At 54.4% G+C, this 55215-nt stretch carries 58 protein-coding genes, 2 tRNA genes and 1 pseudogene (1 of these 61 only partly in view); 20 read left to right on the top strand and 41 right to left on the bottom strand.

Annotated features, from left to right (window positions below; genetic code table 11):
• Positions 1-403: the 5' portion of an SDR family oxidoreductase gene (locus IAE27_RS20770; RefSeq protein WP_004113469.1), read on the bottom strand. It extends 482 nt beyond the left edge of the window; only the first 403 of its 885 coding nucleotides appear in the window; it begins with the start codon at positions 401-403; its stop codon lies off the left edge, out of view.
• Between the two features lie 371 nt (positions 404-774).
• On the opposite strand from IAE27_RS20770, the gene IAE27_RS20765 reads away from it, so the two are divergent.
• Positions 775-1167: a YdeI family stress tolerance OB fold protein gene (locus IAE27_RS20765; protein ID WP_004102737.1), complete on the top strand. Its 393-nt coding sequence runs from the start codon at positions 775-777 to the stop codon at positions 1165-1167.
• A 21-nt stretch (positions 1168-1188) separates the two neighbouring features.
• On the top strand, positions 1189-1338 hold the full coding sequence (locus IAE27_RS20760; protein WP_168217098.1) for a hypothetical protein: 150 nt from the start codon (positions 1189-1191) through the stop codon (positions 1336-1338).
• A gap of 36 nt (positions 1339-1374) precedes the next feature.
• Here the strand turns inward: IAE27_RS20760 and IAE27_RS20755 are convergent, their stop codons facing one another.
• From IAE27_RS20755 to IAE27_RS20735, 5 genes are all read right to left on the bottom strand, one after another.
• Positions 1375-2985, bottom strand: coding sequence for an FAD-NAD(P)-binding protein (locus IAE27_RS20755; RefSeq protein WP_200092832.1), 1611 nt, complete (start codon positions 2983-2985; stop codon positions 1375-1377).
• Between the two features lie 183 nt (positions 2986-3168).
• Positions 3169-4743, bottom strand: a complete 1575-nt coding sequence (locus IAE27_RS20750; protein WP_024274281.1) for a carbohydrate porin — start codon at positions 4741-4743, stop codon at positions 3169-3171.
• Positions 4744-4859: 116 nt separating this feature from the next.
• Entirely contained in the window at positions 4860-6257 is a 1398-nt protein-coding gene (locus IAE27_RS20745; protein WP_154022421.1) for a PTS transporter subunit EIIC, read from the bottom strand.
• Positions 6258-6264: 7 nt separating this feature from the next.
• Positions 6265-7929 carry an alpha-glucosidase gene (locus tag IAE27_RS20740; protein ID WP_004113465.1) on the bottom strand — a complete coding sequence of 555 codons (1665 nt, stop codon included), beginning with the start codon at positions 7927-7929 and terminating at the stop codon, positions 6265-6267.
• 46 nt (positions 7930-7975) lie between these two features.
• Complete coding sequence (locus IAE27_RS20735) at positions 7976-8974, bottom strand: LacI family DNA-binding transcriptional regulator (protein ID WP_070555962.1); 999 nt, start codon at positions 8972-8974, stop codon at positions 7976-7978.
• Between the two features lie 344 nt (positions 8975-9318).
• Between IAE27_RS20735 and IAE27_RS20730 the strand changes: the two genes are divergently transcribed.
• The 4 genes from IAE27_RS20730 to IAE27_RS20715 are packed head-to-tail and all read left to right on the top strand — an operon-like array spanning position 9319 to position 11820.
• Positions 9319-9822: a hypothetical protein gene (locus IAE27_RS20730; protein WP_108704976.1), complete on the top strand. Its 504-nt coding sequence runs from the start codon at positions 9319-9321 to the stop codon at positions 9820-9822.
• A 9-nt stretch (positions 9823-9831) separates the two neighbouring features.
• The gene (locus IAE27_RS20725) at positions 9832-10278 is read left to right on the top strand and encodes a DUF421 domain-containing protein (RefSeq protein ID WP_004102722.1); all 447 of its coding nucleotides are present in this window, start codon (positions 9832-9834) and stop codon (positions 10276-10278) included.
• Positions 10279-10290: 12 nt separating this feature from the next.
• A complete protein-coding gene (locus IAE27_RS20720; RefSeq protein WP_016810082.1) occupies positions 10291-10809 on the top strand; it encodes a 2-oxo-tetronate isomerase in 519 nt (172 codons plus the stop codon).
• Between the two features lie 21 nt (positions 10810-10830).
• Complete coding sequence (locus IAE27_RS20715) at positions 10831-11820, top strand: SDR family oxidoreductase (RefSeq protein ID WP_142475148.1); 990 nt, start codon at positions 10831-10833, stop codon at positions 11818-11820.
• On the opposite strand, the pseudogene IAE27_RS20710 reads toward IAE27_RS20715, so the two are convergent.
• From IAE27_RS20710 to mdtK, 10 genes and pseudogenes are all read right to left on the bottom strand, one after another.
• Positions 11817-12419 (bottom strand): annotated as a pseudogene (locus IAE27_RS20710) (glycosidase); the annotation flags it as partial. The gene IAE27_RS20715 and the pseudogene IAE27_RS20710 sit on opposite strands and share 4 nt — an antisense overlap.
• Before the next feature lie 58 nt (positions 12420-12477).
• Positions 12478-13488 carry a cytochrome d ubiquinol oxidase subunit II gene (gene cydB / locus IAE27_RS20705; protein ID WP_154022424.1) on the bottom strand — a complete coding sequence of 337 codons (1011 nt, stop codon included), beginning with the start codon at positions 13486-13488 and terminating at the stop codon, positions 12478-12480.
• The gene (locus IAE27_RS20700) at positions 13488-14891 is read right to left on the bottom strand and encodes a cytochrome ubiquinol oxidase subunit I (RefSeq protein ID WP_135799971.1); all 1404 of its coding nucleotides are present in this window, start codon (positions 14889-14891) and stop codon (positions 13488-13490) included. The genes cydB and IAE27_RS20700 overlap by 1 nt, the downstream gene beginning before the upstream one ends.
• A 72-nt stretch (positions 14892-14963) precedes the next feature.
• Positions 14964-15836: a manganese catalase family protein gene (locus IAE27_RS20695; protein ID WP_017145741.1), complete on the bottom strand. Its 873-nt coding sequence runs from the start codon at positions 15834-15836 to the stop codon at positions 14964-14966.
• Between the two features lie 19 nt (positions 15837-15855).
• Positions 15856-16362, bottom strand: coding sequence for a ferritin-like domain-containing protein (locus IAE27_RS20690; RefSeq protein ID WP_004102713.1), 507 nt, complete (start codon positions 16360-16362; stop codon positions 15856-15858).
• Positions 16363-16394: 32 nt separating this feature from the next.
• Positions 16395-16892: a ferritin-like domain-containing protein gene (locus IAE27_RS20685; protein ID WP_004102712.1), complete on the bottom strand. Its 498-nt coding sequence runs from the start codon at positions 16890-16892 to the stop codon at positions 16395-16397.
• 90 nt (positions 16893-16982) lie between these two features.
• Positions 16983-17168: a general stress protein gene (locus IAE27_RS20680; protein ID WP_004136767.1), complete on the bottom strand. Its 186-nt coding sequence runs from the start codon at positions 17166-17168 to the stop codon at positions 16983-16985.
• A gap of 441 nt (positions 17169-17609) precedes the next feature.
• Positions 17610-17686 (bottom strand) — tRNA-Val (locus IAE27_RS20675).
• Between the two features lie 4 nt (positions 17687-17690).
• Positions 17691-17767, bottom strand: a tRNA-Val gene (locus tag IAE27_RS20670).
• A 209-nt stretch (positions 17768-17976) separates the two neighbouring features.
• Positions 17977-19350 (bottom strand): MdtK family multidrug efflux MATE transporter, encoded by a 1374-nt coding sequence (mdtK, locus tag IAE27_RS20665; protein ID WP_024274274.1) that lies wholly within the window; start codon positions 19348-19350, stop codon positions 17977-17979.
• Positions 19351-19582: 232 nt separating this feature from the next.
• Here mdtK and IAE27_RS20660 point away from each other — a divergent pair, with 232 nt between their 5' ends.
• Positions 19583-20224 carry a riboflavin synthase subunit alpha gene (locus tag IAE27_RS20660; RefSeq protein WP_200092830.1) on the top strand — a complete coding sequence of 214 codons (642 nt, stop codon included), beginning with the start codon at positions 19583-19585 and terminating at the stop codon, positions 20222-20224.
• Between the two features lie 29 nt (positions 20225-20253).
• Here IAE27_RS20660 and cfa read toward each other — a convergent pair whose 3' ends face one another.
• Positions 20254-21402: a cyclopropane fatty acyl phospholipid synthase gene (gene cfa / locus IAE27_RS20655; RefSeq protein WP_004102706.1), complete on the bottom strand. Its 1149-nt coding sequence runs from the start codon at positions 21400-21402 to the stop codon at positions 20254-20256.
• 300 nt (positions 21403-21702) lie between these two features.
• On the bottom strand, positions 21703-22887 hold the full coding sequence (gene punC / locus IAE27_RS20650) for a purine nucleoside transporter PunC (RefSeq protein WP_070555947.1): 1185 nt from the start codon (positions 22885-22887) through the stop codon (positions 21703-21705).
• A 112-nt stretch (positions 22888-22999) separates the two neighbouring features.
• On the opposite strand from punC, the gene punR reads away from it, so the two are divergent.
• Positions 23000-23911: a DNA-binding transcriptional activator PunR gene (gene punR, locus IAE27_RS20645; RefSeq protein ID WP_004102702.1), complete on the top strand. Its 912-nt coding sequence runs from the start codon at positions 23000-23002 to the stop codon at positions 23909-23911.
• 18 nt (positions 23912-23929) lie between these two features.
• On the opposite strand, the gene purR is transcribed toward punR, so the two are convergent.
• Positions 23930-24955, bottom strand: a complete 1026-nt coding sequence (gene purR, locus IAE27_RS20640) for an HTH-type transcriptional repressor PurR (protein ID WP_004102700.1) — start codon at positions 24953-24955, stop codon at positions 23930-23932.
• A 296-nt stretch (positions 24956-25251) separates the two neighbouring features.
• Here purR and IAE27_RS20635 point away from each other — a divergent pair, with 296 nt between their 5' ends.
• Positions 25252-25341, top strand: a complete 90-nt coding sequence (locus tag IAE27_RS20635; RefSeq protein ID WP_049082851.1) for a YnhF family membrane protein — start codon at positions 25252-25254, stop codon at positions 25339-25341.
• 170 nt (positions 25342-25511) lie between these two features.
• On the top strand, positions 25512-26678 hold the full coding sequence (locus IAE27_RS20630) for an MFS transporter (protein WP_070555949.1): 1167 nt from the start codon (positions 25512-25514) through the stop codon (positions 26676-26678).
• A gap of 56 nt (positions 26679-26734) precedes the next feature.
• Here the strand turns inward: IAE27_RS20630 and sodB are convergent, their stop codons facing one another.
• Entirely contained in the window at positions 26735-27316 is a 582-nt protein-coding gene (gene sodB, locus IAE27_RS20625) for a superoxide dismutase [Fe] (RefSeq protein ID WP_004102696.1), read from the bottom strand.
• Positions 27317-27627: 311 nt separating this feature from the next.
• Entirely contained in the window at positions 27628-28482 is an 855-nt protein-coding gene (locus tag IAE27_RS20620; protein WP_016810094.1) for a C40 family peptidase, read from the bottom strand.
• Positions 28483-28821: 339 nt separating this feature from the next.
• Here IAE27_RS20620 and grxD point away from each other — a divergent pair, with 339 nt between their 5' ends.
• Positions 28822-29169 (top strand): monothiol glutaredoxin 4, encoded by a 348-nt coding sequence (gene grxD, locus IAE27_RS20615; protein WP_004102692.1) that lies wholly within the window; start codon positions 28822-28824, stop codon positions 29167-29169.
• 50 nt (positions 29170-29219) lie between these two features.
• Here the strand turns inward: grxD and rnt are convergent, their stop codons facing one another.
• The 4 genes from rnt to IAE27_RS20595 form a co-directional block, all read right to left on the bottom strand.
• Complete coding sequence (rnt, locus tag IAE27_RS20610; protein WP_004102691.1) at positions 29220-29864, bottom strand: ribonuclease T; 645 nt, start codon at positions 29862-29864, stop codon at positions 29220-29222.
• 106 nt (positions 29865-29970) lie between these two features.
• Positions 29971-30378: a lactoylglutathione lyase gene (gene gloA / locus IAE27_RS20605; protein ID WP_004102689.1), complete on the bottom strand. Its 408-nt coding sequence runs from the start codon at positions 30376-30378 to the stop codon at positions 29971-29973.
• A 79-nt stretch (positions 30379-30457) separates the two neighbouring features.
• Entirely contained in the window at positions 30458-31555 is a 1098-nt protein-coding gene (locus tag IAE27_RS20600) for an alkene reductase (RefSeq protein ID WP_004113448.1), read from the bottom strand.
• A 53-nt stretch (positions 31556-31608) separates the two neighbouring features.
• Entirely contained in the window at positions 31609-32208 is a 600-nt protein-coding gene (locus IAE27_RS20595) for a TetR/AcrR family transcriptional regulator (protein ID WP_004113447.1), read from the bottom strand.
• 121 nt (positions 32209-32329) lie between these two features.
• Here IAE27_RS20595 and IAE27_RS20590 point away from each other — a divergent pair, with 121 nt between their 5' ends.
• The 3 genes from IAE27_RS20590 to sodC are packed head-to-tail and all read left to right on the top strand — an operon-like array spanning position 32330 to position 34116.
• A complete protein-coding gene (locus IAE27_RS20590) occupies positions 32330-32590 on the top strand; it encodes a DUF1289 domain-containing protein (RefSeq protein WP_153675721.1) in 261 nt (86 codons plus the stop codon).
• A 48-nt stretch (positions 32591-32638) separates the two neighbouring features.
• A complete protein-coding gene (locus IAE27_RS20585; RefSeq protein ID WP_200092828.1) occupies positions 32639-33535 on the top strand; it encodes an aldo/keto reductase in 897 nt (298 codons plus the stop codon).
• A gap of 59 nt (positions 33536-33594) precedes the next feature.
• On the top strand, positions 33595-34116 hold the full coding sequence (sodC, locus tag IAE27_RS20580) for a superoxide dismutase [Cu-Zn] SodC (RefSeq protein ID WP_004102674.1): 522 nt from the start codon (positions 33595-33597) through the stop codon (positions 34114-34116).
• On the opposite strand, the gene IAE27_RS20575 is transcribed toward sodC, so the two are convergent.
• The 3 genes from IAE27_RS20575 to IAE27_RS20565 are packed head-to-tail and all read right to left on the bottom strand — an operon-like array spanning position 34109 to position 37276.
• Positions 34109-36133, bottom strand: coding sequence for an FUSC family protein (locus IAE27_RS20575; protein WP_016810096.1), 2025 nt, complete (start codon positions 36131-36133; stop codon positions 34109-34111). The two genes, sodC and IAE27_RS20575, sit on opposite strands and share 8 nt — an antisense overlap.
• Positions 36133-37029, bottom strand: coding sequence for an HlyD family secretion protein (locus tag IAE27_RS20570; protein ID WP_017145745.1), 897 nt, complete (start codon positions 37027-37029; stop codon positions 36133-36135). Before IAE27_RS20570 ends, IAE27_RS20575 begins: the two co-directional genes overlap by 1 nt.
• Positions 37030-37039: 10 nt before the next feature.
• Entirely contained in the window at positions 37040-37276 is a 237-nt protein-coding gene (locus tag IAE27_RS20565) for a DUF1656 domain-containing protein (protein ID WP_004102668.1), read from the bottom strand.
• Positions 37277-37447: 171 nt separating this feature from the next.
• Here IAE27_RS20565 and slyA point away from each other — a divergent pair, with 171 nt between their 5' ends.
• A complete protein-coding gene (slyA, locus tag IAE27_RS20560; RefSeq protein ID WP_016810099.1) occupies positions 37448-37888 on the top strand; it encodes a transcriptional regulator SlyA in 441 nt (146 codons plus the stop codon).
• 41 nt (positions 37889-37929) lie between these two features.
• On the opposite strand, the gene IAE27_RS20555 is transcribed toward slyA, so the two are convergent.
• Positions 37930-39282, bottom strand: a complete 1353-nt coding sequence (locus tag IAE27_RS20555; protein ID WP_070555957.1) for a GGDEF domain-containing protein — start codon at positions 39280-39282, stop codon at positions 37930-37932.
• Positions 39283-39511: 229 nt separating this feature from the next.
• Entirely contained in the window at positions 39512-39979 is a 468-nt protein-coding gene (slyB, locus tag IAE27_RS20550) for an outer membrane lipoprotein SlyB (protein WP_004102663.1), read from the bottom strand.
• A gap of 269 nt (positions 39980-40248) precedes the next feature.
• On the opposite strand from slyB, the gene anmK reads away from it, so the two are divergent.
• The 5 genes from anmK (at position 40249) to pdxY (ending at position 45147) form a co-directional block, all read left to right on the top strand.
• Positions 40249-41373: an anhydro-N-acetylmuramic acid kinase gene (gene anmK / locus IAE27_RS20545; protein WP_004102661.1), complete on the top strand. Its 1125-nt coding sequence runs from the start codon at positions 40249-40251 to the stop codon at positions 41371-41373.
• A gap of 92 nt (positions 41374-41465) precedes the next feature.
• The gene (gene mliC / locus IAE27_RS20540; RefSeq protein ID WP_024274269.1) at positions 41466-41789 is read left to right on the top strand and encodes a C-type lysozyme inhibitor; all 324 of its coding nucleotides are present in this window, start codon (positions 41466-41468) and stop codon (positions 41787-41789) included.
• A 57-nt stretch (positions 41790-41846) separates the two neighbouring features.
• On the top strand, positions 41847-42503 hold the full coding sequence (gene pdxH, locus IAE27_RS20535; protein WP_024274268.1) for a pyridoxamine 5'-phosphate oxidase: 657 nt from the start codon (positions 41847-41849) through the stop codon (positions 42501-42503).
• 447 nt (positions 42504-42950) lie between these two features.
• A complete protein-coding gene (tyrS, locus tag IAE27_RS20530; protein WP_154022427.1) occupies positions 42951-44225 on the top strand; it encodes a tyrosine--tRNA ligase in 1275 nt (424 codons plus the stop codon).
• 61 nt (positions 44226-44286) lie between these two features.
• Positions 44287-45147: a pyridoxal kinase PdxY gene (pdxY, locus tag IAE27_RS20525; RefSeq protein WP_004102651.1), complete on the top strand. Its 861-nt coding sequence runs from the start codon at positions 44287-44289 to the stop codon at positions 45145-45147.
• Between the two features lie 42 nt (positions 45148-45189).
• Here the strand turns inward: pdxY and gstA are convergent, their stop codons facing one another.
• From gstA to ydgT, 11 genes are all read right to left on the bottom strand, one after another.
• Positions 45190-45795 (bottom strand): glutathione transferase GstA, encoded by a 606-nt coding sequence (gstA, locus tag IAE27_RS20520; protein ID WP_023321116.1) that lies wholly within the window; start codon positions 45793-45795, stop codon positions 45190-45192.
• A 107-nt stretch (positions 45796-45902) separates the two neighbouring features.
• Positions 45903-47408, bottom strand: a complete 1506-nt coding sequence (dtpA, locus tag IAE27_RS20515) for a dipeptide/tripeptide permease DtpA (protein ID WP_024274267.1) — start codon at positions 47406-47408, stop codon at positions 45903-45905.
• Positions 47409-48005: 597 nt separating this feature from the next.
• Positions 48006-48641 (bottom strand): endonuclease III, encoded by a 636-nt coding sequence (gene nth / locus IAE27_RS20510; RefSeq protein WP_200092826.1) that lies wholly within the window; start codon positions 48639-48641, stop codon positions 48006-48008.
• 1 nt (position 48642) lies between these two features.
• Positions 48643-49344: an electron transport complex subunit E gene (locus tag IAE27_RS20505; protein ID WP_154022428.1), complete on the bottom strand. Its 702-nt coding sequence runs from the start codon at positions 49342-49344 to the stop codon at positions 48643-48645.
• Between the two features lie 3 nt (positions 49345-49347).
• Positions 49348-49968: an electron transport complex subunit RsxG gene (rsxG, locus tag IAE27_RS20500; protein ID WP_004102641.1), complete on the bottom strand. Its 621-nt coding sequence runs from the start codon at positions 49966-49968 to the stop codon at positions 49348-49350.
• A gap of 10 nt (positions 49969-49978) precedes the next feature.
• Positions 49979-51031 carry an electron transport complex subunit RsxD gene (rsxD, locus tag IAE27_RS20495; protein ID WP_017145749.1) on the bottom strand — a complete coding sequence of 351 codons (1053 nt, stop codon included), beginning with the start codon at positions 51029-51031 and terminating at the stop codon, positions 49979-49981.
• Positions 51032-53119, bottom strand: a complete 2088-nt coding sequence (gene rsxC / locus IAE27_RS20490; protein WP_108704983.1) for an electron transport complex subunit RsxC — start codon at positions 53117-53119, stop codon at positions 51032-51034.
• Positions 53112-53690 carry an electron transport complex subunit RsxB gene (rsxB, locus tag IAE27_RS20485; RefSeq protein WP_004102635.1) on the bottom strand — a complete coding sequence of 193 codons (579 nt, stop codon included), beginning with the start codon at positions 53688-53690 and terminating at the stop codon, positions 53112-53114. The genes rsxC and rsxB overlap by 8 nt, the downstream gene beginning before the upstream one ends.
• On the bottom strand, positions 53690-54271 hold the full coding sequence (gene rsxA / locus IAE27_RS20480; protein WP_004102633.1) for an electron transport complex subunit RsxA: 582 nt from the start codon (positions 54269-54271) through the stop codon (positions 53690-53692). The genes rsxB and rsxA overlap by 1 nt, the downstream gene beginning before the upstream one ends.
• Before the next feature lie 77 nt (positions 54272-54348).
• Positions 54349-54789: a DUF2569 domain-containing protein gene (locus tag IAE27_RS20475; RefSeq protein WP_004102630.1), complete on the bottom strand. Its 441-nt coding sequence runs from the start codon at positions 54787-54789 to the stop codon at positions 54349-54351.
• Positions 54790-54869: 80 nt separating this feature from the next.
• Positions 54870-55085: a transcription modulator YdgT gene (ydgT, locus tag IAE27_RS20470; protein ID WP_004102628.1), complete on the bottom strand. Its 216-nt coding sequence runs from the start codon at positions 55083-55085 to the stop codon at positions 54870-54872.
• Between the last annotated feature and the right edge of the window lie 130 nt (positions 55086-55215).

Raw genomic sequence — 55215 nt, 5'->3', positions numbered from 1 at the left:
TATTGACCAGAATATCCAGTCCGCCGAGTTGGCTGGCGGCCTGCTCGACCAGGGATTCACAGAAGGCTTCATCGCGCACATCGCCCGGAATCGCTACGGCTTTACGCCCTTCGGCCTCAATCAGGGCAATCACGGTTTCAGCATCGGACTCCTCTTCCGGCAGATAGTTGATCGCCACGTCGGCGCCCTCGCGGGCGAAGGCGATCGCTACCGCGCGCCCAATGCCGGAATCACCGCCGGTGATCAGCGCGCGCTTACCTGCCAGCCGACCGGAACCGACGTAGCTCAGTTCGCCGTGATCCGGCTGCGGCTTCATCTCTTCGGCAAGACCCGGCGGCGATTGCGGCTGGTCAACAAAGGGGGGACGGGGATACTTCGCGGTATTGTTAGCGTTCTCGCTCATACTGACCTCCTCGTGTTAAAAGATTAAGCGTAGTTGCCAAGTCAGCCTGTCGTGGATGATTGACGAATAATCGAACGGATTCGTTTTTATAATTTTTGCGCTTACGTTCATCTCTGAACGGTAATTTACTGATTGCCGGGAAACTTTTCGAAATGTGAGGCGGTAGAGGCGTTTAGTATTTTAGGATTATTCTATCGCAAACCTGACGGTATATTTAGCGCATTTTATTGCGGCCTGGCGGTAATATTTTCTCCGCCTGTCGCGCCAGGAAATATATTTCTCAGACGATTCATTAGCCATTAGCTTGTGAAAATGAACATCAGCACCCAGACTTATTAAGACAAGATGAAAATACGCCGGAGGTGTTGTTGATGAAAAAGTTACTGCCAGTTATTTTTTGTTCGTTGATGGCTCAGGGCGTTTTTGCCGCGGATGATGGCGGGTTTAAAAAAGACGCTGCGCCGCCGCCGCCGCACAAGATTGATGATGGCTATCGTGGGACCGAGGACGGGCGAATCATGACCGTGCGCCAGGCCATGGAAATGCATGATGGGGCCACCATCTCATTACGCGGCAATCTTATCGAGCAGCAGGGTGATGACCGCTACAGCTTCCGCGATAAAACCGACACCATAGGGGTCATTATTCCCGCGGCAGTTTTTGATGGCCGGGAAGTGAAGCCCGATCAGATGATCAGCATTAACGGCAGTCTCGATAAGAAAATGACGCCGCCAGTGGTGCGGGTCGACCGGATCCAGAAATAACCTTGCAAACAGGAGGAATAGATGTCCGTACAGCATCCAGCCGACCCGGATAAACGCGGTCGTCATCCGTCGAAAGAGGATCCGCGCGAGCAGGGTGAAGTTCCGCGTAAAAGAGACGACAGCGAAGATCATAAAGAAGATCCCTGGCATCCCCAACCTGATAAACGCTAAAAATAGCCGCCGTCAACGGGCGGCTAGTTCTCTTTCTTAAAGATCGAATGGCGCTAAACGTCTGCGTGAGCGGCTCGCCGGCTGCGATATCGCCCTGGCTATTGCTGCGCCGATCTCCGCGCAGGCGGTAATCCCCTGAACGAAAGGCTGGTCGTGCATCAGCCAGGGGATTGCGGCGAAGGCGATACGCCCGCGCGCTACGGGCGGCTCTCTTAACGTATAATCGTCGCCAACCTCCGGGATCTCTTCGCCCGTCGCCATCAGTAGCTCCCTCAAATGCGGGAAGGGGAGATCTTTATTTTTCAGCGCTTTTTGCCCCCTCGCATCAATAAACACGTCAAACGTATAGCGATTTTGCCCGCTGGTAATCACCGTCTTCTCCTGCTGCACCGCCATATCATAATCATGCCCTAAGGCGAGAATGCCGATCGCGCCCGCTTCGCGCAGCGCCAGCAGTCGGCGGATAGACTCCGAAGGAATGGCGGCATAGCAGTCAATAAAGACCCGGGCAAGGCCGTTTTTGAATCGCTCCCGGTCGCGGTCATTAAGGTGGGGCACCATCGCCTGAACGGCTTCATGCAGCCGCAGGATAACGTAGCGCCAGGGGACCGTGTAGCGCGCGCGCTTGTTACGCTCAACTTCTTCAAGGTTATCCATCGCCCAGTGGAAAGGGTTATGCTGCTGGCGTTTAGCAAACCACGCTTCGCTGAAGCTATCGGCGTTAAGGCTGTGAAGGGCGATATTTTCGCTCCACAGGGGGTCGGCCAGGGCAATTTCCTGCGCCAGCAAATTAAAGACCCGGTCAAGCAGGCCGTCGCTTCCCGCGGCGATGGCGTTTTCCATCGCGCTGTCGGTGACGATTTCCAGCGGCTCCCAGGGAATAGGACAGTAAAAATCCGCTTCCGGAAGAATGCCGGAGCGCGACATCAGCACGATGTGCAGCGCCTGACTGGTTTCGTTGAGCCTGAAGGTGAGCGCCTTATCGTCGGAACCGATAAATTGACCGTGCTGGACGGCGACGGCCATTGCGGCATCAATTCCGCTTAGCGAGGTGCCCATAATTCCCACCCGGCAGGGCGGAATGGTGGCTTCCATCAGCCCAGACCACGGACTGGGAAACCAGGTGCGGGTTGACTCTTCTTCATCCGGCCAGACATGACCGGTGGCAAGCACCGCGAGGTCAAACACTTCGGCGACGGGCTGCTCCTCCACCCACAGCCTCACTCCTTCTTCGGTCGCCTGCAGGTCGCTGACCCGACAGGACTCATTGACCTGGACGTTAAATCCCAGTTCCCTGGCCTTTTCGACCAGCGCAAGAAACTGGTCGCGAAAGTATTCGCCCAACAGGATGCGCGGCAAAAACTGGCGATCGTGCAATGTTTCATACTCTACGCCATAGCGCGCCAGGCGCGACGGGCTCTGGGCTTTTAGCCAGTCAAGATAGGTGCTTTGTACAGGAGGGATTTCAATACTGGCGATATTGGCCAGCATCATGCGCGAATTCTCTTCATCGTTATAGGGCATACCCACGCCCGCTTCCTCGGCCTGCTCGTAAATTGACACGTCCAGCGGCTCGCCCTGTTTAAGCAATGAGAACAGGGTATAAATCCCGGTAGGACCTGCGCCGATAATGGCAATTTTCTTCATAATGACTGACCCGCCGTTGTTGTTATCACATTTGTTATCGGTGGCCTTCCGCCAGTTGAAAAGCTCCACGATAGTTCATTTCCGGGTAACGGAAATCTGGCACAATAATTGTGGTTCAAAATGTGGAAGAGGGCCAATCGCTGGCGCGCCTCTCCCTTGTGATGAGCCGACGAGACGCGGTTTTCAGAACCAGGTTTCGAGCTGGGCGCCGAAGAACAGCGTACCAGCGCTATGGTATCCGGCGCTGCCGAAGGTGTCCGTTGAGGAGTAGTTATCCAGCGATTTATCCCAGCGCATCCAGGTGGCAAAAAAGCGGATTTCCGGACGCTCAAAGAAGTCCGTGACGTTTTGCAGCTTGAAAGTAGGAGCAAACGTCAGCTTGTAGTAGCTACCGCTGGCGGCGCTGTTGCCGTTAAAACCTTTCGGGTCGATATCCATATACTGATAGCTGGTTTCGTATTGCAGGGCGAAATTCTGATTAATTTGCTGAATGATTCTTGCGTTCAGGGTGACCCAGTCGTAATGGTCAGAATCGATATAGCGATTATTGCTGCTCTGGGCGACGATCAGCGGCGCGAAGCTCAGCCTGTCGGTGAGTGATGTGATACCGTAAGAGGCGAACTTCACGGTCCATGCCGGTTGAATCAAATAACCGTCGGAGCCCGGGCCGCGAACTTCAGCTCCCAGCGCGCGGCCATAAAGCAGCGCGGTTTTCGTACTGCCGGGGCGCAGGCCGTAGAAGCTGTCGCCGTGGTACGCCAGCATGGTGTTAAACCCTTGCGAGGCCGCTTTATCCGACGCCAGACCATCGTTTATGCGTTTGTCGTTGTCCTGCGAGTAGAGGCCGTTGAGCATCCACTGCCAGTTCGCCAGACGGTGATTAAGCGAGAAGGTATAGTTTTGAATATACGTGTTATCCGCGCCGGTCATGTTGTTATATTCAACGTTGTCCATCGTATCGATATCGTTGAAATTACGGCCATATACCGCGAGGTTGGTCTTGATATCTCCCCAGAAATTCACATCATAAATACCGGCGCCGGTACCGATTAAATTCATCATATCGGAATCAAGCCAGTGAATATCGAAGTTATCCCGATCTTCCCGCTTACCGGCCCACAGCGTCGCCTGTTTAAATGCGCCGCTAAACGCGGGCATATCGCTCATTTCGACAAAAGCCTGACGGACGTTCATCTGGCCGTTAAAGGAACTGTCGGTATTATAGGTTTTATCCCACTCGGCGATTTTCATGTAATAACGCAGCTGGCTATTGTTATCATATTTTCGCCGGTAGTTAATATCGGCGGTCACATAGGTATCCGACTCATTGCCAAGGCGACCGACGCTCCCCCCGGTGCTGCCCGCAGGCGTCAGGGAAGGCCCGACGGTACTGGTTGTGCCCTTGCTTGTTAATATGCCGCTGCGCGCGTAACCGCCGAAGGTGATTTCCTGAAGCTTCGCCTGCGCGACGACATTCTGCGCCGGCTGGTTTTTTATTAACGCCAGATCCTGGTCGGTTCTGTGCTCAACGGCCTGCAGTCTTTCTTGCGCGCGCGCCGCGTTTTGTTCGGCGCTGGCCGCTCTTTTTTCCGCGCGATCTATTTTCCGCGTCGCATCCTGTAACTGGATGCGCGACTGCTTTAATTCGGCCTCAAGTCTTTCAAGCCGGGCATTAATTTCATTCAGGGTGGTATCCGCCGCAGCGGCGGATGCTGGCAAAGCCAGCGCGCAGAGCGTAAGCATATAGGCTTTCATCATTTATACCTGTACAAGAGTGGCTGTGCTCTGGACGTGCGGGTGCAGAGCACAGATGACTGTGCTAATAAACGGGATAGTTATCCGCAGGCTAAATTAATATTCGGGTTGTATTATTTTCAGCTCTCTTTGCGGGTGTTAGCAGTTTTGACAAAAAGGAATGTAATAATAAAAGCAAAAATAAACACCGCGAGTCCCACGGTAATATAGGTGACAAACTGATAGCGATCGTAGAGATACATTAGCGGCGACAGCAGGACCGCCAGGCCGTATGAGTTCGCTTTTATCGACAGCAGCGACAGAATCATGCCGCCCAGCGCTGAGCTGGTGAGCATCACCATTATCGCCCGAAGCCCGGATTGCATCACGATACCGAATAAAGCCGGTTCCGAGACGCCTAATAGCTGAGTAATGGTCGCGGAAATTCCGGCGGTTTTAAACGCGATATTTTTCGCCTTCAGTGAAATAGCCAGACATACGGCGGCGTTGGCAAAACCGTACATCGCGCAAACCGTAATGAGTGGATTAAACCCGGTGCAGGCAATCAGCGAGGTTTCAATCATAATAAACATGTGATGCATTCCGGTCATTACGGCAATGGGATAGATAAAGCCGATTAACAGGCCGCCAATACCCGCAGGTAGCGTCAAAAATTGCTGAATAGCCATCACGGCGTAGTGTTCAAACCCATGTACCAGCGGACCTAAAATCAGTAAAGCGATGGCCACAGCAATCAGAATGACGATAAACGGCGTGAAAATCAGGTCCATCGAGTTGGGCATCACCCGGCGGAAAAAGATTTCCAGTTTTGCGCCGATAATACCGGTGATGAGTGCGGTCAAAATTGACCCCTGATAGCCCACCAGCGGAATAACGCCAAACACATAAATCGGGCTGCTATTGCCGTACGCCACGTCATAGGCGTTCGGCAGCGCCGGGGAAACCAGCATCAGGCCGATTAAAAAACCGATAATCGGCGTACCGCCAAACTTCTTAAAGGCTGACCAGCAGATAAACGCCGCCAGGAAGGCGAAAGCGGTATCGCAGAGTACCGTGGTCAGCGTTTGCAGGGCCGCCGGAACCTGATGGACGCTGCTGCCAAACCACGCCTGCACGGTATCATTAAAAATGACCCCTTTCAGACCGAGAAACAGACCGGTCGCCCCGAGAACCGGGACAATTGGCACAAAAACGTCCGATAAGTTGCGTATTCCCCGCTGTAATCGGCCCGAACTCTGCTTCGTCATTTCATCCTTACTGACTTCGGCAACCTGATATTCGTTAACAAACTCCTGATAAACCTTATTGACGATCCCGGTACCGAGGATTATCTGATACTGACCGGAATTGAAAAATACGCCTTTAACTTCGCTGATATTACGGACTTTATCATCATCGATTTTCTGCCGGTCTTTTACCTGCAAACGTAATCGGGTGGCGCAGTGGGTGGCGGAAGCAATGTTTTCCTTGCCGATGGTATTCACTATCTCAACGGCGATATTTTTATATTTGTTCATATTTAACTCATTCCTTAACGAGAATGGTTTGATAAGGTTTCAGGGTGGCGTCGGCGTCGGCATAATTATTGAGTACAATCTCTCCTGCCGGGAGCGTGTAAGGCAGATGCTGCGCGCTTAAGTTGGTGATAGAGATAAAACGTTCGTTGTGTGTTGCGCGCTGGTAGGCAACGATACGCTCGTCAACGTCCTCCACGGCGGCGAATGACCCATAAATCAGCGCTTGCGGATAGTGCTTATTCCGCAAGGCGATCATCTTCTGGTAAAACGCGAACACCGAATGCGCATCGTTTATCTGGCTTTGCGCATTGACGCTAAAGTCGGTTGAAGAAAACGCCAGCCAGGGCTGCGCACCCTGATTAAATCCGCCGTTGACGCTATTCGACCACGGGAAGGGCGTTCGCGAGTTGTCCCGGGAGCGCTGATTAATAAAGCCTAACGCCTGCTGTTCAGAGAAACCTTCCGCCAGGGAGCGGTGATAGTTATCCAGACTGGAAATATCGTCAAATTCCGCAATTGACTGCCGGCAGAAATTTTTCATCCCCAGCTCCTGGCCCTGGTAAATAAACGGCGTTCCGGCCATAAAGAAGTACATCGCGGCCAGCGCTTTGGCACCGATGTCATTTTGGTAATCCGCGTCGCGGATGAGTTTGGACAGCGCGCGGGGCTGGTCGTGGTTTTCAATAAACGTCGTCCCCCAGCCGGCCTGACAAAAAGCGCGCTGGCTGGCAAAAAGCGCTTCTTTGAATTCGCCCACGCGCCAGTTGCGCTGCTTAAACCACTCCGAGCCGTTCTCGACATCGATATCGGCAGCGTGAAAATCGAAGATCATATTGAAATAGCCGTCCGGGCCGATATAGCTGTCGTACTCCTGCAGAGGCACACCGGGCGCTTCGCCTACCGTTACGCAGCGATGGCGGTTGAAGGTGTGTTCTTTCAGCTCGTGCAGAAAACATTCAATTCCCGGACGGTTGCGCGATTTCGTTTTAATGGAGGCCAGACCATCGACGCCGTCGGCGGGCAGGGAGGCGTAATCCTGATCTTTTTTAATAAACGTAATTGCATCGATGCGAAAACCGGCGATGCCTTTATCCAGCCACCAGTTAATCATGGCGTAGATTTCCTGGCGCAGCTGCGGGTTTTCCCAGTTCAGGTCGGGCTGTTTTTTATGAAAAACGTGCAAATAGTAGCACTCTTCGCCAGCCACTTTTTCCCACGCGCTGCCGCCAAAAATCGAACGCCAGTTATTAGGCGCGGCACCAGCAACGGCGGGCTTAAAGATGTAGTAATCACGGTATTTTGAGGCAGGGTCCGCCAGCGCGGCCTGGAACCAGCGGTGTTCATCGCTGGTATGATTAACCACCAGATCCACCATGATCCCAATCCCCAGTTCGCCTGCCTGCTTAATCAGGTCGTCAATATCCTGCAGCTGACCTAAATCGGGGTTCACTGCATAGTAGTCGGCGATATCGTAGCCGTTGTCCGCACCCGGCGAGAGGTAGAACGGCGAGACCCAAATCATGGTGATGCCCAGCGTTTTCAGATACGGCAGTTTCGCGATTATCCCCTGGATATCGCCAGTGCCATCGTTATTGCTGTCATAGAAGCTTTTTGGGTACACCTGATAAATGACCGCTTCCTTCCACCATGCCCCTTGTTGTGACTGATTCATCGTTTCTCCTGAGTATGAAATCGATACCATATTGAGTTAAAAAAAATTACGCCGAGGCCCGGATGACCAGTTCCGATTTCAGGTCTTCCTCGTCATAGCGATAGTGCGTGTTGTTGATCAGGGCCAGCAGGCGTTCTACCGAGATGCGGCCCAGTTGCTCAATGGGTTGGCTAACGGTAGTGAGCGGAATATGCACCATCTCCGCCACCGGAAGGTTATCAAAGCCCATGACCGCCAGTTCGCCGGGAACGCTGATGCCGTTGGCCGAGAGCGCAGAAATTAAGCCGCAGGCGACTTCATCGCTGCCGGCGAAAATTGCATCGGGACGTTCGCTTTTTGCCAACTGTAGGATCTGCTCAGCCAGACGCTGCCCGTCGCGCCAGGTGTGGACGTGGCGGAAAACCAGCCGCTCGTCAATCGGCTGCTGCCCCTGCTGCATGGCGGCAATAAAGCCGCGGTTCCTTCTGCTACCGTGGCCCTTTTGCTGGAATGCGCCGCCGGTAGAGTAGGCGATTCTTCTATACCCTTTATGCAGCAGCCAACTGACGGCGCGATAGGTCGCCAGTTCATCGTCCATTCTGACCACGGGCAGAGTCGTGTTATCGATGCTGGTGTTGCACAGCAGGATCGGACCATATTTCTGATATTGCTCGATCACGTCCTTATCACTTTCGACGGCGCACAAGATAAGGCCGTCGATGATCTTTTTCTTCAGCAGATCGAGACAGTTCTCCTCTTCGCCCGCGCTATTGTGGTTCTGAACGATCAGCACTGAGTAGCCGTGTTTACGCGCGGTGACTTCGAGAGCATCCACCAGGCTGGCGAAAAAGGGGTTAGTGATCCTCGAAATGAGTACGCCAATGCGGTGGGTTTTCACGCCGCGCATCTGCTGCGCGACGGTGCTTGGCTCGTAATCAAGCTCTTTCATTGCCGCGAGAATTTTTTCCTTTTTATCTTCAGCGATATAAGGATGATTGTTCAGGAAGCGGGAGACCGTCGTCACCGACAGACCTGCTTTTTCTGCTACGTCTTTTATGGTTGCCATGATGGTTATGAAATCGATATCACATGGGCATAAAATATTTTTGCTGACCGGCCGGGTCAACCGCCTTGTTATAAAACATGACCTGACTCACAATAAATTTTTCCTGCGCTATCCGCGTGCTACGGTTTGCGTATCCGTTGAAGGTGAGTTCGCGACGCGGACCGCCGGGTCGGCAAGACCGTTCGGGTCTGAGCGTGGGGAGGGGAGAAGCGGCGCAATGAATAATGCACGGTATTTTTGTTTTGCTAATATTCCTGGTTTGCCGCGATGAACTTGACATATTAAACCTGATTGCTATTCCTTAAGCTGGCGCCGCGATGATAAGCGCAACGGTGAGGTGAAAAATGGTCAGTGAAAAAGAGAAGCTGCCCGGGATAAAAGAGAGTGAACTTTTTCTTAATTTTGAATGTGCTGCTCGTAAGATCGGGCTCGGGATATTATTATTAATCATCTTCGCAGCGCTGGCGGGGATTTTTTCCACCGGCTATTTGAGCCGTGCTGAAAAAACAAATGCCCAGCAAAATTTAACTGTGGTTTATGAGCGTTTTGGCCGTTTGCAAACTGAGTTCCGACTAAAAATTACTGCCCATTCGCGCGTCGCCAATAAATATGTTTTTAGCCTTGGCGGTGATTTTTCTTCATCGCTCGAAACTAATACTATCTGGCCCCAGCCAGATAGTATGTACAGTAAGGACGATCGACTCTTTTTGGTTTATAATAATTTGAAAAGTATGGAAAATATTTCCATATGGCTCTACGTTACGCCCACCGCTCCCGGCAAGCTGAACCACGCTTTACAGCTTAATAGCGAACCCGAAATTCGCTTCTGGCAATTTATTTATCCTTAGGAGAACGTGATGGAGATGGTGTTGCGGGCGCTGGCCATTTATTTAATTTTGCTGGTGGTTTTTAAAATCGCCGGACGCCGGGCGCTATTACAAATGACCAGCTTTGATCTGATTTTATTACTTATCATCAGTGAAGCGACACAACAGGCGCTGCTGGGGAACGACTTTTCGGTCACCGGCGCCATGCTGACGATTATCACGCTGGTGGTGGTGGATATGCTCTTTGGCTTAATGAAAAAATATATGGCTGGCGCCGAGTCAGCGCTTGATGGCTGCCCGGTAATTTTAGTCGAAAACGGCGTTCCGTTAATTGATAAACTCAAAAAAGTGGATGTCTCCTGCGATGATATTCTTGTGGCCGCACGGCAGAATCAGGGTATTACGGAATTAAGTAAAATCAAATATGCCATACTGGAAAGGAACGGACATATTTCTATTATTCCTGCTGAAAGTTAAGAAGGTATCTTTATGGCGAATAATCCTTATAACCAGGCGAAAACTACCGGTGAGCTGACCAAACAAGTCGCCATCGCATTGACCGACCGTCGTTTACGCTTAACCACCGCTGAGTCGTGTACCGGGGGAAGCCTGGCGGCAGCGCTGTGCGCGGAGGAGGATACGGCTGCGTTTTACGATATTGGTTTAATCACCTTTAGCGACCGTGCGAAGCAAAAACTTCTCGGCGTTAAGGCTTCGACGCTGGAAAAGTATAGCGCCGTCAGTCGACAGGCCGTGGAAGAGATGTCGACGGGCGCGCTGGAGTGTTCCGGAGCGGATATCAGCATCGCGATAAGCGGATACGCTGGGCCGGACGGCGGCGAGGACGGGACGCCTGCGGGAACCGTCTGGTTCGCATGGAATTTTCGCGGCGCAATCGACGCGCAGAAGGTGCTGTTTTCCGGCGGCTGCCAGGATGTCGTTGAGAAATCCGTACGCTACTCGCTGGCGATGCTGATGGAGAAACTGCCCGGCTGGCAGGGCGAATAACACTTTCATGGCGGAGGTTCTATGGCGGTCATGACGATCACCGGCGGTACTGCGGGCGTCGGCAAAGCAACGGCTGTTCGCTTTGCGCGGGCAGGCTATGACGTGGGGATTATCGCCCGCGATCGTCAAAGCCTTGAAGCGACGCAACAGGCGTTGCGGCAGTTTGGCGTTCGGGTGCATGTCGTTCAGGCCGATGTCGCTGATGCGGATGCGATTAACACTGCCGCCTGCGAGATCGAAAAGCAATTAGGGGCTATCGGGGTGTGGGTCAATAACGCCATGTGCGCGGTGCTGGCGCCTTTCAGGACGATGACCCACGATGAATTTTCGCGGGTCACCGAAGTCACCTATCTTGGTTACGTCAACGGCACCCGCGCCGCGCTGGAGTTAATGACGCCCCGCGATCGCGGCATCATTATCCAGGTCGGTTCCGCGCTGGCCTATCGCTCCATTCCGCTACAGTCCGCCTACTGCGGGGCGAAGGCCGCGATTCGGGGCTTTACCGATGCGGTTCGCACGGAACTGATGCATGAAAAGAGCGGCGTGAGTATCTCAATGGTACAGATGCCTGGCCTGAATACGCCGCAGTTTGAGTGGGCGCGCAATAAGTTTGCCTGGGCGATGCGCCCGGTGCCCCCCGTCTATCAGCCGGAGGTGGCCGCAGAGGCTATCTTCAACGTTGCACGCAGGCCCGTGCGTGAACTCTGGGTGGGGAGCAGCACAATTCAGTCTATCGTTGGGCAATTTCTCTTCCCCGGCTTCCTCGATCGACTGATGGTTAATAAAGCATGGGAAGGGCAAATGATCCGGCACAGGAATGTCGCTGACCGGCAGGATTATCTACAACAGCCGGTCAGCGGACTGCATAAAACCCACGGGCGTTTTTCCTCAGAGGCGAAGTATCGCGCCGCCGCCATCACCTCCGGCGTGCCGGGAAAAGCGCTACTCGGCGGCGCGGCAGCGGCGGGATGGTTGTTGGCAAAATGGTTTATCTCGCGTAAAAAATGCTAACGCAGCGCGCTACTGTTGGTCCAGAACCATCGGTAGCCATAGGCGCCAATCTCCAGCTCAACGCGTTTACCCGCAACAAGGTCGTCAGCATAGGTTTTGTCGGCCAGGCAGGGCGTCCAGACGCCCTCGGCAATCTCTTTCGCGGTGAAGCGTACGCGCTTGTCGCTGAAATTAAGAAAGGTGATGACGCGGCGTTGGTCGGCATCGTAGCAAATCCCCAGAATCGCCTGCCGATCGATGCTGATAATGCGAAAAGGCGCAACGGCGATTTCCGGAAACTCGCACAGCGTATTGGCGATATCTATAATGCGATGCAGAAGGGAATGGCGGTGCAGCAGCGAATCAGCGACGTTGACCTTCTGATAGCGAAACGGCCCCTTATCGATCAATGGAGCGACAAAAGTAGCAGGATCGGCTGCGGAGAAACCGCCGCCCGCTGAGCCGGCCCATTGCATCGGCGTGCGCACCGCGTAGCGCTCTTCCAGGGCCAGATTGTCACCCATCCCAATTTCATCCCCGTAGCGCATTATCAGTACGCCGGGGAGTGAAAAGAGTACGGCATGACAGAGCGCCAGCCGCCGCCGTTGAGATCGTAAAACAGCGCCGAATCAATCTGATAAATGATGGCTCGCGTATGCCAGTCCGCCATAGCGCACCTCAGTGATAGCCTTCAGTGCCGGAAACTTTGCCGCGGAATACGTAGTAGCTCCATGCGGTGTAAACCAAAATCACCGGAATGATAAGCAGGGTCCCTACCAGCATAAAGAGCTGGCTGGCGGGCGGCGCGGAGGCTTCCCACAGCGTAATATGCGGAGGGATGATGTTGGGCCAGAGACTGATACCCAGACCACTAAAGCCAAGAAAAATGAGCCCAAGCGTAAGCAGGAAAGGGCGGGCGTGGCTACCAGGATGGGCGCTTAACCGCCAGATCCACAGGCTTAAGGCAATGACCAGTACAGGAACGGGTACAAACCAGTAGAAATTAGGCAGGGTAAACCAGCGCTCAGCCACGGAGGGCCAGCCCAGCGGCGTCCAGACGCTCACAACGGCGATGACCGCCATCAGCGCCAGAAGCGTGTGGCGAGTCAGCTCACGCATGCGCTGTTGTAGGGCGCCTTCGCTTTTCATAATCAGCCAGGTCGTACCAAGCAGCATATACGCGACGACCAGTCCTAAGCCGCAGAACAGGCTAAAGGGCGTCAGCCAGTCGAGCGCCGAGCCGACAAACCTGCGGTCGGCGACCTCAAAACCGTTGATGACCGCGCCTACCACCATCCCCTGGCTAAAGGTCGCCAGCAGGGAGCCGCTGACAAAAGAGTAGTCCCAGAACTTTTGATGCGAGGGGGTGGCCTTGAAGCGGAACTCAAAGGCGACGCCGCGGAAGATCAGGCCAATGAGCATGGCGGTGAGCGGGATAGCCAGCGCATCGGTGATAACGGCGTAGGCCAGGGGAAAGGCGCCAAATAGCCCCGCGCCGCCCAGCACCAGCCATGTCTCATTGCCATCCCACACCGGGGCGACGCTATTTATCATGACGTCGCGTTCTTGAGCATTCGGTACAAAGCCGAATAAAATTCCAATGCCAAGATCGAAGCCGTCCATAACGATATACATCAATGTGGCGAATACAATGATGACAAACCAGATAACGGGGATATCGATGCCCATTAGCGAGTCTCCTCTTCAGGCACGGCTTCTGCGGCAGAAAGGGGGCGAGCCGGCGTGCCGGACGTTGACGATGTCAATTCGCTGACGGGCTGCGGCCCTTTCTTAATAAGCCGGACAATGTAGTAATAACCGACGCCAAAGACCGAACAGTACACCACGATAAAGACCAGCAGGCTGACGACCATTTGCGCCGTGCTGTGCAGCGAAACCGCATCCCGGGTTCGTAAAAAACCATAAATGACCCAAGGCTGACGTCCCGCTTCGGTCGTGATCCAGCCGGCCAACAGCGCCAGCAGTCCTGCCGGCCCCATCGCCAGGGCGCTCCACTGGAAGGCGCGAGAGTGGAAAAGACGCTGCTGATAGCGAAGCCACAGGCTCCAGACGCCGAGGGCAATCATCAGCACGCCCATACCCACCATGATACGGAACGACCAGAAAACGATGAGGGAGTTTGGCCGATTCTCTTTCGGAAAATCTTTCAGCGCCGGGACCTGCTTATTCAGGCTATGGGTCAGGATCAGGCTGCCAAGCGCCGGAATTTCCAGCCCGTATTTGGTACGCTCTTCCTCCATATCCGGTATGCCAAACAACAGCAGCGGGGTGGCCTCGCCGGGTTTATTCTCCCAGTGGCCTTCTATGGCGGCGATTTTTGCCGGCTGATGCTCAAGGGTATTGAGGCCGTGCATATCGCCAACGAAGGCCTGAATTGGCGCAACCAGCAGGGCCATCCACATCGCCATGGAGAACATTTTACGTATGGCAGGGGTATTGTTCCCGCGCAGAAGGTGCCAGGCGGCAGAGGCGCCCACGAACATCGCACTGCTGAGAAAAGCGGCGATCGCCATGTGTAACAGGCGATACGGGAAAGATGGGTTGAAAATAATCGCCAGCCAGTCCTGGGGAATGACGTGGCCGTTTTCAATGGTAAAGCCCTGCGGCGTCTGCATCCAGCTATTGGAGGCGAGGATCCAGAAGGTGGACATTAGCGTGCCGAGCGCCACCATGCAGGTGGTGAAAAAATGCAGTCCTGGGGGGACTTTGTTCCAGCCAAAAAGCATGACGCCCAGGAAGCCCGCTTCGAGGAAAAACGCGGTGAGGACTTCATACAGCAGCAGAGGACCGGTAATACTCCCGGCAAACTGAGAGAAACCGCTCCAGTTGGTACCGAACTGATAGGCCATCACCAGGCCTGATACCACGCCCATGCCGAAATTAACGGCAAAAATCTTCAGCCAGAAATTATATAACGAGCGCCAGACGTCATCTTTTGTCCGCAGCCACATCCCCTCCAGCACCACCAGATAGCTGGCCAGTCCGATGGTAATCGCCGGAAACAGGATATGAAAAGAGACGGTAAATGCGAACTGTAGCCTTGCCAGATTAAACGCATCGAGTTCAAACATGTTCTGAACCCCATCACATAACAACCCCCCGAACCAGGCAGGGGGAAGTAATTAACAACCGATCGTTGCTGATTACGGCTTTTTCTTACCCGCGCCAAGTTCAGCGCCGGTGAGAGGATCGCCTTCCGGGTCGGATTGGGTGCGTTTCGCCATGGTTTTCACCAGGGCCTTTTGTTCGGCCGTTAGCTTAACGCTGGCACCGCCATCTCCGCCATCTACTGCAGGCTGCGGATTCGCAACATACTCGAAGTGCAGATCGCTATTCCAGCTGCCGCGAATGTCATCGCCCTCTGACATATTGTAGTAGGTGCTGGCGTAGTCAGTGATTGGCGGTAGTTTGCCCGGCGGATAGTTGTTTCTGATGGATTGAAGCGCCTTCTCAAAAGAGAGCTGATGGGCGGCTTCTCGGGTCATCAGAAAGGCCAGCGCATCCTTCACGCCGGGGTCATCGGTAACGTTTATCAGGCGCTCATAGATGATTTTAGCGCGCGCCTCGGCGGCCACGTTGGAGCGTAAATCCGCGGTGGGTTCACCAATGGTGTCAATGTATGCTGCGGTCCAGGGAACGCCGGCGGAATTGGTCAGCGGCGTGCCTCCGCCATATAACAAAGAGGTAATATGGCTGTCGTTGCCGTTAGCGGTAAGCGAGCGGTACAGATCGGCTTCGTTTTCCGTACCTTCCGCCAGGGCGCCTTTCGCCCCTTTATTGAGCATACCTACCAGCGAGCCGATAATTTCAAGGTGGCTCAGCTCTTCGGTAGCAATGTCCATCAGCATATCCTTGCGACCCGGATCGTCATCGCTCAGGCCCTGTGTGAAATATCGGCATGCGGCGGCGAGTTCGCCCTGAGGGCCGCCGAATTGCTCCAGAAGGAGATTAGCCAGCCCCGGATTAGGTTCCGCGACCCTGACGGTATACTGAAGTTGCTTAACGTGTCGGAACATAGGCTCTTATCCTTATTGCTTATTTTTTAGCTTCAACGCCTTTTGCGTCAGAGCGCAGAAGGAACTCTTCCGTTGTTTGCGGGATATGTTTCAGCAGCCAGTCGGCCATGGCCCGCTCTTCCGCCAGAATGGATTCGATGGCGGGAATAGACGCGGTGTCACCGGCTCTTTTCGCAGCGGCAAGCAGAGAGGTATAACACGCGATTTCAAACTGTTCGAAAACATAGCCGCTAATTGAACCCTTAACGATTTCATCGGAAGGGAACATGCCGCCAATAGATTGACCTAACGCAGCCATTTTACTCATTGAATCTTTCAGCACCGACCGCGATATATCATTACGATCCAGAATCTCTTCCAGAACCGTAATTTGGCGCTTGGTTTCGGTGACGTGCTGTTCAATTCTGCTGCGCAAATCGGGGTAGTTATCGATACGGCCAGCCATCGACTCCAGCATGGATTCTGCTTGTTTTTCCATTGCATGCGCATCGCGTAGCCAGTCGTGATAGTGTTCAACGTGATTCATAATGAACTCCTTAATATCAGGTTATTTTCTGGCTATTTATTTTGTGCTTCTTTATTAATATTGCCGACCGCAAGGTCAGTTAATTTCAGATCGGTTGACTTCTCTTCTTCTAACGTTTCTGTTAAAAGCTTAACCGCTTTTTTATAACCCAGCTGTTGGGCTAAAGTGGCGAGAGTGCCGTAGCTGGCAATTTCATAATGTTCAACTTTTTGCGCAGCGGCAATTAACGCGGCATCGCGCACTTCATTTTTCTCAGTACTCTCAATAACCTCGTTAGCTTCTTCTATAAGCCCCTCCATCGCCACGCATTTCATGCGCTTAATTTTGATATTGGCTTCTTGTTCGACAATTTGATCGATACGTTCAATTTGCCCCTGGGTCTCCTCCAGATGTGCTTTGAATGCGGCGCTAAGCTGCTCGCTTGACGCCGCCCGGGCTAGTTTAGCCAGGCCGCGGGTTAATTGTTTTTCCGCGCTATAAGTATCCGATAACAGATGAATAAAAACGTCTTCTATGCTCTTCATATTCATTGGGAATATCCTTAATGCTAGAGAATAACTGCGAGTCCGCAGACCCGCAGGATACTCTTATTAATTACAAGAGAATGAAACGATTAATAATCAGGAGTTGTCAGATTTGCGTCCACCACCATGACTATTTTGGCCGCCTTTTTTACCGGCCTCAGATGCACGTTGCGGATCGTTTTTAAAATTACCACCGCTGTGCTGACCGCCTTTACGTCCAGCTTCAGATGCTTTATCACGGTCTTCAGCGAAATTACCGGAACCACCACGATGTTCTGCCATATTTTCATACCTCTGTGAGTTTATGTCAGGTAGATACGATTTAATTACGTATCCGTTGTCGTTCAGCAATTAAATTTAGTCGGTATTTTTGAACAGTCAAACCGGTTTGCGGTGATATTTTTTGAAATAATCTGAATTATGCCGCGGCTACCGTTCCGCTTGTTTAAAGTGGCTGCGAGCATAACAGGCTAGGAACTAACGAAAACATTTATATTGCTGCAGGATATATTTATGACCGCTGCGTTAATACGGGAGGAAACGGGCGACGCAGGGCTTTACGTCTCTTTACATAAGCGCGAAAAATAAGTTATCGGAATCGTGAAAGATATTAAGAACACAACCGGGAAAAATCAGAAAATAGCGTTTTGCCAATGCTGAAGGTCATTTTAGGATAATTCAATGCGGGAGAGAAATAAGGCACCAGATCACGAGGCTGTGAAATGGTGCGTCCGAGTGGACTCGAACCACCGACCCCCACCATGTCAAGGTGGTGCTCTAACCAACTGAGCTACGGACGCATTATGGTGCGTTTAATTGGACTCGAACCAACGACCCCCACCATGTCAAGGTGGTGCTCTAACCAACTGAGCTATGAACGCATTGTTGCAGTGGCAACGGGGACGCATATTAGCGGCAGGGAGGGGTTGTGGCAAGAGGCAAACGTCACTTTTCTTCCAGATTTCTCGCGATCGCAGAAGTTTTATCCATATTGGTTATATTTTACTGATGCGAAAGAGGATTTGCTCATCAATAGACGAAAACGGCGCTGAATCAGCGCCGTCAGGTATCGATAAATTGCCGCCAGAGATTAGCGCGCGGCGCGCTGCAATATGACGCTGGAAGGCTGACGCTGCAGGAAACGCATGCGCAGCATCATCATTACGGCAGCGGAGGTGAGGCCAATGATAAATCCGCACCAGAAGCCAGCAGGACCCATGCGCGGCACCACGATATCGGTCAGAGCCAGCAGATAGCCGCTCGGCAGCCCCAGAACCCAGTAGGCGGTAAAGGTAATAAAGAAGATGGAACGCGTATCTTTATAACCGCGCAGGATGCCGCTGCCGATCACCTGTATGGAGTCAGAGATCTGGTAGATCGCCGCGAGCAGCATCAGCTGGGACGCCAGCGCGACAACCTCAGGATTATCGTTATACAACAGGGCGATTTGCTCACGCATCAGAATGGTGAAAACCGCCGTAATCACGGCCATACACACTCCAACCCCGACGCCGGTTCTGGCCGACGTTTGCGCCTCCAGCGTCGAGCCTTGCCCGAGACGGAAACCGACGCGAATGGTCACCGCCGCCGCCAGGGAGAGCGGTAATACGAACATCAGCGAGCTGAAGTTTAGGGCAATCTGGTGCCCGGCCACGTCGACAATGCCCAGCGGTGAGACCAGCAGCGCGACTACGGCAAACAGGGTCACTTCGAAAAACAGCGCCAGCGCAATCGGCAGGCCCAGCTGCACCAGACGCTGGATAACGGCGAAATCCGGTTTGCTGAAGCGCTCAGCGTTATGAATATCGCGCATCGAACGCGCGCGGCGAACCCAGGAGAGCATGCAGAAAAACATCACCCAGTACACCGAAGCCGTCGCCACGCCGCAGCCGATCCCGCCGAGCTCAGGCATGCCAAAGTGACCGTAGATAAAGATGTAGTTCACCGGAATGTTGACCAGCAGACCGATAAACCCCATTACCATGCCCGGCTTGGTTTTTGCCAGGCCTTCACACTGGTTACGCGCTACCTGGAAGAACAGATAGCCGGGCGCGCCCCACAGCAGAGCCCGCAGGTAGCCGACCGCCTTCTCCGCCATCGCCGGGTCGATGTTATGCATGGAGCTGATGATGTAGCCGGCGTTCCACAGTACCACCATGACCAGGATCGAGACGAAGCCCGCCAGCCAGAACCCCTGGCGTACCTGGTGGGCGATGCGGTCGCGACGGCCGGAACCATTCAGTTGAGCAATAACGGGCGTCAGGGCCAGCAGCAGGCCGTGGCCGAAGAGGATTGCCGGCAGCCAGATGGAGGTACCGATGGCGACGGCCGCCATATCGGTGGCGCTATAGCCGCCCGCCATGACGGTATCGACGAAGCCCATGGCGGTTTGGGCGACCTGGGCGAGTATAACGGGTATAGCCAGTGCTAATAACTGACGCGCTTCAATAAAATACTTCTGCACGTAAACACCTTTATATTGTTGTTATTGGAGGACTAAAAAAGCCGCCATCAGGGGCAGCAAGAAGAAAAAGCAGAGGGATTTGCCAGACTATTGTAGCGAGGATTAGCCATTTAGCCAGTGAAAAAATCGCACAACACGTTGTGCGCTGGCAACCTGTTTTGCCACCTGTTATTGTTCGTGTCATAGCCTAAAACGGTCTTGATACCGTTACGAATTCATACAGGAGCAAAATATGTTTACCGGTATTGTGCAGGGGACCGCCAGAGTGGTGGCCATTGATGAAAAACCCAACTTTCGCACCCACGTCGTGGCGCTGCCTGAGCATATGCTTGCGGGGCTCGAAACCGGGGCTTCGGTAGCTCATAACGGCTGTTGTTTAACCGTCACCGATATCGATGGCGCGCGAGTGAGTTTTGACCTGATGAAAGAGACCTTGCGCATCACCAATCTGGGCGCGCTGCGCGAGGGCGACAGCGTTAACGTCGAGCGGGCGGCAAAATTCAGCGATGAAATTGGCGGCCACCTGATGTCAGGCCATATTATGACCACCGCGGAAGTGGTTAAAATTCTGACGTCGGAAAATAATCGCCAAATCTGGTTTAAGGTTCAGGACCCGGCGCTGATGAAATATATCCTTTATAAAGGCTATATCGGCGTCGATGGTATTAGCCTCACGGTAGGGGAAGTGACGCCCACCCGGTTTTGCGTGCATTTGATCCCGGAAACGCTGCAGCGCACCACCCTTGGCGTGAAAAAGCTGGGGGACCGGGTAAATATTGAGATCGATCCGCAGACTCAGGCCGTTATCGATACCGTTGAGCGCGTTCTGGCGGCAAAAGAAGCAGCAGCGGCCCTGAAAAACGCGGCCGAATAATAAATTCCCCCGCCGAAGCGGGGGAATTTTTAGCGGGCTACGCGCAGACCGTGTTCGGCACCGCGAGAAAAAACCACCTGCCAGAGCTGAATATCGCGCGCGCGGAAAGCGCCGGCGCAGGCATTCAGGTAATAGCTAAACATGCGTTTGAAGCGCTCCGAATAATTGTCGGCAATTTCCGGCCAGCTATTCAGAAAGCGCTCATACCAGGCCATTAGCGTGGTGTCGTAGTCGGCACCGAAATTATGCCAGTCTTCCATAACAAAATGCGGCTCGCTGGCTTCGGCAATCTGGCGTACTGAGGGCAGACAGCCGTTAGGGAAGATATATTTATCGATCCACGGGTCGACGTTATGGTCGGTTTTTTTCGAGCCGATAGTATGCAGCAGGAAGCGGCCTTCGGGTTTCAAATTCCGGTCGACCACGTCGAAGTAGGTGGCGTAATTTTTCGGCCCGACATGTTCAAACATGCCGACTGAGACGATACGGTCAAAGCTCTCTTGCAGGTCGCGGTAATCCTGCAGCAGGATAGTAACGTCAAGACCTGCGCAGCGCTGCTGGGCCATTTTTTGCTGCTCAGCTGAAATCGTGACGCCCACAACGCTGACCTGGTAATTTTTGGCCATATAGTAGGCCAGTCCACCCCAGCCGCAGCCGATATCCAGCACCCGCATCCCCGGCTCAAGCTGAAGTTTACGGCAGATGAGATCTAATTTTGCCTGCTGTGCGTCTTCCAGATTATGCGCATCCTTCCAGTAAGCGCAGGAATACTGCATATAGGGATCGAGCATGCGGCTGAACAGATCGTTGCCTAAATCGTAATGCTCTTTCCCGACAATCCAGGACCGTTTTTTACTTTGCAGATTGAATAAGCGTGCAGTGGCGATACGCAGGGTATCTTTGAAATGATGGGGAAGCTGATTTTCCAGACCGGCGCGTAATACTTTATGGAAAAATATATCCAGCCGCTCGCAATCCCACCAGCCGTCCATATAGCTCTCGCCTAAACCCAGCGACCCTTCCTGCAAAACGCGTTTAAAAAAATGAGGATTTTTAATCCGCAAATCGGAGGGCGCAGGACCATTAATTTCAATGCCCGCACGGCTTAATAATTCAGCTGCGATTCGGTACCAGTCATCATTTGGTACACTTACTTCTTCTATACACGATGAACTCATAGCTTCTCCATCACGCCCAAGTGATCAGAACCTTAAAACAGCGTAGACGCTTTTTTGGCTTTGTGAGAAATCTCACGGATAATCCGTAAGGCTGCTATCCGACGTAGAACAGAGGAAGGGAGATAACCCTTGCCGAAAGGCCTTCCATGGTAAAACGGGATGCATCCTGCTCCCGTTAAAAATCAACTAATCTTTCTATTTATGTGATGCCGGATCCAGTATAGGCCGCTAAAAACAGGCTTTCAACAAAAATATCTTAGCAAGCTAACTACTGGATCTGGCAACTATCAGCAGAATACCTTAAGCATGTGACGATTCTGTTTCCAGATGCGCGGCCTTATGCTGCATGCGGTAGCCGATTCCGGCCAGCACGATGGAGACCAGCATCACGCTGGTGGTCGTTAGCAGCGGAGTGGCGATCAGCGTGGAGACCAGCAGGCTGGTCAAGAAACAGAGGCCAAGCTGCAGGGTGTTTTGCAACGCCGCGGCGCGGCCTGTCGCCTCAGGGAAGGGCTTCAGCGCCTGGGCGACGACGATAGGATAGATACCGCCATTCACCACTGCCATGGCGCAGAACGGAATCATTAATCCCACCAGGGTTGCATTTTCCCGCAGGCCAACCAGCCAGGTGGCGGCCACGCTGACGGCGAAGATCGCCAGCAGCCACGGCAGAATTTGCTGGCCCTGCCATTTTTGCAGCGCCGCCCGGCAGCCGTAGCCACCTACCAGAAACGCGATGGTTTGCGGAACATAGCTCAGGCCGATAACGGTCGGGCCGTAGCCCATCTCGTGAAGGATAAACGGCGACCCCGTCAGCCAGGCAAAGAAGCTGGCGGAACAGGCGGCGTAGATCAGCACGTTGCCGCTATATTCCCGCGAACGCAGCAGGGCGAGGAACGTAAGCTTCTGCTGGGCGCTGACGATCCTTTTTTTCGCCGCCTTCAGGCGCAGGGCTGGCAGCATTAACAGCAGGGTAATGGCGAACAGAGCGGCAAAAATAGCCTGCCATTCAAAATGAACCAGTAACCAGCTGCCGAGCAGCGGCGCCAGCGCAGGCGATAATCCCACCAGGGGCATAATGGCGGCGAAAATGCGGTTGGTTTTTTGGGCAGGATAATAATCGGTCACCATGGCCTGCCAGGTCACCGCGGCGGCGCAAACCCCCAGAGCCTGGATAAAACGCAGCGCCAGCATCAGCGTAGCATCGCGGACCCAAAGCATGCCCAGACAGCCGATGGCAAAGATGGCCAGTCCGCTCAACAGCACCGGTTTACGGCCGTAACGATCGGAGATGGGCCCCCAGAAAAGCTGGCCCAGCGCAAAGCCCGCGAGAAACAGACTCAGGCTGGCGCTGATCGACGCCGCTGAGGTATGCAGATCTTGCTGCATGGCCGCAAAAGCCGGCAGGTACATATCGGTGGCCAGAAAGCCCAGAACGCTGAGTCCGGCCAGCCAGACTAAAAATCCTTTCCCAGGTTGTTGCATATCATTCTCTTTTTAGTGATGCAGGTACGATGGCGCAGAGTGTAGGGAGTGCATTCAGGCTTGTGAAACGCTAATATTTGTCAGGTGAATTCAAAAATTTTGCAGGCAGAAAATGTGGTCTGAATACTCGCTTGAAGTTGTCGATGCTGTCGCCCGCAACGGCAGCTTTAGCGCCGCTGCGCAGGAATTGCACCGCGTCCCTTCGGCCGTCAGCTATACAGTGCGTCAGCTGGAAGAGTGGCTGGCGGTGCCGCTATTTGAACGCCGCCATCGGGATGTCGAGCTAACCCCTGCCGGCGTTTGGTTTTTGCAGGAAGGGCGATCTGTTATCAAAAAAATGCAGATCACCCGCCAGCAGTGTCAGCAGATAGCCAACGGCTGGCGCGGACAGCTCTCTATCGCGGTGGATAATATCGTTAAGCCAACGCGTATGCGGCAGATGATCGTTGATTTCTATCGTCACTTTGATGACGTTGAGCTGATTGTTTTTCAGGAGGTGTTCAACGGCGTCTGGGATGCGCTGGCCGACGGTCGCGTGGAGCTGGCGATCGGCGCAACGCGCTCAATTCCGGTCGGGGGCCGCTACGCCTTTCGGGATATGGGAATGCTGAGCTGGGACTGCGTCGTCGCAAGCCACCATCCGCTGGCCAAAATGACGGGACCTTTAAGCGATGACGTCCTGCGCAACTGGCCATCGCTGGTCAGAGAGGATACCTCACGCTCGCTGCCGAAGCGGACCACCTGGCTGCTCGATAACCAGAAGAGGGTGGTTGTGCCGGACTGGGATGCCTCTGAAACCTGTCTCTCCGCGGGGCTGTGCGTCGGGATGGTGCCCGGGCATTTAGCAAAGCCGTGGCTCGATAGCGGTGAATGGACGGCGCTGGAGCTGGAGAACCCATTCCCGGATGCTGCCTGCTGTCTGACGTGGCAACAAAGCGATGCCTCTCCGGCCCTGTTATGGCTGCTGGATTATCTTGGCGATAGCGAAACGCTGAATCGGGAGTGGCTGCGGGCGCCGGAATAACCGACGCCGCAGGAAAGGTTAACGGCGGTAATCGACAAACGGGCCGTCGGCCACAGAGCGGCGCTCGACCAGACGCGGATGGACTTCAATCGACTGCGAGACTTCGCGCTTATTGACGATGCGATCCAGCAGCATATTAAAGGCCGCTTCGCCCAGAGAGTCTTTAGGCTGATGGATGGTGGTCAGCGCCGGGCTGAAGTAGCGGGCGTTGCGCACGTTATCATAACCGATCAGCGAAATATCCTGCGGCACGCGCAGCCCCATTTCATCCGCCGCACAAATGGCGCCCATGGCCATAATATCGCCGCCGCAGAAAATAGCCGTCGGGCGAGGATGCTGGTTGAGAATTTGCTGCATGGCGCGATAGCCGGACTCCGGTTCAAAATCGCCCTGGACAATCCAGTTTTCCGGAACGCCGATCTGCGCTTCTTCCATGGCTTTCATAAAGCCTGCCAGCCGGCCCGCACCGGTGTTACGCTCCAGTGGGCCTGGGATCACGCCGATATCGCGGTGGCCGCGTTCAACCAGGTAGCGTCCGGCAATATAGCCGCCTTCGAAGGCGTTATCGACGACCGAATCAGTAAAGTCGGCTTTTGCCTCGCCCCAGTCCATGACCACCATCGGGATGTGGCGATACTCTTCCAGCATGCTTAAAACTGATTCCGGATACTCGGAGCACATCACCAGCAGGCCATCAACGCGCTTCTGCGCCATCATTGACAGATAGGCGCGCTGTTTCTCCGGGTCGTTCCAGGCGTTGCCGAGGATAAGGGTATAGCCCTTCTGGAAGCAGTTTTTCTCGACTGCTTCGATAATCTCGGCGAAATAAGCCGCTTCGCTGCTGGTCGCCAGCAGACCAATAGACTTGGTGTGATTGACCTTCAGGCTGCGAGCAACGGCGCTGGGGGAGTAATGCAGCTCCTTAATGGCCGCCCATACCGCATTGCGCGTCTCTTCCGCTACGAATCGGGTTTTGTTAATTACATGTGATACTGTTGTAGTGGAAACGTTTGCGCGTTTCGCTACATCTTTAATAGTTGCCATTACTTCTCACTCCAGACCTTGACCTGATCGTCTGTTTATCGGTACGTAAACGATTGCCTGTACACACCCTGGCGCCAAAATGGATCATGGCATCACGTCGGGAAAACGACACAGAACGACAGGAAGGGGTCAATGGCCGATACGCTTTCAAATTAGCGTGGGATTTTGTCCGATCTTGGGGCAAAGGGGAAGAGCAAAAATGTGCATCACTCTAAATCTCGGAAGATTTTTACGCTATTCTGTGTAAAAATGAGCAAGCTCACTTTTCATGTGGGGATAATCAGGGGGAAAAATTGATGGATACAAATTTAAAGTTTTCGCTGACGACAACGATTATTGTTCTGGGTTTGATTGTTGCCGCAGGTTTGACTGCAGTACTGCATTGATTCTTTACTGAGAGGGAGGGGCCGCTCTCCCTTTACCCCCCCGCCTATTATTATCAATTTCGCAAAAATCTTTTGCCATTTCGTTTACTTTTGTTTTTCTGTGATTGATGTCATGCTTTTGACTTCTGAATAAGATGCCGTCGCTGAAGGCGGCCTGATGGAGTTCCTGCATGAAAATCAACTTTCCCCTGCTCGCGCTGGCGATCGGCGCCTTTGGTATCGGCACGACCGAGTTCTCCCCGATGGGACTATTACCGGTTATTGCTAAAGGCATGGATGTGTCCATTCCGGCGGCGGGAATGCTCATTAGCGCTTATGCCATCGGCGTGATGGTCGGTGCGCCGTTAATGACTCTACTGCTCTCCCACCGCGCGCGCAGAAATGCGCTAATCTTTCTGATGGCCATTTTTACCCTCGGTAATGTGCTCTCTTCAATTGCCCCGGATTACACTACGCTGCTGCTGTCGCGCATTATTACCAGCCTCAACCACGGCGCCTTCTTCGGTCTCGGCTCGGTGGTGGCGGCGAGCGTGGTGCCTAAACATAAGCAGGCCAGCGCGGTAGCAACGATGTTTATGGGGCTGACGATCGCCAATATCGGCGGTGTTCCTGCGGCAACCTGGCTGGGCGAAACTATCGGCTGGCGAATGTCGTTCCTGGCAACGGCGGGGCTGGGCGTTGTAGCGATGATCGGCCTGTGGTTGTCGCTACCGAAGGGCAGCGCCGGCGAACGTCCGGACGTGAAGCAGGAACTTGCGGTGCTGATGCGTCCGCAGGTGCTGTCGGCGCTATTGACCACCGTGTTGGGCGCCGGGGCGATGTTCACGCTTTATACCTATATCTCCCCGGTTCTGCATACCATCACCCACGCTTCACCGCTGTTTGTGACCGCCATGCTGGTGCTGATTGGCGTCGGTTTCTCGCTGGGTAACTATCTCGGCGGTAAGTTTGCCGACCGTTCCGTTACCGCAACGCTGAAGGGCTTTCTTCTGCTGCTGATGGTCATTATGCTGGCGATCCCGCTGCTGGCTCAGTCGCAGGTGGGAGCGGCGATAAGTATGGTTGTCTGGGGGGCGGCGACGTTTGCGGTGGTACCGCCTTTGCAGATGCGCGTGATGCGCGTCGCTCATGAGGCGCCGGGGCTGTCTTCATCGGTTAATATCGGGGCCTTCAATCTTGGTAACGCGCTGGGCGCGGCGGCGGGCGGCGCGGTTATATCCGGCGGCCTGGGCTATGCGTTCGTACCGGTGATGGGAGCGATTATCGCGGGCGTAGCGCTACTGCTGGTGCTGTTCAGCGGGCGGGCGCAACCGGAAGAGGCGTTTGCTAACCATTAAGTTCACGTGAAGTGAAATAATAACCGCAGAAGCAGCAATGCTTCTGCGGTTGGCTTTTATGCTGCCAGATTAGCGGCAACAAACTTCCAGTTTACCAGCGCCCAGAAGTGTTCCAGATAGTTCGGACGGGCGTTACGGTAGTCGATGTAATACGCATGTTCCCAGACATCCACGGTCAGCAGCGGGGTGGCGTCGCTGGTCAGCGGCGTACCGGCGTTGCTGGTAGAGACGATGGCCAGGCTACCGTCGGCATTTTTCACCAGCCAGGTCCAGCCTGCGCCGAAATTTTTTGCCGCCGCGTCGGTGAATTTGGCCTTGAAATCCGCGAAGCTGCCGAAAGATTTAGCGATAGCCGCCGCCAGTTCGCCTTCCGGTTCGCCACCGGCGTTTGGCGCCAGGCAGTTCCAGTAGAAGGTGTGGTTCCAGACCTGCGCGGCGTTGTTAAAGACGCCGCCATCGGAAGAACGCACGATCTCTTCCAGGGTTTTGCCTTCAAACGCGGTGCCTTTGATCAGGTTGTTAAGGTTAGTCACATAGGCCTGGTGGTGCTTACCGTAGTGGTATTCCAGGGTTTCCGCTGAAATGTGCGGCGCCAGGGCGTCTTTTGCATATGGTAATGCAGGTAATTCGAACGACATTGCTACTCTCCTTTTTATCGTTATACCCTTCATAATCCCAGCGGCATCTGTGTTGACTACCTGCACTTACCCCGGTCATGTACTGTTGTTCGCTCCCGGGATGCGCTGAGCTGCCGCAAGACTCGACTTATGCCTCGCCCCTTTGGGGCCTGCGCAAGCGCGGTTCAAAACGGCAGGGCGTTCTGTGATGCTGCTGCAATTATTCTGGGTCTGGTGCGCGCAATAACCCTGTATTGCGCAAGGTAATAGTAGCAAATTAAAAGATGTGGCAAAAGAGAGAGTTACCCTGTCGCCGCAGCGACAAGGCACATTTAGCGAATGGTTTTCGGCGTCATAACGCGACGCGCGCCGACGTAGTGGCGTACCCAGTAATCGTCGCTTAAAGAGGTAATCTGTATATCGCGACCGGTGCGCGGAGACTGGATAAACTTGCCGTTGCCGACGTATACCCCGACGTGATCTGCCGTCCCGCGCCCGCGGGTGCGGAAGAAGACGAGATCCCCGCTTTGCAGCTCGCCGCGATCCACTGGACGAGCGTCGCGCAGGTGATACATCTCATTGGCAGTGCGCGGAATATGAATTTTAACCAGGTCTTTATAGGCGTAATAGACCAGACCACTGCAATCAAATCCGGTGCGCGGAGAGGTCCCGCCCCAGCGATAAGGTTTGCCAATCTGATCCATCAACTTTGACATCGCGGTGCTTTGCGCTTTTTGTACCCGCGCTTTATGCGCATCGGCGATAGTCAGCTGCGGCTCGTCGGCAATGGGTTTGCAGCGGGTTTTATAGCCTTTACGCACCACGCACTTTTTCTGCAGGCTCGCCGCGGCCAGCTTGCTTTCCGCAATCGACCTTGTCGAGCTGGCGCACAGCTTTTTGTAGCCCTTGCGCAGGACGCATTTTTTGGTGGCGCTGGCGGTCTGGCGTGAAGCGGTTGTTTTGCTGCGGCTGGCGGTCGGTGTTTTTTTGCTGGAGGTTTTGGCGGTGGTTTTGCTTTTGGAACTGGCTGCTTTTTTCTTACGCTCTGCGGTAGTGCCTTTAGCCGGATGCGCTTTGGGCGTGGCCGAAGCGTGCGTATGCCCGGAGGCATGCGCCAGCGGCGTAAGTGAAATAGATGTGAAAAGTAATGCACAGAGCGAAATCGCGATTTTGTTAAGACGCGCCACTGAGCAATCCCCTGATTAAATTACAGACATATACCTATGCCTGACGATGAATGACAAAACGCATCGATTCTAAAGCATAAAATCGTGGAAAGTTAATACTCTTTTGTATCTAAAGTCTCGTTTGGTTAACATTTGCAAAAAAATGCGTCTCCCGGCGGGCTCGCCGCATGAAAAACGCGCAATGCGTTGCTGCGTATAGCAATAAAATGATATTTTTGAGGCAACTTTTGCCTACAGAAGATAAAATGTGGCAAGTGAAAAAAATGTTATTATCGGTCCTGCGTTCAGGGCGCTACAATGACAAATTACTGCCGTAGAGAAGTTTAAGGAAGCACGACAATGAGCACGACTTTAGAAAAAATCCAACGTCAAATCGCTGAAAACCCGATCCTGCTGTATATGAAAGGGTCTCCGAAGCTGCCAAGCTGCGGTTTCTCCGCTCAGGCCGTTCAGGCGCTCTCTGCCTGTGGCGAACGTTTTGCCTACGTCGATATCCTGCAAAACCCGGACATCCGCGCGGAGCTGCCTAAATACGCTAACTGGCCAACCTTCCCGCAGCTGTGGGTAGACGGTGAGCTGGTCGGCGGCTGTGACATCGTGATTGAAATGTATCAGCGCGGCGAACTGCAGCAGCTGATCAAAGAAACGGCCGCTAAGTACAAAACTGACGAGCCGAAAGCAGAGTAATTTTGCTTTAAATAAAAAAGCGACTTCCCGTGAAGTCGCTTTTTTTTCATTTATTCTTCGGCCACGGGTAAGGGCCAGCCGCCAAGACGCTTCCAGCGGTTGACGATTTCGCAGAATAGCTGCGCCGTTTGTTCGGTATCGTAAAGCGCAGAGTGGGCCTGAGTCCCGTCAAATGCCATTCCGGCGGCGATACAGGCTTTCGACAATACCGTTTGGCCAAGCGCAAGACCGCTCAGGGCCGCGGTATCGAAGGTGACGAACGGATGGAATGGATTACGTTTCAGCCCCGCACGTTCTGCCGCCGCCATGGTAAAGCTATGGTCGAATGTGGCGTTATGCGCGACCATAATAGCGCGGCTGCAGTCGCTCTCTTTCATGCCCTTGCGGATCATTTTAAAAATCGCGTGCAGCGCATCGTATTCGCTCACCGCGCCGCGCTCGGGATCGTTGGGGTTAATACCGTTAAAAGCCAGAGCTTCGGGCTGCAGGTTTGCGCCCTCAAAAGGTTCAACATGAAAATGCAGCGTTTCGTCCGGCATGAGCCAGCCTTCTTCGTCCATTTTCAGCGTAATAGCGGCGATCTCCAGCAGGGCGTCGGTTTTGGCATTAAATCCGGCGGTCTCAACATCAATTACCACTGGATAAAAACCGCGAAAACGGTCGCACAGACCATTCAGTTGAGCGTTCTCGGACATCAGATTCTCTTAGCTGGAAAAAAGTAGCGCGCATTATGGCAAATTTTGCCGCGGCTTGCAGCAGGAAGGGGATAAAACAGCGGGCACCGCGGGCGCCCGCAGCAGATTAGTTGCCGAGGCCTTTTCCGGCGTCTTTCTCTTCAATCAGCTCGATTTTATAACCATCCGGATCTTCGACGAAGGCGATGACCGTCGTACCGCCTTTAACCGGGCCGGCTTCACGGGTCACGTTGCCGCCGTTCTGACGAATACGTTCGCAGGCTTCCGCCGCGTTTTCAACGCTCAGCGCAATATGACCATACGCGTTACCGAGATCGTACTTATCCACGCCCCAGTTGTAGGTCAGCTCAATCACGGCGGTATCGCTTTCTTCGCCGTAACCCACGAATGCCAGCGAGTATTTATATTCAGTGTTTTCGCTGGTGCGCAGCAGTTTCATGCCCAGCACGTTGGTGTAAAACTCAATAGAACGTTGCAGGTCGCCAACGCGCAGCATGGTGTGAAGTAAGCGCATAATGTCCCCTATGCAGTTTATTTTGATACATCAGAGCGTTGAGTATAGCGGCGATAACCCGCCGCTATCAATGGAGGGATTACAGGGTAGGGTAATCGGTATAACCTTCCGCGCCGCCGCCGTAGAAGCTTTCCGGCCGCTGTGGGTTCAGAGCGGCCTTTTTCTGCAGGCGCGCCACCAGGTCCGGGTTAGCAATGTAGTCGCGACCAAAGGCCACGGCATCGATCAGCCCTTTACCGATCAGATCGTTGGCCTTTTCAACCGTGTAGGCGCCCGCGCCGATAATAGCGCCCGGGAAACGGTCGCGCACTTTCTGGCGGAACTCATCGCTGTACGGTTGGCCGCCAGCCCAGTCCGGTTCGGACATGTGCAGGTAGGCAATACCGCGTTTCGCCAGCTCTTCGATCAGATAGAGCGCATCGGCTTCTTCATTCGGGCCATTATCGACGTTCTGGAAACTGCCGATGGGCGAGACGCGAATACCGATACGGTCGGCGCTCCACTCTTTACTCACCGCATCAACCACTTCCAGCACCAGGCGAGCGCGATTTTCCACGCTGCCGCCGTACTGGTCAGTACGATGGTTGGCAGAAGGGGAAAGGAACTGGTGCAGCAGGTAACCGTGGGCGGAGTGCAGTTCGACAAGATCGAATCCGGCATCGCGGGCGTTACCTACCGCCTGACGGAAATCATCAACGATCCCTGGGATCTCGTGGGTTTCGAGCGCGCGCGGCATTGAGGTGTCAACGCGAATGGCATGGCCGTTTTCGTCGCGCAGCGAAGTCCGGGTGCCCGCGCTGATGGCCGATGGCGCAACCGGGGCGGCGCCGCCGGGCTGGATGCTGCTGTGCGAAATACGCCCGGTATGCCACAGCTGGACGGCAATACGCCCGTTTTCAGCGTGGACGCCGGCGGTGATCTTTTTCCATGCGGCAATCTGTTCCGGACTGTGCAGCCCTGGCGCACCCGCGTAGCCTTTAGCCTGAGCGGAAATCTGGGTCGCTTCGGAAATAATCAGGCCGGAGCTGGCGCGCTGGCGGTAGTATTCGCCCATCAGCGGGGTGGGAATATCCCCCGGCTCAATACTGCGCAGACGCGTTAGCGGAGCCATAAACACGCGATTCGGCACGGTTACCGCACCTACTTTCAACGGGGTAAACAACTTTGATTCTGACATAATGACTCCTGAGTAGACCGGTCGTCTTGAAACGGGTTAAATAAAAACGCCTGTTATAGGGCAGGCGCAGCAATAATTTTTTTAGCGTGGGCCAGGGCGCTTTCCAGCGGCGTTGCGCTGTGCGTAATCTTGGCCTGCAGATTCGCCCCCAGCCACAGAGAGTAAAGCACCTGTGAGAGCGTTAATGCGTCACCATCAAAGGTCAGGCTACCTTCCTGACGACCTTGCTCCAGCGCATCGCCCAGCAGGGTAATGATCTGACTGGCCCCTTTATCCATCGCGGTGCGCATATCTTCCGACAGATCGCAGACCTCTGCCGACAGCTTCACCGTCAGGCAGCCGCTAATGATGCCCTGCTGGCAAAACTGGGTCAGCGTATGCTGATAATAGGCCAAAAGGCGGTCGCGATAGTTTCCCTCGCCGTGGGCAAAATGCTCAACCAGGCGCTGAAGATATCCGGCGTAGTGATGGTCGAGCAGCGCTACGCCAAAGGCTTCTTTAGAGCGAAAATAGTGATAGAAAGAACCTTTCGGCACTTCCGCTGTTTTTAGCAGTTCACTCAGCCCCATACCGGTAAAACCCCGATGCATACAAAGCTGCTCGCCGGTGGCCAGGATATGTTCGCGGGTATTGCATTCACTGTGTTTGTTCATGGCGCTCACTGTAATAGACCGATTGGTCTAATGCAAGCCATAATTAAAAATGCTGCCTGGCGCAGAGGGCGACGAACAAAATTTGCGTACGGCGGATGAAACGTCTTCAATAAAGACAGAGATGAGCGGCTGGAGAGGCGAAGTGGCTGAACAACTGGAGTTCTTCCCGGTACAGAGTCCCTGCCGGGGGATTTGTCAGTCTGATGAACGCGGCTACTGCCGGGGGTGCATGCGTAGCCGCGATGAGCGTTTCAACTGGCAGAAAATGAGCGATGCGCAAAAGCAGGATGTTCTGCGTCTGTGTCGCCAGCGGCTGCTGCGTAAATTACGCGCAGCTAAGCAGGATAGTGCGGAAGAACCGCAGCAACCCTCACTGTTTTAAGCAAAAAATTGCGTATACTCAGGACACTTTTTTATTGAGGAAGCTGTTATGGTTCAGCGTATTGCTATGGCTCCCCAGGGGCCGGAATTCTCTCGTTTCGTGATGGGCTACTGGCGTCTGATGGACTGGAATATGTCCGCTCAGGCGCTGGTGGGCTTTGTGGAGCAACACCTGGATCTGGGCATCACCACCATCGATCATGCCGACATTTACGGCGACTATCGCTGTGAGGCGGCGTTTGGCGAAGCGTTAAAGCTGGCGCCCCATCTGCGCAACCGGATGGAGATCGTCACCAAATGCGGAATTGCCACGAAAGCGCGGGCAGAAAATACCATCGGCCACTATATTACCGACCGCGACCATATTGTGCTGAGCGCGGAGCAGTCGCTGGGTAATCTGGCGACCGACCATCTGGACCTGCTGCTGATTCATCGCCCGGACCCGCTGATGGATGCTGACGAAGTGGCTGAGGCCTTCCTGGCTTTACATCATAGCGGCAAGGTTCGCCACTTCGGCGTGTCGAACTTTACCCCCGCCCAGTTTACCCTGCTGCAGTCGCGCCTGCCGTTTACCCTGGCGACTAATCAGGTGGAAATTTCCCCGGTTCACCAGCCGCTGCTGCTTGACGGTACGCTCGATCAGCTTCAGCAGCTGCGCATCCGACCGATGGCCTGGTCCTGCCTCGGCGGCGGCCGTTTGTTTAACGACGAAAGCTTCCAGCCGCTGCGCGTTGAGCTGGCCCGCGTCGCTCAGGAGCTCAATGCGGAAAGCATTGAGCAGGTGGTGTATGCCTGGATCCTGCGTCTGCCGTCGCAGCCGCTGCCAATTATCGGTTCAGGAAAAATTGAGCGCGTGCGCTCGGCGGTTGTCGCTGAAAAGCTAAATATGAGCCGTCAGCAGTGGTTCCGCATTCGCAAAGCGGCCTTAGGCTACGACGTTCCGTAAACACCGACACCTCAGCAATGGCCTACACTGAATAGTGATAGAGCCATTGAGGAGGTGTTATGCAACGATGTATTCTCGCCATACTTACCCTGGCCGCCTGTGCGGGCGCGCAGGCGGCCAGCGAAAGCGTCGATATCAATCTTGTGACCAGCCAGAGCGTTGGTCAGGCCATCGGTAGCGTGAAAATTAGTGAAACCGCGAAAGGTCTCGAGTTTACTCCGGACCTGAAAGCGCTGCCTCCCGGCGAGCACGGCTTCCATATTCACGCCAACGGTAGCTGCCAGCCGGCCATCAAAGAAGGTAAAGCCGTCGCCGCTGGCGCAGCCGGCGGACATTACGATCCGCAAAACACCGGAAAGCATGAAGGTCCTGACGGCGCCGGTCATCTCGGCGATCTGCCGTTCCTGGTGGTTAATAACGACGGAAAAGCCACCCAGCCGGTGGTCGCGCCGCGTTTAAAAACCCTCGATGAAGTGAAAGGCAAGGCGCTGATGATTCACGTGGGGGGCGATAATATGTCCGACAGCCCGCAGCCTCTCGGCGGTGGCGGCGAGCGCTTCGCCTGCGGCGTCATCAAGTAGTCCTTTCCGTCAACGTTCCTGCGATCGGCGCCTGTTCCAGCTGAGACAGGGCGCACCAGAGTCGCCAGATAACCGCCGCCAGCTCTCTGGCGGCGGGCTGGTGGTGGCGATTAAGCGCGTCGCAGATGCGCTGCAGTTCCTGCAGCGTTGAAGCGAGAGGGCGCTGCTGAACGCCGCGCTCGCTCATCACGTCACGCAGCAGGCTAATGCACAGATCGCGCACCTGCGAGAGCGGGTCGGAGCGCGTTTCCCAGTCGCGTAGTTGCCACACCACGTGGGAACAATTGAGTAACACGACGCCCCAGCGCAGCAGCCAGCGGCGCGCCAGCGCATCCTGACTGTTGCTAAGCTGGCTAATGTGATGATAAACCAGCGACTCAAATTCATGTTCACTATGCTGCGGACGACGGCTCAATTGGTCGACAAAGTGACGCCGTAACGCACGGATGTGCCGACGGCTTTTACGCGCGTCTGAACCTGGACTGATAATGGCGAAAGCCAGCCAGGCAAGTCCTACCCCAATGATTTTTCCCAGATTATCATTAAGAAACGAAGCGTAGTCGTACACCGGCGGGTTGGTGACCGAAATAAATGAGCCCATAAAAACGATCAACTGCCCCCAAAGTCCGGCGAGCTTTGGCATCTGCTGTTTGAGCAACTGCATGGTGGTCAGCAGGGGAAACAGAAATAGCAAAAACTGCCATAAATCGGTTATCTGCACCATCAGGCCAAATTTCACGACAAAGCTAAAGAGCGAAAGCAGGATCAGGGTACGCATTAAAAGCGTTAATGATTTAAACGGTGAGGGTGAAACCGAATAGAGCACGCAGCAGATAGCCGCCAGGGTAAGCGCTGCAGCGCAGGCCTGCCACTGGGTGCTTATACCCCATGCGCCGACCATCACCAGCGCGCAAAAAGCGCGAACCCCGTTCCAGAGAGCTTCGGCCTGATCGGTATGGCGGGCCAGCGCGGGTGCGGAAGGTACGTTGAATTCGGTGATCGCGGTGGCGTTTTCGATGCGCCTGAGCCAGCGGCTGCTCTCCAGATACAGGCGACAAAAATAGCGCAGGCGCTTCCAGAAGGCGATGTGTCGGTAGTCGGCATCGGCGGGCGGCGCAAGCGGCGCGATAATGCGGGCAACGCTGTAAGCATCGGCGTTTGAAAGCGCTAACTCGCTGAGCAAAGACTCCAGAATCTCGCGAGTACGAGCGGGCGCGGCGGGCCAGTTAAGCAGCATCCGCCGCAGGCTCGAAATGACGCTGGTCATTCGTAGCTGCTGATGTAGCAGGTAGTTGAGCAGCGGATTTTGCCGGCGAAAGCGATAGTGGCTCCAGAAGGCCTGAATGCGCAGCAGATTCATGGTCAGGATTTGCCCAATCACGCTCTCGTGCGCGGCCCGGATAGCATCGGTTGTTTCCGGGACCCACAGCAGACTGGCGTGTTCCAGCAGGCGGGCATGCATATTTTTTAGCGCGCTCAGTAGCGTGGTGCCGTCGGAGGTACTCGGTAAAATCATCATCATTAGCCCGCCGCACAATATACCGACGATAACCTCGCAGACGCGCGACTGGGCGATAGTCCACAGTTCGTTAGCATCGGTAATATTGATAACCGGGAAAGCGATAATCGCGCAGGTGTAGCCCGCAAGCTGGAATGCATAGGCGACGTTATTGGTGAACATCGCGCAGGCCCAGGTACAGAGGGCTATCCACGCCGAAATACTAAAAAGAAATAGCCACGGATCGTTGAGCGTATGGCCGGCCAGCAGCAGCGCTGCGCAGGCGCCGAGCAGGCTGCCGGCAATACGGCCAAAGCTTTTGCTGATCACGCCGCCGACGGTGGGAAAGCTGACTACCGCGGCGGAAGTCATCGCCCAGTAGGGTTCGTCAAGATTCAGCCAGTAGGCGACGCTCAGCGCCAGGCACATGGCAATCCCGTTACGCAGGGCATAGCGCCACTGCGGACGGCTGGCCTTAATCCAGGGAAGAGAGCGCCACGTCAGGGCCTGTAGCTTCATTACTGTGGGCCAATGGCAACGGTGCAGGTGGTACCGGAGACCAACGTGATATCCGGCGGCAGATGGTCAAACTCAATGCGCACCGGCACGCGCTGGGCAAGGCGTACCCAGGGAATATTCGGTTTAATATTCGCTACCAGACCACTTCCGCTCTCTACGCTCTGATCGACAATAGCGCGTCCGATACTGCCTACGTGACCCTGTAACTTTTGTTTGCTGCTATAGAGGACGATCTGCGCGCTATCGCCGGGACGGATATTACGCAGTTTCGTTTCTTCAAAATAACCGATCACGTAAAAGGAGTGGCTGTCGACGAGGGCAAAAAGCGGATGGCCTACGGTTGCGTAGTCGCCAATGCGGGTCGAAAGGTTCGTTACCCAGCCGTCAACCGGAGCCTTGATTTCGGTCTGCGCGAGCTGCCATTGGGCATGATCGAGGGTGGCCAGGGCGGCTCCCACAACGGCCTTAGCCGCTGCCAGGTTGGTATTAGCGGTATTAAGCGCAGTATTGGCGTTTTCTAAATCTTCTGCGGAGATGAAATTCTCGGAGAGATGGCGTCGGCGAGCGGCATCGCTGGCGGCTTTTTTCTGTTCAGCCTGCGCGCGGGCAACTTCAGCTCGAGCCTTGTCGAGCTGGGCCTGGGCGTTGAGCAGCGCAATTTTATAAGGCGTATCATCAATTCTGAACAGCACTTCACCGGCCTTAACCAGCTGGTTATCGCGTACGTTGAGCTGCAGGATGCTCCCGGACACCTGCGGCGTGACGCCTACCTGCTCGGCCCGGACTTTCCCGTCGCGGGTCCACGGGGACTGCGTGTAGTAATTCCAGACCAGCCAGGCGGCAATAATGGCCAGCGCGGCGACCAGCAGCGTGGATAAATATTTTAGTTTCTTCATGTAATGAACATTACCAGATAGTCAGTAAAACCAGCGCCAGACAAACGGAGAGCGCAAAGAAGGAGAGATCCATAAGCAGGGGGTGCCAGATTTCACCTGCGTACATCCAGTCCCGCAGCTGACGATGAACGACCAACCAGATAAAGAAGCCCAGCAGAACGGCTTTAAAGACAGGAGGAAAATAGACCGAAGCGCCGAACACCAGGTCCTGGAGCGGCAATCCGGTAGTGTTAAGACTCAGTTTCACAAGCAAAAATCCTTTGCCGTTTCAGGATGAATGTTCAGGTTATGCGATTATTCACATTGTAAATCATTGTTCTGATTTTAGTGAATCAGGTAATTCATTTGTTTTGGTAATTTAAATGCTGCACACTATTCTAAAATCAGTATAATAACTTAGCAAGCTAATTATAAGGAGATGAAATTGGAATCGCCACTTGGTTCTGATCTGGCACGTTTGGTACGCGTCTGGCGCGCGCTAATCGACCATCGCCTGAAACCTCTGGAGTTAACGCAGACGCACTGGGTCACGCTGCATAACATTCACCAGCTGCCGCCTGAACAGTCGCAGATTCAGCTGGCGAAAGCCATTGGTATTGAGCAGCCTTCGCTGGTTCGCACGCTCGACCAGCTGGAGGAGAAGGGGCTTATTTCTCGCCAGACCTGTGCAAACGATCGGCGGGCAAAACGTATCAAGCTTACCGAAAAAGCCGAACCCCTGATCAACGAAATGGAAGAGGTTATCGGCAAAACGCGTGATGAGATTCTGGCCGGCGTTTCTAAAGAAGAGGTGGAAACGCTGCTCAACTTGATTCGTAAACTTGAACACAACATCCTCGATCTCCAGGCAAAAGATTGACCTTAACGAGGCCTTGAATCTTCTCAAGGCCTCTTTTTTATTTACGCCTGCCAGACGACTACGCGATTACGCCCGGTGTTTTTCGCTTCGTACATGGCGGTATCAGCGCGCTTGACGCACTCCTCCGCCGCAACATGCGCATCCTGAGTGGTGAAAACGCCCATACTGATGGTCATTCTTTCCGGTAAACCTTCATGCTGTTCACTGACGGACAGGCGGATGCGTTCGGCAATGGCCAGCGCTTCGTTGGCGCCGATGTTGACCAGCAGCAGGGCAAACTCTTCCCCGCCGATACGCGCGGCAATGTCCTCCTGGCGCACGTTATTCTGCAACACGCTGGCAGCAAACTGAATGACCTTATCTCCCTGCACGTGGCCGTACGTGTCGTTGATGCGCTTAAAGCGGTCAAGATCGCAGACAATGACCGATAGCGGCTGTGATGCAGAGACTTTTGTTAATCGTTGATTCAGGGTGTCGTAGAAATAGCTGCGGTTATACAGCCGGGTCAGGGGATCGCGAATAGAATTCTGGTACGAGCGAACGTACCTTTCGTTTGACTCCCGGTAGAGGATAAAAACATCCACAAGCAGAACTAAAATCAAAAACAGAGTGCTCAGCGTTTCAAAGAGCCGCGCCTGGTTCCAGGAATGAGCGTTACCGTTGACCGTGGAGAGCAGAACCAGCAGCGTAAATATATAGGCGGTACAAAAAAAGGCGCCGCTGTACCAGAATATATTGCGTAGCCGGGTCAGGCTAATAAGTAAAATCAGCGTAAATGACCATGTACCAATTAATACCCAGCCAACCCGGTTATGCCATAACGGCGTAAAGGTATAGGTCAGATTATCAATGAATTCAATGCTCAGTAATGGTGAGTTGCTGGAATGAATCCACGACAATATGAGCGTTGCGGCGATCAAAATAAAACAACCCAGCAGTACCAGACCGTGAATTTTTCCTGAATGAGTGGTACGGTGGCGAAGCCGATATAAAACGATCGAAGTTATAAATAAAACGGCCATCATGACGTTGCGGAAAAAATAAAAAATTAGCGCGTCATTCTGGTTGATGACGCGACCCTGGGCACATACCAGCCAGTCCGGGTAGCTGCCTATGGTCCCGAGCATCAACAGGGCCGAACAGGCAAAAGCGAAGGCTATTGGCGCCAGGTAAAGCTGCTTTTTATCGCACAGATATTTCATGCCCATAAAACAGGCAATCATAATATGGAAACCCATCAGTGAAATAGTCAATACAGGAAACAGCATTGATGAAGTTGTAGAGATACGATGAATTAATGAGCCGGTAACGAAATTAATCGTAGCAATAGAAAAACCGCATACGACAGCGTAAAGAAATAGCCTGTCAGGCAAGCGTTTGAGATTAATAAACATAGTCAACATCCCTGAATAAAAGGGCAAAGGTAAAACGACGTCACTGTCGTAAATGTTTTGCGTAATACAGGATGCAGATTACTTGATAGCGGAGGGGAGAATATTGAGCAGGCGCAAGTTGTGGATGGGAGGCGGAAAAATATAAATATATTTGTAGTGTTTATTTATTATGATAAATGATACGTATTTTATATAAATGAGCGGCCCGCAAGGGCCGCAGGGAAAAGATTTAGCGCGGGGATACGGTAACCTGGCTGCCGCTGCCGGCGATAGCCACGCGTTGTCCGACGGAGAACGGCGTGCTGCCTTGTTTCTGTACCACCATGATGGTGTTGCCATCATCTTTGCGAATTTCCAGCTCAACGCCCTGGGTTTTGTTCATTGCGCCCTGGACGCCCTGACCGGCTACGCCGCCCGCGACAGCGCCTGCTGCGGTTGCCAGAGAGCGACCCGTGCCGCCGCCGATGGTGTTACCCAGGAAACCACCGAGCACCGCGCCGCCAATGGCGCCGATAGCATTGCTTTCATCTCCGCCCTGAATCTGAACCGCGCGGGTATGCACAATGGTGCCGTAGGTCACACTTTGGACCTGTTTGGCTTCGGATGCGGAGTAAACATCGCCGGACAGGCCGCTGTTGCTGACGCAACCTGCAAGCGTAAAACCAATCATCGAGACAGCCAAAACACGTAAAATCATTTATGAATCTCCTGTTCACAAGAAGCGTTCTGTTGAACTTCCTTGTAGCCAATTATATGGCATTTAAGCGTCTGCTGGCATAGCAGATACCGTGACTATACAAAAAATAATAATCAGAGTCGTCTCAACCTAAACTAAACATAAGTTCTTTACGCTAAGTACCATCGCGCTGCTTGTATTGTTAAAAAGTATTATAGCAGCATAGCATTGCCCCCTCGTTTATGGTGGAGTGTGGGGATATACGAGAGTCATGGAATGAAGGAAAGCGTATGAAATCAGGCCGCTTTATCGGCGTCATGTCCGGCACCAGCCTTGATGGTGTGGATGTTGTGCTTGCAGCAATTAATGAAGATCTGGTCGCCCAGCAGGCCAGCCTGACGTATCCCATCCCCATTGCGATTAAAGAACAGATTCTGGCTATCTGTCAGGGGCAGCCGCTCACGCTTTCGCAGTTAGGGCGGCTGGATACGCGGCTGGGGCGGCTGTTTGCCGATGCGGTTCTGGCGCTAATGGCTCAGGAAAAGCTACAGGCAGCAGATATCATCGCCATCGGCTGCCATGGGCAAACGGTCTGGCATGAGCCAACGGGTGATGCGCCGCACACTATGCAGATAGGCGACAATAATCAGATTGCCGCGCGCACCGGCGTAACCGTGGTCGGAGACTTTCGCCGCCGCGATATGGCGCTCGGGGGGCAGGGGGCGCCGCTGGTTCCGGCTTTCCATCATGCGCTGCTGGCGCATCCGGTAGAGCGCCGCATGATTCTCAATATCGGCGGTATTGCCAATCTCTCTTTACTGGCGCCGGGGCAGCCGGTACGTGGATACGACACGGGGCCAGGCAACATGCTGATGGACGCGTGGGTCTGGCGCCAGTGCGGCAAACCCTATGATAAAGACGCGCAGTGGGCCAGCGAGGGGAAAATTGTGCTGCCGCTGCTGCAGGATATGCTCAGCGATCCCTGGTTTGCCCTGCCGGCGCCGAAGAGTACCGGGCGCGAATACTTTAACTACGGCTGGCTCACGCAGCATCTGGCGCGTTATCCGGGGCTTCGTGCCCAGGATGTCCAGGCGACCCTGGCCGAACTGACCGCCGTCAGCATCAGCGAACAGGTGCTGCTAAGCGGAGGCTGCGAGCGTCTACTGGTATGCGGCGGCGGTGCGCGTAACCCGCTACTGATGGCGCGTCTGGCGGCGCTGTTGCCGGGAACCGAAGTGTCGACGACCGATGAGGCGGGCATTAGCGGTGATGATATGGAAGCGCTGGCTTTCGCGTGGCTGGCGTGGCGTACCCTCGCCGGTTTACCCGGCAATCTCCCTTCCGTGACCGGCGCGTCGCAGGCAACCGTACTGGGCGCTATTTTCCCGGCCAATCCGCAGCAAAATCAGAGTTAACTGAAATCACCCGCGCCGGTTTCTTCGTAAACTGGCCAACGTTGAGGGAGGGCGTTATGCCTTCCCGGACCGGGAAAGTCGAAGGCATACTGATGAAAAAAATACTTATTCTTGCTGTACCTTTTATGCTCGCAGGCTGTAGCTACTACAACCAGTTTGTTGAGCGGATGAACACGGATACCCTCGAGTACCAGTGCGAGCAAAAACCGTTAACCGTCCATCTCAATAATACTCGCCAGCAGGTCAGCTTCATTTACGACAACCAGCAGTTAAATTTACAGCAGGGTCTCTCCGCCTCCGGCGCGCGCTATACCGATGGCGTATACGTCTTCTGGTCTAAAGGCGATAGCGCCACCGTTTATAAACGCGACCGTATTGTGCTGGAAAACTGTCAGCTGCAAACCGCCAAACGTTGAGATTTCAGTCATGGGGGCGCACAATAACGCCACCCATTGATGACTTTCTCAATTGCCATGTCTGATAACGACGAATTGCAGCAAATTGCGCATCTGCGCCGTGAATATACCCGTGGTGGCCTGCGTCGCCACGACCTTCCTGCCGAACCCCTGGCATTATTTGAACGCTGGCTGCGGCAGGCCTGTGATGCGAAGCTCGCTGACCCGACGGCGATGGTTGTCGCGACCGTTGATGAAAACTCGCAGCCTTACCAGCGCATCGTGTTGCTCAAGCACTACGATGAGAAAGGCCTGGTGTTTTATACCAACCTCGGCAGCCGCAAAGCCCACCAGATTGAAAAAAATCCCCGCATCAGCCTGCTGTTTCCATGGCATATGCTGGAGCGCCAGGTCATGGTTATCGGTAAAGCGGAACGCCTGTCGACGCTGGAAGTAGTCAAATATTTCCACAGCCGCCCGCGCGACAGTCAGATTGGCGCCTGGGTATCGCAGCAGTCCAGCCGTATTTCGGCTCGCGGCATCCTCGAAAGTAAGTTCCTCGAGCTGAAGCAAAAGTTCCAGCAGGGCGAAGTTCCGCTGCCGAGCTTCTGGGGCGGATTCCGCGTCAGTATTGAACAGATGGAGTTCTGGCAGGGCGGAGAGCATCGTCTGCACGATCGTTTTCTCTATCAGCGCCAAAACAGCGGCTGGCAGATCGACCGACTGGCGCCATAAAGGACGCAAAAATGTTGTCTTAAGCGCTGGTGCATCGTGGCCTGGCGCTTTATTCTATACGCTTCATTTTTCAAGCTGCATCTTTATCCGCTGCGCCTGCCCGCTCTGTCGCTTACCTGTGTAAGTTCCCTGAGCTTTCATATGCTTGCCGCCGCGATGCAGCTTGAACAATTTTGCGTATACCCGTCATACTTCAATTTGCATGTGCGTTGGCTGCGTTCACTCACCCGAATCACTTACTACAGTAAGCTCATCGGGATGAATCAGGGACATCTATGTCCCTGACCGAAGGTCATCTTCGGTTGTTCAAATTCGTTCCTGACGAATTTGTCGTTCACTTGCCGCCTTCCTGCAACTCGAATTATTTAGGGTATAGATGTTTTTTTTCGCGTCTGGCGAAAAGTCGTGTACCGGCAGAGGTGCAGTCGTTTATAGATGGAGAATTTGATGGCAAGCAGTAACTTGATTAAACAATTGCAGGAGCGGGGGCTGGTAGCCCAGGTGACGGACGAGGAAGCGTTAGCAGAGCGACTGGCGCAAGGCCCGATCGCGCTCTATTGCGGCTTCGACCCTACCGCCGACAGCTTGCACTTGGGGCATCTTGTTCCATTGTTATGCCTGAAACGCTTTCAGCAGGCGGGCCATAAGCCTGTTGCGCTGGTTGGCGGCGCGACGGGTCTCATTGGTGACCCGAGCTTTAAAGCCGCTGAGCGTAAACTGAACACTGAAGATACCGTGCAGGAGTGGGTAGATAAAATTCGCAAACAGGTCGCGCCTTTCCTCGACTTTGATTGTGGTGATAACTCTGCCATCGCCGCGAATAACTACGACTGGTTTGGCAGCATGAACGTGCTCACCTTCCTGCGTGATATCGGCAAGCACTTCTCCGTAAACCAGATGATCAACAAAGAAGCGGTGAAGCAGCGTCTGAATCGCGACGACCAGGGCATCTCTTTTACCGAGTTCTCCTACAACCTGCTGCAAGGCTACGACTTTGCTTGTCTGAACAAGCTGCACGGCGTGGCGCTGCAAATCGGCGGTTCTGACCAGTGGGGTAACATTACTTCCGGTATCGACCTGACCCGTCGTCTGCACCAGAATCAGGTCTTTGGCCTCACCGTTCCGCTGATCACCAAAGCCGACGGCACGAAATTCGGTAAAACCGAAGGCGGCGCAGTGTGGCTCGATCCGAAGAAAACCAGTCCGTATAAGTTCTACCAGTTCTGGATCAACACCGCGGATGCCGATGTTTATCGCTTCCTTAAGTTCTTCACCTTTATGGACATAGCTGAAATCAATGCCCTGGAGGAGGAAGACAAAAACAGCGGTAAAGCGCCGCGCGCCCAGTACGTGCTGGCCGAGCAGGTGACCCGTCTGGTGCACGGTGAAGAAGGTCTGGTGGCGGCAAAACGCATTACCGAGAGCCTGTTCAACGGCAACCTGAGCGATTTGAGCGAAGCCGATTTCAAACAGCTGGCGCAGGATGGCGTGCCGATGATCGAAATGGATAAAGGCGCCGATCTGATGCAGGCGCTGGTGGATTCTGAACTGCAGCCGTCCCGCGGTCAGGCGCGTAAAACCATCGCATCGAATGCGGTGACCATCAACGGCGAAAAACAGTCCGACCCGGAATACGTATTTGTCGATGCCGACCGTCTCTTTGGTCGCTACACCTTACTGCGCCGCGGTAAGAAAAATTACTGTCTGGTCTGCTGGAAGTAATTGCGTAAAGGCAGGGGCGTGGGAAACCGCGCCCCTTATTTTTTGCTCTCAGGTAATTAAGATGAAGAACATCCTCGCCATCCAGTCCCACGTTGTGTTTGGCCATGCGGGCAACAGCGCCGCTGAATTTCCTATGCGCCGCCTTGGCGCCAACGTCTGGCCGCTTAATACCGTACAATTCTCTAATCATACCCAATACGGTAAATGGACCGGCTGCGTGATGCCGCCAGCGCATTTGACGGAGATTGTTCAGGGGATTGCCGATATTAACCAACTGCAGCGCTGTGACGCCGTGCTAAGCGGCTATCTGGGATCGGCTGAACAGGGCGAACATATTCTTGGCATCGTGCGTCAGGTTAAAGCCGCCAATCCGGCAGCGAAATATTTCTGCGACCCGGTAATGGGTCATCCGGAAAAGGGCTGCATCGTGGCGCCGGGCGTAGCGGAGTTTCACGTGCGCTACGCGCTGCCGGCAAGCGATATTATTGCGCCAAATCTGATTGAGCTGGAGATCCTCTGCGGGCATCCGGTGGCAAACGTTAACGAGGCGGTTTTGGCCGCGCGCGAGCTGATTGCTCAGGGGCCGGAGGTGGTGCTGGTGAAGCATCTCTCGCGTGCCGGACTGAGTATGGATCGTTTTGAGATGCTGCTGGTTACCGCGCAGGAAGCCTGGCATATCAGCCGTCCGCTGGTGGATTTTGGCATGCGCCAGCCGGTAGGCGTCGGTGACGTTACCAGCGGGCTGCTGCTGGTCAAACTGCTGCAGGGCGCCACTCTGCGCGATGCGCTGGAGCACGTGACCGCCGCGGTTTATGAAATCATGCTGGCGACTAAAAACATGCAGGAATATGAGCTTCAGGTTGTGGCGGCTCAGGATCGCATTGCGCAGCCGGAGCACTACTTTAGCGCCACCCAGCTTTAAGGCGGGTATGAACTTGCCCGACATGTCGGGCAAGCATCGGTTTTACTTCAGCCCTTCAGCCTCAAGAGCAGCGGCTACGGCCGGGCGCGCGGCAACGTGTTTCATCCAGGCCGCGATATTGCTATAACCTTCCATATTCAGCTTCACGGCGTAGGCCCAGCGCAGTACGGTGAACAGGTAGCCATCCGCAATGGTGAAACGATGCCCGTTAATCCACTCTTTATCCTGCAGACATTCGTTCACGTACTGCATTTTCTTATCCAGCTGCGCGCGGGCGATAGGTTTGAAATCTTCCGGCGTATCCGGGCGAAACAGCGGTGTAAAGCCTTTATGCAGTTCCGTCGCCACGTAGTTTAGCCACTCCAGGGTCTGGTAGCGGGCGATGCTTCCTACCGGCGCCAGCAGCTGGCGGTCCGGTACGCGATCGGCGATATACTGCATAATGGCCACGCCTTCCGTCAGCAGCACGTCATCGTCCAGCAGCAGCGCCGGTACCTGACCCTTGGGGTTAACCAGCAAATAATCCTCCCCGTTTTCAAGGCGTTTTTTCATCACGTCAACGCCCTGCAGGGTAAAGTCCAGCCCGCTTTCGCGTAGCGCGATATGCGAGGCTAGAGAACAAGCGCCGGATTTATAGAACAGTTTCATCGGTGACTCCTCGTGGCTGCGGTTTTCTGTATGTTAGTCCGCCCAGGGGCAAAAAAAAACCGCTAACAGAGCGTTAGCGGTTTAATTTATCGGTTTTCCCAGGGAGCTTAAGCCGTGGCGGTATCGCTGGCTTTTGCCGTTTTATCATCGTCCTGGGTCATGCGGTTCAGCTTCGGCGCCGTCAGCAGCATCAGGATAGCGATAACGCCAGTTGCGACACCGATATGCAGGAACACGCGGCCGTAAACTTCCAGCGACATCAGCGGGTCAGTGACGTTGTCCGGTACTGCCATCATGTTCGCAACGTAGCCGCCGATCAGGTTAGCGCCAGCGGTTGTCAGGAACCAGCTGCCCATGATGAAGCCCATCAGGCGCTGCGGAACCAGCTGCGCAACCATCGCCAGGCCCAGGCCGGAGATCATCAGTTCACCGATACTTTGCAGACCGTAGCTAATCACCAGCCAGCTGACGTTGACGATACCCGCATCGCTGGCGAACTTCGCGCCCAGCGGCAGCACGAGGAAGGCGCCGGAGCACAGGACCATACCAATAGCGAACTTCATCGGCATTGGCAGGGTGTCGCCCATCTTGTTGTAAATGGCGGCAAGAATCGGGCTACCGATAATGATCCAGAACGGGTTCAGCGCCTGATACTGTTCAGGTTCAAAAGCGATACCCAGCAGAGAGTGTTCAACGTTGCGAATAGCAAAGAAGTTGAGGGAAGTCGGCATCTGGCTATACAGCACAAAGAAGATGATCGCCTGCAGCATCAGAATAAACGCAACGATCATTTTGCGACGCGGCGCGCCGTGCATCGCAAAGGCCTCTTTAGCAAAGATAACGATGATGCCCAGAGCAACCACGCCCAGCGCCATACGTGCAATGCCCTGGTTGTGCAGCAGCCAGGTTGCAATCGCGACCAGAACGACCACGCCAACGATAGTGGCCAGCAGTTTGCCCACGTGCACCGGTGCGAAGTCAGGTTTGGAACCGTACTGCTTAACCCAGCGCTGGCAGAAAGCGAAGTTGACGATGGTGATCACCAGGCCTACAAAGCTCAGAGCGAAAGCGACGCTCCAGCCGAATTTTGCCGCCAGCCACGGTGTCGCCAGCATAGAGAAGAAGGAGCCGATATTGACGGACATATAGTACATGGTAAATGCACCATCCAGACGCGGATCGTTCTTTTCATAGCAGGTCGAGAGCAGGGAAGAGGGGTTAGCCTTAAACAGGCCATTACCCACGGCAATCGTTGCCATCCCCATATACACGATGCCCGCATCGTGTCCGGACCACGCGACCAGGCCGTAGCCGATAGCCAGAACGATGGCGCCGAGCATAATGACGCGCTTGGTGCCGAGCACCTTGTCGCCCAGCCAGCCGCCAATCGCCACCAGACCGTATACCAGGGCGCTAAAGGAGGAGAACAGAGTGATAGAATCCGCTTCTGACATACCCAGCTGTTTAACCAGGTAAACGGCCATAATCCCTTGCAGGCCGTAGAAACCAAAACGTTCCCATAGCTCAATAGAGAAGATGAGATAGAACGATCGTGGTTGTTTGAAAGCGTTTAAACTCACGCTCTCCGTTGGTTTATTGTTTGCAGTAGACACAAATACCTCTTTTTTTACATCCCATATTAACGGGGGGTGCTCGGGGCGCAATCTTCGCAGACCGCCGCCTTTATAGTTATTCTGGAGGGAAAACGGCAGGTAATGTTCACTATCCTGTGCCATCAGGCAATAGCTTTGCAATAATCTGTTACACATATCCTGAGCGTTATAATACACCGGACATATAAATGTTATACAGAGTTAAATTTCAGCGTTTCGTTAATGGCAGCGTTTTTATCTGTCAGAATCGGAAAGTTTTTGCATTAAGGCCATATGTTCTGCTGTTTGTGCTTGCATCCAGTGATATAGCCCAAAATCCTAAAAAATGATGGGTTATTGTGTTGGTATTTAAGTTGGAGGTATTTAAATCAGCAGGTTTTCGTATTAATAAGTTAACAACAAAGCAACAAGAAATTGACTCAGTGATCTGGATCACAAATGTATAGAAATTTTGCCTCTGAAAAAAATGAATAAGCTGATCGATGGTTATATAGCGGAATAATAAGCCATAAGAAGGCTAAATCGATGGCGTGAACATCGGAAAAATGGGGTATGCACCAGAGCCATGACTTATGAAGGGTTATGGCTCTGGTAGGGTCAGGAGTAGACCTTCTCTTTAAACTCGCAAAGATCTTCAATCAGGCAGGAACCGCAGCGCGGTTTACGGGCGATACAGGTATAACGGCCGTGCAGAATCAACCAGTGATGGCAGTCCACTTTGAATTCCGCCGGAACCACCTTTAACAGCTTCTCTTCCACCTGTTCAACGTTTTTACCAGGCGCAAATTGTGTCCGGTTGCAAACGCGGAAAATGTGCGTATCGACGGCGATTGTCGGCCAGCCGAAGGCGGTGTTCAACACGACGTTAGCGGTTTTGCGCCCGACGCCGGGAAGCGCCTCAAGCGCGGCTCTGTCTTCCGGTACTTCGCCGTTATGCTGCTCAAGCAGGATCCGGCAGGTCTTAATGACGTTTTCTGCTTTACTGTTGAACAGGCCGATGGTCTTAATGTACGACTTGACGCCCTCTACGCCCAGCGCCAGCATCGCCACCGGCGTGTTGGCGACCGGGTAGAGTTTCGCCGTAGCTTTATTGACGCTAACGTCGGTAGCCTGCGCCGAGAGCAGCACGGCGATCAATAATTCAAACGGCGAGTTAAAATTCAGCTCCGTAGTGGGGTGCGGGTCGTTATCCCTGAGCCTGGTGAGGATCTCCAGGCGTTTACTCTTGTTCATCCTATGCTTTTCCCGTCACATCAGAGGGCGCAACGATCCCCCCGGCCTGCGCCGCTTTGGCTTTGCGCTGTTTGCTACGTTCATCAATGAGGTATTTTACCGCCAACATCATGCCGAGGCCAATAAATGCGCCCGGCGGCAGCATTGCCAGCAGGAACGGCGTATCGGTATGAAATACTTCTATACGCAGAACCTTTGCCCAACTGCCGAGCAGGCTATCGGCACCATCAAACAGGGTACCGTTGCCGAGAATTTCCCGCATCGAGCCGAGGACAAACATCGCGCAGGTCGCCCCCATGCCGATGGAAAAACCATCCAGCGCCGATAGCGCCGGGCCTTTTTTCGCGGCAAAGGCCTCAGCGCGCCCGACCACAATGCAGTTGGTGACGATAAGCGGGATAAAAATCCCCAGAGACTGATAAAGGCCGAACGCATAAGCGTTGATCAGCATCTGGACGACGCTCACCACCGAAGCGATGATCATAACGTAAATCGGAATACGGATTTCCGCCGGCGTCCAGCGACGCAGGCTGGAAATGGTCAGGTTAGTCAGGGTAAGAACCAGCGTCGTCGCCAGCCCAAGCCCAAGAGCGTTGGTGGCGGTAGAGGTCACGGCGAGCAGAGGACACATCCCCAGCAGCTGAACCAGCGCGGAGTTGTTTTTCCACAGCCCCTGAACAATAACGTCTTTTACTTCGCTCATGGTCTAGTCTCCACAGGGAGTGAAAGCAGAAATCTGCGCGGGCAGAGTTTGCGCATACAGGCCCGCGCGCTTGACGGCATTGACCACCGCGCGCGGAGTAATGGTAGCCCCGGTAAACTGATCGAAATCGCCGCCGTCTTTTTTCACGGCCCAATGGCTATCGTTTTGCCCATGAATCACTTTATCGGCAAAGAGGGTGATCCAGTCAGAAATTCTAAGCTCGATCTTATCGCCCAGGCCCGGCGTCTCATGATGCTCGGTGACGCGGGTACCCAGCACGGTACCTTTAAAGTCGGCGGCAACCAGTAGCTGAATGGCTCCTGAATAGCCGTCCGGCGCGGTAGCTTCCATCACCGCTGCAACCGCTTTATCGCCATTCTGAGCAATCCAGACCTTATGCTCGCCTTTTCCCAGCTCCGGCGCGGTTACCCGATAACAGCTTTTCAGCAAGTCGTTATTATATAAATTGGCCGGCATAACCTGGTCGAATAAGGCTTTTTGCTGCTGGGCGGCCTGGTCTTCAATAGTGCTTTTAGTCAGTTCGTTAATGGCGGCCGTCAGCCCGGTCGAACCCGCAGCAAAGAGGGCCAGCGTGATGCCGTGTTTACGCATGCTTTGTAACATGTTCGGGTCCTCAGCGGTGGCCGTACGCGCGCGGGCGCGTGTAGTAATCGATCAAGGGAACGGTAATATTAGCCAGCAGAACGGCAAAGGCGACGCCATCCGGGTAGCCGCCAAAGCTGCGAATTAGCCACACCAGTAACCCCGCCAGCGCGCCGAAGATCAGGCGACCGCGATTGGTGGTGGAAGCGGTCACCGGGTCCGTCAGGATAAAGAAGGCGCCCAGCATGGTGGCGCCGGAGAGCAGATGAATTTGCGGTGAGGCAAGGCTTTCTGGTGAGAATAGCCATCCCAGGGTGGCGCAAACGGCAAGGCTCAGCAGGAAGCTCAGCGGAATATGCCAGCGAATGGCTTTTTGCCATAGCAGGAACAGACCGCCCGCCAGATAAGCCACGTTAACCCACTGCCAGCCGAGACCGGCCAGTGCGCCGCCGTAGACAGGATACTGGAGGATCTCTTGCACCGCATGACCGGCATGGAGCGAGGTTTTGAAGGTATCCAGCGGCGTTGCCTGACTGATGCCGTCAATGCCGATTCGCAGGCTGTTCATGTCCCCGCCGGTAGCCGTATGACCAGTGAAAATCATCCTCAGCGCGTCGCTAAAACCGGGAACATTGGCGGCTATCTCATGGGGCGGGAGCCAGGAGGTCATCTGCACCGGGAAAGAGATCAGCAGCACCACGTAGCCAATCATTGCCGGGTTAAAAGGATTGTGACCCAGTCCACCGTACAGCTGTTTGGCGATAATCACCGCAAACGCAGTGCCCAGCACGACCATCCACCACGGCGCAAAAGGCGGAATACTGATCGCCAGCAGCAGGCCGGTCAGTAGCGCTGAGTTATCGGCAAGAATCGCCGGGATATTTTGTTTGCGCAGTTTAAGAATGGCCGCTTCGGCTCCCCACGCCGTGACGGCGGCGAGGATAATTTGCAGTACGGTACCCCAGCCGAAAAACCAGGTCTGAACCACAATACCGGGTACGGCGGCGAGCAGCACCAGCAGCATAATCCGCGAAGTCTGGCGCTGATTGTGGGTGTAGGGGGAACTTGCGATTCTGAAAACCATTTAATCCTCGTTAACTGCCTGCCGGGACGCTTTCCGGGCCTGAACGCGGGCGATTGCTTCAGCGACTGCCGCTTTGCGGCCGTCATCATTGGCTGCCGACGGGGGAACTGCTTGTTGCTGTTGTTCTGCTTTGCGCGCTTTGGCGCGGGCGATCGCGGCCTCGACGGCGGCCTTGCGTGGGTCAACGGTAGCAGGCTGTTCTGCGGCGGGGGCAGGTTCAGCCGGGGCTGCCTGCTGGCCCGCTTTGCGCGCTTTGGCGCGGGCGATCGCGGCCTCGACGGCGGCCTTGCGTGGGTCAACGGTAGCAGGCTGTTCTGCGGCGGGGGCAGGTTCAGCCGGGGCTGCCTGCTGGCCCGCTTTGCGCGCTTTGGCGCGGGCGATCGCGGCCTCGACGGCGGCCTTGCGCGGGTCAACGGTAGCAGGTTGCTCTGCGTCCGGGGCAGGTTCAGCCGGGACTACCAGCTGCTCAGCCCTGCGCGCCCGCGCCTCGGCCTTACGGGCTTCGCGAGCGGCGATGGCTTCGCTGTTATCCGGTTTCTCGCCGGAGAGCACGATAATCGGCTGCGCCGCGTTGCGCTGCTTTTCACGTACGCGGGCAAGGGCGGCGTTAATCGCATCCTGATCTTTCGCTGCTGGCTGTACTGCTGCCTGCTTATGACGTTCCAGCCTTGCGGCTTTATCCCGTTCCAGGCGAGCCTGACGCGCCTCAAAGCGGACTTTCGCTTCCGCTGCGCGTTTCTCTTCTTGCGCAATGGCGTATATCTCGGCTTTCTCCTGGCGGAAGTACTGCACCAGCGGGATATTGCTTGGACAAACCCAGGCGCAGGCGCCGCACTCGATACAATCGGCGAGGTTATGGCTGGTGGCTTTGTCGTGCTGCTGCCCTTTGCTGAACCAGTATAACTGCTGCGGCAGAAGATCGGCCGGGCAGGCGTCCGCGCAGGCGCTACAGCGGATACAGCCTTTTTCCTCTTCCGGTTCGCCCATTTCGCTCGCCGAAGGCGCCAGCAGACAGTTGGTGATTTTGACCACCGGCACGTCGAGCCAGGGCAGGGTGAAGCCCATCAGCGGGCCGCCCATAATCACCATCGGATCGGCGCCTGGGCAGAAACCGGCATCTTTTAGCAGATGGCTGACCGGCGTACCCAGGCGCGCCCAGACGTTGCCCGGACGCGTGACCGCTTCGCCGGTTAAGGTGACTACGCGCTCCGTCAGCGGCTCGCCGTCTATCACCGCACGTTTCACCGCATAGGCGGTGCCGACGTTTTGCATCAATACGCCGATATCAGAGGAGCGCCCACCGTGGGGCACCTGTTTACCGGTGAGGATTTGCGTCAGCTGTTTTGCACCGCCTGAGGGGTATTTCGTCGGGATTACGCGCAGCGAAATACCGTGCGTGTCGGCGAGTACCGCGCGGAGCATCGAAATCGCCTGCGGTTTATTATCCTCGATGCCGATGAGCACCTGTGCAGGTTGCAGAATATGGGCAAGGATGCGAATTCCCTCAACGATTTGCGCCGCGCAATCCTGCATCAGGCGATCGTCAGCGGTGATATAGGGCTCACACTCCGCCGCATTGATGATTAATGTTTCGATTCTGTCGCCGCCCCCGCGCAGCTTAGTGCCGGTGGGGAAACCGGCGCCGCCAAGCCCGGCTACACCAAACTGGTGAATGCGCTCAATCAGCTCTTCGCGGGATTTATTCTGGTAATTGTTCCAGCCATCGCGTTCAATCCAGCGGTCTTCGCCATCGGCATCAATAATGACGCTCATTTCCGCCAGCGCGGAAGGGTGGGCGGTCGAGTGGGGGGCAATCGCCGCCACGATGCCGGACGTTGGCGCGTGCACCGGCAGCATTCTGCCCCAGCCGCGGGTTAGCGGCTGGCCGCGCAGGACGCGATCGCCCGGCTGGACGCAGAGCTCACCTTCCGCGCCGATGTGTTGTTTCAGCGGGATGACAAAACGCTGCGGCAGGGAAACCTGACGCAGCGGGGTACCGTTAGACTGGGTTTTCATTTCCGGCGGATGAATGCCGCCGTTGAAGTCCCAGACTTTGTCTTTGCGAAATGCGGAAAATAACTTAAACATGTTGTTCCACGGGAATAATGCGTACCGGGATGGTTTGAAGATCCCATTTCCAGGTTTCTGTCGTCGCCGCCACCGGGCGCAGTTCAATACATTGCGTCGGACAAGGCGCGACGCAAAGATTACAGCCGGTGCAGAGGTCGCTCATCACCGTATGCATAGCACGGGTGGCGCCGACGATGGCATCCACAGGACAGGCCTGAATGCATTTTGTGCAGCCGATGCAGTTCGCTTCGTCGATCACCGCCAGCATTCGCGCAGGTACGGCTTCTTGCGCATCGCCGTCCGTAGGCTGCGGGTCGACGTTCAACAGCTCAGCGATTTTGAGCATCACCGCTTCGCCGCCGGGCGCGCAGCAGTTAATTTTCTCACCCTGAGTGCCTACGGCTTCCGCGTAGGGACGACAGCCGGGGTAACCGCACTGACCGCACTGGCTCTGCGGTAGCAGGGCGTCAATTTTTTCCACCACCGGGTCATCTTCCACCTCAAAACGGCGCGAAGCGTACCCCAGAATTAAGCCGAAAATCAGCCCCAGCAGGCTAATGGCAACCACGGCTATCCAGACAGCATTCATTACAACTTCACCAAACCACTAAAGCCCATAAAGGCGAGGGACATTAAACCGGCAGTGACCAGCGCAATGGCATTACCGCGAAACGGCGCCGGCACATCGGCAACCACCAGACGCTCGCGGATGGAGGCGAAAAGCACCATCACCAGCGAAAAGCCGACGGCGGCAGCAAAGCCGTACAGCGCAGACTGCAGGAAATTATGCCCGAGGTTAATGTTGAGCAGCGCAACGCCGAGCACCGCGCAGTTGGTGGTGATCAGCGGCAGGAAGATGCCCAACAGGCGATACAACGCCGGACTGGTTTTACGCACCACCATTTCAGTAAATTGCACCACTACGGCGATAACCAGGATAAAGGCCAGGGTCCGTAAATAGACCAGGTCCAACGGAATAAGGATCCAGGTATCAATCAGCCAGGCGCAAATTGAGGCCAGCGTCATCACAAAGGTGGTGGCGAGCCCCATTCCCATAGCGGCTTCCAGCTTTTTGGAAACCCCCATAAACGGGCACAGTCCCAGAAACTTCACCAGCACGAAGTTGTTAACAAGAACGGTGCCAACAAAGAGCAGTAAATAATCAGCCATTATTCGACCTGAAATAGAAAAAGCCGTCTATTATCGAATAAATCGATACCGGCGACAACAGGTTAACTGTGTGGTTATTACGGATTCACAAAGGTCCGCTTAACCCGTTCAGAACGCTTGAAATAGGGAGCCAGCAGCGCCGCAGCGAGAAGGGGAAACAGCAGCTGGCGCAGCGCCAGAGCGTCTGATATTGGGGAAAAGGCAAATGCTTTTACCGCCAGCAGAAGCGTAATCAGCAGCCAGATAATGTAATGCTTTGGCACCCCTTTCCGCCGCTTGAAAAAGGCAATGGTCAACCACAGCGTGTAGTACCACATGGCGATCGCGAAGGCCAGCGAAGCAATCCACAAGGCGAGATGTTCAGTACTCATATTGCGCAGCAGGGTATACGTCTGGGAAGACATCAGAGCATCAGCAAAAAACAGCAGCGACAATGAGGCGCTAAGCAGGGCCACCAGGAGCCATGCCAGCGGCGCCAGAAGCCATCCGCCAATACGTTCCACAGAGTCAGAGGACATTATTACTCCCGAATTTAACGCCAGTTATCAATAAAAGCAGGGCCGGAAGTATAAGCAACTGGCGTGAATGATGACAGTCTTTATTGCACGTAGCGCCAGACGGACTTGGGCACCTCGCCAATGTTGAACAATTTGCCGCCAGAAACCAGCTCCGCCCGACGATGGTCTGCGGCGCGATACATGTTGACGATCTCTTCGTTATCGGTCAGGGAATAGTTAAGGTGATCAAAAAGTTTTTCCAGACTTTCCAGCGTGCTGATTTTACGAAATTTTAATAAGTAGTCCTGAACGGTCATTTGCGTATCCATTTTATAATCAGAATAATTTAAGTTGAATATACCCATTCTGTGTAAACCTGTTCTCAACCGGCCGTTCCTTTTTTTCGGTAAACTGTATGGAATTATTTCGGTTGTAAATACCCGGAAC

Source organism: Klebsiella sp. S69 (genome assembly GCF_016516145.1).
In the GTDB taxonomy this organism is placed as follows: domain Bacteria; phylum Pseudomonadota; class Gammaproteobacteria; order Enterobacterales; family Enterobacteriaceae; genus Klebsiella; species Klebsiella oxytoca.
Note: the sequence above shows the minus strand (reverse complement) of the source record. Positions and strands in the feature narration are given on the sequence as shown.

What these genes read in the sequence shown, in the direction of transcription:
- IAE27_RS20765 (WP_004102737.1), top strand. Translation starts at nt 775, where the DNA reads ATGAAAAAGTTACTGCCAGTTATTTTTTGTTCGTTGATGGCTCAGGGC.
- IAE27_RS20760 (WP_168217098.1), top strand. Translation starts at nt 1,189, where the DNA reads ATGTCCGTACAGCATCCAGCCGACCCGGATAAACGCGGTCGTCATCCG.
- IAE27_RS20755 (WP_200092832.1), bottom strand. Translation starts at nt 2,985, where the DNA reads ATGAAGAAAATTGCCATTATCGGCGCAGGTCCTACCGGGATTTATACC.
- IAE27_RS20750 (WP_024274281.1), bottom strand. Translation starts at nt 4,743, where the DNA reads ATGATGAAAGCCTATATGCTTACGCTCTGCGCGCTGGCTTTGCCAGCA.
- IAE27_RS20745 (WP_154022421.1), bottom strand. Translation starts at nt 6,257, where the DNA reads ATGAACAAATATAAAAATATCGCCGTTGAGATAGTGAATACCATCGGC.
- IAE27_RS20740 (WP_004113465.1), bottom strand. Translation starts at nt 7,929, where the DNA reads ATGAATCAGTCACAACAAGGGGCATGGTGGAAGGAAGCGGTCATTTAT.
- IAE27_RS20735 (WP_070555962.1), bottom strand. Translation starts at nt 8,974, where the DNA reads ATGGCAACCATAAAAGACGTAGCAGAAAAAGCAGGTCTGTCGGTGACG.
- IAE27_RS20730 (WP_108704976.1), top strand. Translation starts at nt 9,319, where the DNA reads ATGGTCAGTGAAAAAGAGAAGCTGCCCGGGATAAAAGAGAGTGAACTT.
- IAE27_RS20725 (WP_004102722.1), top strand. Translation starts at nt 9,832, where the DNA reads ATGGAGATGGTGTTGCGGGCGCTGGCCATTTATTTAATTTTGCTGGTG.
- IAE27_RS20720 (WP_016810082.1), top strand. Translation starts at nt 10,291, where the DNA reads ATGGCGAATAATCCTTATAACCAGGCGAAAACTACCGGTGAGCTGACC.
- IAE27_RS20715 (WP_142475148.1), top strand. Translation starts at nt 10,831, where the DNA reads ATGGCGGTCATGACGATCACCGGCGGTACTGCGGGCGTCGGCAAAGCA.
- cydB (WP_154022424.1), bottom strand. Translation starts at nt 13,488, where the DNA reads ATGGGCATCGATATCCCCGTTATCTGGTTTGTCATCATTGTATTCGCC.
- IAE27_RS20700 (WP_135799971.1), bottom strand. Translation starts at nt 14,891, where the DNA reads ATGTTTGAACTCGATGCGTTTAATCTGGCAAGGCTACAGTTCGCATTT.
- IAE27_RS20695 (WP_017145741.1), bottom strand. Translation starts at nt 15,836, where the DNA reads ATGTTCCGACACGTTAAGCAACTTCAGTATACCGTCAGGGTCGCGGAA.
- IAE27_RS20690 (WP_004102713.1), bottom strand. Translation starts at nt 16,362, where the DNA reads ATGAATCACGTTGAACACTATCACGACTGGCTACGCGATGCGCATGCA.
- IAE27_RS20685 (WP_004102712.1), bottom strand. Translation starts at nt 16,892, where the DNA reads ATGAATATGAAGAGCATAGAAGACGTTTTTATTCATCTGTTATCGGAT.
- IAE27_RS20680 (WP_004136767.1), bottom strand. Translation starts at nt 17,168, where the DNA reads ATGGCAGAACATCGTGGTGGTTCCGGTAATTTCGCTGAAGACCGTGAT.
- IAE27_RS20660 (WP_200092830.1), top strand. Translation starts at nt 19,583, where the DNA reads ATGTTTACCGGTATTGTGCAGGGGACCGCCAGAGTGGTGGCCATTGAT.
- cfa (WP_004102706.1), bottom strand. Translation starts at nt 21,402, where the DNA reads ATGAGTTCATCGTGTATAGAAGAAGTAAGTGTACCAAATGATGACTGG.
- punC (WP_070555947.1), bottom strand. Translation starts at nt 22,887, where the DNA reads ATGCAACAACCTGGGAAAGGATTTTTAGTCTGGCTGGCCGGACTCAGC.
- punR (WP_004102702.1), top strand. Translation starts at nt 23,000, where the DNA reads ATGTGGTCTGAATACTCGCTTGAAGTTGTCGATGCTGTCGCCCGCAAC.
- purR (WP_004102700.1), bottom strand. Translation starts at nt 24,955, where the DNA reads ATGGCAACTATTAAAGATGTAGCGAAACGCGCAAACGTTTCCACTACA.
- IAE27_RS20635 (WP_049082851.1), top strand. Translation starts at nt 25,252, where the DNA reads ATGGATACAAATTTAAAGTTTTCGCTGACGACAACGATTATTGTTCTG.
- IAE27_RS20630 (WP_070555949.1), top strand. Translation starts at nt 25,512, where the DNA reads ATGAAAATCAACTTTCCCCTGCTCGCGCTGGCGATCGGCGCCTTTGGT.
- sodB (WP_004102696.1), bottom strand. Translation starts at nt 27,316, where the DNA reads ATGTCGTTCGAATTACCTGCATTACCATATGCAAAAGACGCCCTGGCG.
- grxD (WP_004102692.1), top strand. Translation starts at nt 28,822, where the DNA reads ATGAGCACGACTTTAGAAAAAATCCAACGTCAAATCGCTGAAAACCCG.
- rnt (WP_004102691.1), bottom strand. Translation starts at nt 29,864, where the DNA reads ATGTCCGAGAACGCTCAACTGAATGGTCTGTGCGACCGTTTTCGCGGT.
- gloA (WP_004102689.1), bottom strand. Translation starts at nt 30,378, where the DNA reads ATGCGCTTACTTCACACCATGCTGCGCGTTGGCGACCTGCAACGTTCT.
- IAE27_RS20600 (WP_004113448.1), bottom strand. Translation starts at nt 31,555, where the DNA reads ATGTCAGAATCAAAGTTGTTTACCCCGTTGAAAGTAGGTGCGGTAACC.
- IAE27_RS20595 (WP_004113447.1), bottom strand. Translation starts at nt 32,208, where the DNA reads ATGAACAAACACAGTGAATGCAATACCCGCGAACATATCCTGGCCACC.
- IAE27_RS20590 (WP_153675721.1), top strand. Translation starts at nt 32,330, where the DNA reads ATGAGCGGCTGGAGAGGCGAAGTGGCTGAACAACTGGAGTTCTTCCCG.
- IAE27_RS20585 (WP_200092828.1), top strand. Translation starts at nt 32,639, where the DNA reads ATGGTTCAGCGTATTGCTATGGCTCCCCAGGGGCCGGAATTCTCTCGT.
- sodC (WP_004102674.1), top strand. Translation starts at nt 33,595, where the DNA reads ATGCAACGATGTATTCTCGCCATACTTACCCTGGCCGCCTGTGCGGGC.
- IAE27_RS20575 (WP_016810096.1), bottom strand. Translation starts at nt 36,133, where the DNA reads ATGAAGCTACAGGCCCTGACGTGGCGCTCTCTTCCCTGGATTAAGGCC.
- IAE27_RS20570 (WP_017145745.1), bottom strand. Translation starts at nt 37,029, where the DNA reads ATGAAGAAACTAAAATATTTATCCACGCTGCTGGTCGCCGCGCTGGCC.
- slyA (WP_016810099.1), top strand. Translation starts at nt 37,448, where the DNA reads ATGAAATTGGAATCGCCACTTGGTTCTGATCTGGCACGTTTGGTACGC.
- IAE27_RS20555 (WP_070555957.1), bottom strand. Translation starts at nt 39,282, where the DNA reads ATGTTTATTAATCTCAAACGCTTGCCTGACAGGCTATTTCTTTACGCT.
- slyB (WP_004102663.1), bottom strand. Translation starts at nt 39,979, where the DNA reads ATGATTTTACGTGTTTTGGCTGTCTCGATGATTGGTTTTACGCTTGCA.
- anmK (WP_004102661.1), top strand. Translation starts at nt 40,249, where the DNA reads ATGAAATCAGGCCGCTTTATCGGCGTCATGTCCGGCACCAGCCTTGAT.
- mliC (WP_024274269.1), top strand. Translation starts at nt 41,466, where the DNA reads ATGAAAAAAATACTTATTCTTGCTGTACCTTTTATGCTCGCAGGCTGT.
- pdxH (WP_024274268.1), top strand. Translation starts at nt 41,847, where the DNA reads ATGTCTGATAACGACGAATTGCAGCAAATTGCGCATCTGCGCCGTGAA.
- tyrS (WP_154022427.1), top strand. Translation starts at nt 42,951, where the DNA reads ATGGCAAGCAGTAACTTGATTAAACAATTGCAGGAGCGGGGGCTGGTA.
- pdxY (WP_004102651.1), top strand. Translation starts at nt 44,287, where the DNA reads ATGAAGAACATCCTCGCCATCCAGTCCCACGTTGTGTTTGGCCATGCG.
- gstA (WP_023321116.1), bottom strand. Translation starts at nt 45,795, where the DNA reads ATGAAACTGTTCTATAAATCCGGCGCTTGTTCTCTAGCCTCGCATATC.
- nth (WP_200092826.1), bottom strand. Translation starts at nt 48,641, where the DNA reads ATGAACAAGAGTAAACGCCTGGAGATCCTCACCAGGCTCAGGGATAAC.
- IAE27_RS20505 (WP_154022428.1), bottom strand. Translation starts at nt 49,344, where the DNA reads ATGAGCGAAGTAAAAGACGTTATTGTTCAGGGGCTGTGGAAAAACAAC.
- rsxG (WP_004102641.1), bottom strand. Translation starts at nt 49,968, where the DNA reads ATGTTACAAAGCATGCGTAAACACGGCATCACGCTGGCCCTCTTTGCT.
- rsxD (WP_017145749.1), bottom strand. Translation starts at nt 51,031, where the DNA reads ATGGTTTTCAGAATCGCAAGTTCCCCCTACACCCACAATCAGCGCCAG.
- rsxC (WP_108704983.1), bottom strand. Translation starts at nt 53,119, where the DNA reads ATGTTTAAGTTATTTTCCGCATTTCGCAAAGACAAAGTCTGGGACTTC.
- rsxB (WP_004102635.1), bottom strand. Translation starts at nt 53,690, where the DNA reads ATGAATGCTGTCTGGATAGCCGTGGTTGCCATTAGCCTGCTGGGGCTG.
- rsxA (WP_004102633.1), bottom strand. Translation starts at nt 54,271, where the DNA reads ATGGCTGATTATTTACTGCTCTTTGTTGGCACCGTTCTTGTTAACAAC.
- IAE27_RS20475 (WP_004102630.1), bottom strand. Translation starts at nt 54,789, where the DNA reads ATGTCCTCTGACTCTGTGGAACGTATTGGCGGATGGCTTCTGGCGCCG.
- ydgT (WP_004102628.1), bottom strand. Translation starts at nt 55,085, where the DNA reads ATGACCGTTCAGGACTACTTATTAAAATTTCGTAAAATCAGCACGCTG.